At 60.9% G+C, this 57,671-nt stretch carries 47 protein-coding genes and 1 pseudogene (2 of these 48 cut by a window edge); 21 read left to right on the top strand and 27 right to left on the bottom strand.

Annotation, left to right across the window (positions count from 1 at the left end):
• The 4 genes and pseudogenes from ACFIQF_RS04050 to ACFIQF_RS04035 form a co-directional block, all read left to right on the top strand.
• Positions 1-11: the 3' end of a VOC family protein gene (locus tag ACFIQF_RS04050; protein ID WP_393940320.1), read on the top strand. It extends 556 nt beyond the left edge of the window; 11 of the gene's 567 nt are visible here — the last part of the coding sequence; its start codon lies off the left edge, out of view; its stop codon occupies positions 9-11.
• 54 nt (positions 12-65) lie between these two features.
• Complete coding sequence (locus ACFIQF_RS04045; RefSeq protein WP_393940319.1) at positions 66-914, top strand: fumarylacetoacetate hydrolase family protein; 849 nt, start codon at positions 66-68, stop codon at positions 912-914.
• Between the two features lie 101 nt (positions 915-1,015).
• A pseudogene (locus tag ACFIQF_RS04040) lies at positions 1,016-1,192 on the top strand (transposase); the annotation flags it as partial.
• Positions 1,193-1,578: 386 nt separating this feature from the next.
• Entirely contained in the window at positions 1,579-2,343 is a 765-nt protein-coding gene (locus ACFIQF_RS04035) for an IclR family transcriptional regulator (RefSeq protein ID WP_393940316.1), read from the top strand.
• 4 nt (positions 2,344-2,347) lie between these two features.
• Here the strand turns inward: ACFIQF_RS04035 and ACFIQF_RS04030 are convergent, their stop codons facing one another.
• From ACFIQF_RS04030 to ACFIQF_RS03985, 10 genes are all read right to left on the bottom strand, one after another.
• Entirely contained in the window at positions 2,348-2,752 is a 405-nt protein-coding gene (locus ACFIQF_RS04030; protein ID WP_393940315.1) for a nuclear transport factor 2 family protein, read from the bottom strand.
• A 404-nt stretch (positions 2,753-3,156) separates the two neighbouring features.
• Positions 3,157-4,227: a porin gene (locus ACFIQF_RS04025; protein WP_393940313.1), complete on the bottom strand. Its 1,071-nt coding sequence runs from the start codon at positions 4,225-4,227 to the stop codon at positions 3,157-3,159.
• A gap of 251 nt (positions 4,228-4,478) precedes the next feature.
• Positions 4,479-4,628, bottom strand: coding sequence for a hypothetical protein (locus ACFIQF_RS04020; protein WP_393940310.1), 150 nt, complete (start codon positions 4,626-4,628; stop codon positions 4,479-4,481).
• Between the two features lie 299 nt (positions 4,629-4,927).
• Positions 4,928-6,553, bottom strand: coding sequence for a bifunctional 3-(3-hydroxy-phenyl)propionate/3-hydroxycinnamic acid hydroxylase MhpA (gene mhpA, locus ACFIQF_RS04015; RefSeq protein WP_393940308.1), 1,626 nt, complete (start codon positions 6,551-6,553; stop codon positions 4,928-4,930).
• A complete protein-coding gene (locus ACFIQF_RS04010) occupies positions 6,550-7,320 on the bottom strand; it encodes an HpcH/HpaI aldolase family protein (RefSeq protein ID WP_393940306.1) in 771 nt (256 codons plus the stop codon). The genes mhpA (ACFIQF_RS04015) and ACFIQF_RS04010 overlap by 4 nt, the downstream gene beginning before the upstream one ends.
• Positions 7,317-7,778, bottom strand: coding sequence for a nuclear transport factor 2 family protein (locus ACFIQF_RS04005; protein ID WP_393940303.1), 462 nt, complete (start codon positions 7,776-7,778; stop codon positions 7,317-7,319). The genes ACFIQF_RS04010 and ACFIQF_RS04005 overlap by 4 nt, the downstream gene beginning before the upstream one ends.
• A gap of 22 nt (positions 7,779-7,800) precedes the next feature.
• A complete protein-coding gene (locus ACFIQF_RS04000) occupies positions 7,801-8,595 on the bottom strand; it encodes a 2-keto-4-pentenoate hydratase (RefSeq protein ID WP_393940302.1) in 795 nt (264 codons plus the stop codon).
• A gap of 16 nt (positions 8,596-8,611) precedes the next feature.
• Positions 8,612-9,487, bottom strand: a complete 876-nt coding sequence (locus ACFIQF_RS03995) for an alpha/beta fold hydrolase (RefSeq protein ID WP_393940300.1) — start codon at positions 9,485-9,487, stop codon at positions 8,612-8,614.
• Positions 9,484-10,419, bottom strand: a complete 936-nt coding sequence (locus ACFIQF_RS03990) for a 3-carboxyethylcatechol 2,3-dioxygenase (protein ID WP_393940298.1) — start codon at positions 10,417-10,419, stop codon at positions 9,484-9,486. Before ACFIQF_RS03990 ends, ACFIQF_RS03995 begins: the two co-directional genes overlap by 4 nt.
• Before the next feature lie 48 nt (positions 10,420-10,467).
• Positions 10,468-11,856 carry an MFS transporter gene (locus ACFIQF_RS03985; protein WP_393940296.1) on the bottom strand — a complete coding sequence of 463 codons (1,389 nt, stop codon included), beginning with the start codon at positions 11,854-11,856 and terminating at the stop codon, positions 10,468-10,470.
• 124 nt (positions 11,857-11,980) lie between these two features.
• On the opposite strand from ACFIQF_RS03985, the gene ACFIQF_RS03980 reads away from it, so the two are divergent.
• Entirely contained in the window at positions 11,981-12,721 is a 741-nt protein-coding gene (locus ACFIQF_RS03980; RefSeq protein WP_393940294.1) for an SDR family oxidoreductase, read from the top strand.
• Between the two features lie 97 nt (positions 12,722-12,818).
• Here the strand turns inward: ACFIQF_RS03980 and mhpA (ACFIQF_RS03975) are convergent, their stop codons facing one another.
• The 3 genes from mhpA (ACFIQF_RS03975) to ACFIQF_RS03965 form a co-directional block, all read right to left on the bottom strand.
• Entirely contained in the window at positions 12,819-14,291 is a 1,473-nt protein-coding gene (mhpA, locus tag ACFIQF_RS03975; protein ID WP_393940292.1) for a bifunctional 3-(3-hydroxy-phenyl)propionate/3-hydroxycinnamic acid hydroxylase MhpA, read from the bottom strand.
• A 359-nt stretch (positions 14,292-14,650) separates the two neighbouring features.
• Complete coding sequence (locus ACFIQF_RS03970; protein WP_393940683.1) at positions 14,651-15,349, bottom strand: alpha/beta hydrolase; 699 nt, start codon at positions 15,347-15,349, stop codon at positions 14,651-14,653.
• 272 nt (positions 15,350-15,621) lie between these two features.
• Complete coding sequence (locus ACFIQF_RS03965; protein WP_393940289.1) at positions 15,622-17,637, bottom strand: flavin-containing monooxygenase; 2,016 nt, start codon at positions 17,635-17,637, stop codon at positions 15,622-15,624.
• Positions 17,638-18,734: 1,097 nt separating this feature from the next.
• Between ACFIQF_RS03965 and ACFIQF_RS03960 the strand changes: the two genes are divergently transcribed.
• Positions 18,735-19,586 carry an IclR family transcriptional regulator gene (locus tag ACFIQF_RS03960; protein ID WP_393940287.1) on the top strand — a complete coding sequence of 284 codons (852 nt, stop codon included), beginning with the start codon at positions 18,735-18,737 and terminating at the stop codon, positions 19,584-19,586.
• Positions 19,587-19,818: 232 nt separating this feature from the next.
• Here ACFIQF_RS03960 and ACFIQF_RS03955 read toward each other — a convergent pair whose 3' ends face one another.
• Positions 19,819-20,286 carry a GNAT family N-acetyltransferase gene (locus tag ACFIQF_RS03955; protein ID WP_393940286.1) on the bottom strand — a complete coding sequence of 156 codons (468 nt, stop codon included), beginning with the start codon at positions 20,284-20,286 and terminating at the stop codon, positions 19,819-19,821.
• A gap of 31 nt (positions 20,287-20,317) precedes the next feature.
• Positions 20,318-22,207, bottom strand: coding sequence for a glutamine--fructose-6-phosphate transaminase (isomerizing) (gene glmS / locus ACFIQF_RS03950; protein ID WP_393940283.1), 1,890 nt, complete (start codon positions 22,205-22,207; stop codon positions 20,318-20,320).
• Between the two features lie 135 nt (positions 22,208-22,342).
• Here glmS and ACFIQF_RS03945 point away from each other — a divergent pair, with 135 nt between their 5' ends.
• Positions 22,343-22,849 carry an Lrp/AsnC family transcriptional regulator gene (locus tag ACFIQF_RS03945; RefSeq protein WP_393940281.1) on the top strand — a complete coding sequence of 169 codons (507 nt, stop codon included), beginning with the start codon at positions 22,343-22,345 and terminating at the stop codon, positions 22,847-22,849.
• Between the two features lie 491 nt (positions 22,850-23,340).
• Positions 23,341-24,429 carry a sensor domain-containing diguanylate cyclase gene (locus tag ACFIQF_RS03940; RefSeq protein ID WP_393940280.1) on the top strand — a complete coding sequence of 363 codons (1,089 nt, stop codon included), beginning with the start codon at positions 23,341-23,343 and terminating at the stop codon, positions 24,427-24,429.
• 93 nt (positions 24,430-24,522) lie between these two features.
• On the opposite strand, the gene glmU is transcribed toward ACFIQF_RS03940, so the two are convergent.
• Both glmU and ACFIQF_RS03930 read right to left on the bottom strand, forming a co-directional pair.
• Positions 24,523-25,944 (bottom strand): bifunctional UDP-N-acetylglucosamine diphosphorylase/glucosamine-1-phosphate N-acetyltransferase GlmU, encoded by a 1,422-nt coding sequence (gene glmU / locus ACFIQF_RS03935; RefSeq protein WP_393940278.1) that lies wholly within the window; start codon positions 25,942-25,944, stop codon positions 24,523-24,525.
• Between the two features lie 159 nt (positions 25,945-26,103).
• A complete protein-coding gene (locus ACFIQF_RS03930) occupies positions 26,104-26,523 on the bottom strand; it encodes a DUF2917 domain-containing protein (RefSeq protein ID WP_393940277.1) in 420 nt (139 codons plus the stop codon).
• A gap of 403 nt (positions 26,524-26,926) precedes the next feature.
• Here ACFIQF_RS03930 and ACFIQF_RS03925 point away from each other — a divergent pair, with 403 nt between their 5' ends.
• The 3 genes from ACFIQF_RS03925 (at position 26,927) to ACFIQF_RS03915 (ending at position 30,113) form a co-directional block, all read left to right on the top strand.
• Positions 26,927-27,904: a LysR substrate-binding domain-containing protein gene (locus ACFIQF_RS03925; protein ID WP_393940275.1), complete on the top strand. Its 978-nt coding sequence runs from the start codon at positions 26,927-26,929 to the stop codon at positions 27,902-27,904.
• A gap of 221 nt (positions 27,905-28,125) precedes the next feature.
• Positions 28,126-29,010: a DUF4240 domain-containing protein gene (locus ACFIQF_RS03920; RefSeq protein ID WP_393940273.1), complete on the top strand. Its 885-nt coding sequence runs from the start codon at positions 28,126-28,128 to the stop codon at positions 29,008-29,010.
• A gap of 119 nt (positions 29,011-29,129) precedes the next feature.
• Positions 29,130-30,113: a Bug family tripartite tricarboxylate transporter substrate binding protein gene (locus tag ACFIQF_RS03915; RefSeq protein WP_393940271.1), complete on the top strand. Its 984-nt coding sequence runs from the start codon at positions 29,130-29,132 to the stop codon at positions 30,111-30,113.
• 27 nt (positions 30,114-30,140) lie between these two features.
• Here ACFIQF_RS03915 and ACFIQF_RS03910 read toward each other — a convergent pair whose 3' ends face one another.
• Both ACFIQF_RS03910 and ACFIQF_RS03905 read right to left on the bottom strand, forming a co-directional pair.
• Positions 30,141-31,478: a sulfatase family protein gene (locus ACFIQF_RS03910; RefSeq protein WP_393940269.1), complete on the bottom strand. Its 1,338-nt coding sequence runs from the start codon at positions 31,476-31,478 to the stop codon at positions 30,141-30,143.
• Positions 31,479-31,526: 48 nt separating this feature from the next.
• Positions 31,527-32,510, bottom strand: a complete 984-nt coding sequence (locus tag ACFIQF_RS03905; RefSeq protein ID WP_393940267.1) for a Bug family tripartite tricarboxylate transporter substrate binding protein — start codon at positions 32,508-32,510, stop codon at positions 31,527-31,529.
• Positions 32,511-32,661: 151 nt separating this feature from the next.
• Between ACFIQF_RS03905 and ACFIQF_RS03900 the strand changes: the two genes are divergently transcribed.
• Entirely contained in the window at positions 32,662-33,201 is a 540-nt protein-coding gene (locus ACFIQF_RS03900; protein WP_393940265.1) for a MarR family winged helix-turn-helix transcriptional regulator, read from the top strand.
• 101 nt (positions 33,202-33,302) lie between these two features.
• Positions 33,303-34,418 (top strand): uroporphyrinogen decarboxylase, encoded by a 1,116-nt coding sequence (hemE, locus tag ACFIQF_RS03895; RefSeq protein ID WP_393940262.1) that lies wholly within the window; start codon positions 33,303-33,305, stop codon positions 34,416-34,418.
• A 73-nt stretch (positions 34,419-34,491) separates the two neighbouring features.
• Here hemE and ACFIQF_RS03890 read toward each other — a convergent pair whose 3' ends face one another.
• The 5 genes from ACFIQF_RS03890 to ACFIQF_RS03870 all read right to left on the bottom strand — a co-directional run bounded on the left by ACFIQF_RS03890 (position 34,492) and on the right by ACFIQF_RS03870 (position 39,995).
• A complete protein-coding gene (locus ACFIQF_RS03890; protein ID WP_393940260.1) occupies positions 34,492-35,067 on the bottom strand; it encodes a histidinol phosphate phosphatase in 576 nt (191 codons plus the stop codon).
• Between the two features lie 410 nt (positions 35,068-35,477).
• Entirely contained in the window at positions 35,478-37,610 is a 2,133-nt protein-coding gene (glyS, locus tag ACFIQF_RS03885; RefSeq protein WP_393940258.1) for a glycine--tRNA ligase subunit beta, read from the bottom strand.
• Entirely contained in the window at positions 37,610-38,140 is a 531-nt protein-coding gene (locus ACFIQF_RS03880) for a metal-dependent hydrolase (RefSeq protein WP_393940257.1), read from the bottom strand. The genes glyS and ACFIQF_RS03880 overlap by 1 nt, the downstream gene beginning before the upstream one ends.
• A gap of 18 nt (positions 38,141-38,158) precedes the next feature.
• Positions 38,159-39,067, bottom strand: coding sequence for a glycine--tRNA ligase subunit alpha (glyQ, locus tag ACFIQF_RS03875; RefSeq protein WP_393940255.1), 909 nt, complete (start codon positions 39,065-39,067; stop codon positions 38,159-38,161).
• A 265-nt stretch (positions 39,068-39,332) separates the two neighbouring features.
• On the bottom strand, positions 39,333-39,995 hold the full coding sequence (locus ACFIQF_RS03870; RefSeq protein WP_393940252.1) for a TetR/AcrR family transcriptional regulator: 663 nt from the start codon (positions 39,993-39,995) through the stop codon (positions 39,333-39,335).
• A gap of 276 nt (positions 39,996-40,271) precedes the next feature.
• On the opposite strand from ACFIQF_RS03870, the gene ACFIQF_RS03865 reads away from it, so the two are divergent.
• The 8 genes from ACFIQF_RS03865 (at position 40,272) to ACFIQF_RS03830 (ending at position 52,403) form a co-directional block, all read left to right on the top strand.
• A complete protein-coding gene (locus ACFIQF_RS03865; RefSeq protein WP_393940250.1) occupies positions 40,272-42,701 on the top strand; it encodes a membrane-bound PQQ-dependent dehydrogenase, glucose/quinate/shikimate family in 2,430 nt (809 codons plus the stop codon).
• Positions 42,702-43,081: 380 nt separating this feature from the next.
• Positions 43,082-43,732: a DUF2760 domain-containing protein gene (locus ACFIQF_RS03860; RefSeq protein WP_393940247.1), complete on the top strand. Its 651-nt coding sequence runs from the start codon at positions 43,082-43,084 to the stop codon at positions 43,730-43,732.
• 3 nt (positions 43,733-43,735) lie between these two features.
• The gene (locus tag ACFIQF_RS03855) at positions 43,736-45,721 is read left to right on the top strand and encodes an Hsp70 family protein (protein ID WP_393940244.1); all 1,986 of its coding nucleotides are present in this window, start codon (positions 43,736-43,738) and stop codon (positions 45,719-45,721) included.
• Positions 45,722-45,810: 89 nt separating this feature from the next.
• On the top strand, positions 45,811-48,666 hold the full coding sequence (locus ACFIQF_RS03850; RefSeq protein ID WP_393940242.1) for an Hsp70 family protein: 2,856 nt from the start codon (positions 45,811-45,813) through the stop codon (positions 48,664-48,666).
• A 168-nt stretch (positions 48,667-48,834) separates the two neighbouring features.
• Positions 48,835-49,350: a hypothetical protein gene (locus tag ACFIQF_RS03845; protein WP_393940240.1), complete on the top strand. Its 516-nt coding sequence runs from the start codon at positions 48,835-48,837 to the stop codon at positions 49,348-49,350.
• Positions 49,351-49,478: 128 nt separating this feature from the next.
• A complete protein-coding gene (locus ACFIQF_RS03840) occupies positions 49,479-50,516 on the top strand; it encodes a Bug family tripartite tricarboxylate transporter substrate binding protein (protein ID WP_393940237.1) in 1,038 nt (345 codons plus the stop codon).
• Entirely contained in the window at positions 50,509-51,588 is a 1,080-nt protein-coding gene (locus ACFIQF_RS03835; protein ID WP_393940234.1) for a P1 family peptidase, read from the top strand. Before ACFIQF_RS03840 ends, ACFIQF_RS03835 begins: the two co-directional genes overlap by 8 nt.
• Positions 51,585-52,403 carry a M55 family metallopeptidase gene (locus ACFIQF_RS03830; RefSeq protein ID WP_393940230.1) on the top strand — a complete coding sequence of 273 codons (819 nt, stop codon included), beginning with the start codon at positions 51,585-51,587 and terminating at the stop codon, positions 52,401-52,403. Before ACFIQF_RS03835 ends, ACFIQF_RS03830 begins: the two co-directional genes overlap by 4 nt.
• Before the next feature lie 503 nt (positions 52,404-52,906).
• Here the strand turns inward: ACFIQF_RS03830 and ACFIQF_RS03825 are convergent.
• From ACFIQF_RS03825 to ACFIQF_RS03815, 3 genes are all read right to left on the bottom strand, one after another.
• The gene (locus ACFIQF_RS03825; protein WP_393940228.1) at positions 52,907-53,398 is read right to left on the bottom strand and encodes a CreA family protein; all 492 of its coding nucleotides are present in this window, start codon (positions 53,396-53,398) and stop codon (positions 52,907-52,909) included.
• 118 nt (positions 53,399-53,516) lie between these two features.
• Complete coding sequence (gene cphA / locus ACFIQF_RS03820) at positions 53,517-56,096, bottom strand: cyanophycin synthetase (RefSeq protein ID WP_393940224.1); 2,580 nt, start codon at positions 56,094-56,096, stop codon at positions 53,517-53,519.
• Positions 56,097-56,175: 79 nt separating this feature from the next.
• On the bottom strand, positions 56,176-57,671 hold the 3' portion of the coding sequence (locus ACFIQF_RS03815) for a cyanophycin synthetase (protein ID WP_393940221.1). It continues 685 nt past the right edge of the window; only the last 1,496 of its 2,181 coding nucleotides appear in the window; its start codon lies off the right edge, out of view — the gene reads right to left on this strand; the stop codon is at positions 56,176-56,178.

Below are 57,671 nucleotides of genomic sequence, written 5' to 3'. Positions count from 1 at the left end.
GTACCGCTTAAAGATTTTCCGCGCACCGCGCAGCTCAAACCTCACCGTGAACCACAAAGGACAACATGAAACTTATCAGCTTTGAACACCAAGACCGCGCCACTTACGGAGCCGTTGTTGGAAATGACGTTTGGGACTTAGGTCAGGCTCTCGGCGCACAAGCGCCCGATCTGAAAAGCCTGATCGCCAACAACCTGCAAGCCGCTGCGGCGCAGGTGGTGGCGTCTCAGCCATCCACTTTGAAGTTTGACCAACTGACTCTGCTGCCCGTGGTACCCAACCCGGGCAAGATCTTGTGCATTGGCCTGAACTACGGCGAACACGTGCGTGAGACAGGGAAGACCATCACAGAAAGCCCCGTGATCTTCATGCGCTTGAATGATTCGCAAGTCGCCCATGGCCAAGACATTGTGCGCCCACCAGAATCTAGTCGCCTCGACTACGAAGGTGAGATTGCCATCGTGATCGGCAAAGGTGGCCGTCGTATCAGCGAAGCTGATTCTTGGGATCACATCGCTGGCTACGCCTGCTACAACGACGGCAGCATTCGTGACTGGCAAGTAGCTACGTCACAGTGGGGACCCGGCAAGAACTTCTGGCGCACAGGTGGCTTTGGCCCTTGGATGGTGACATCGGACGAAATCGCCCCCAACCAAAACATGACATTGACGACCCGCTTGAACGGCCAAGTCATGCAACAGGCGACAACGGACATGATGATTCACAGCATCCCTCGTCAAATCGCCTATATCTCCACATTCATTCCCTTGGAAGCAGGCGACGTGATCGTGACCGGCACCCCCGGTGGCGTGGGCAACAAGCGCACACCTCCCGTGTTCATGCAGCCCGGTGACGTGGTCGAAATTGAAGTGGATGCAGTTGGCATTCTGCGCAACGGTATTCGCGACGAATAAGGCCACATCCGAAATAAGCCGGAGTCAGGGAGGCTCAGCATAAATCCGACATGCATGTGCTTGCACATGCGTGTCGGGGACGGCAGCAGGCCGCTCCCTGCAAGGATTGGGTGGCATGGATTGCCCAATACGCTCCTGAAGGGCGTAAAGAATGCTCACCTTTTAGCGTTGAGATGCTGCGTCGCATTCACTGTATGCAGCAGTGACTCACTCTCAGTGATCCCGCCATGGAAGATGAGCTGCACAAGATGCCGCGGTTTCAGGACTTTGTAGGCTTGTCATAGGACCGTTCAACGCTGGGTGAGAGTACTATCCTGGGTTTTCGTCAGCTGGTGCCGGCACCAGTCAGACAAGGTAGGCAGCTTTGGCTATAAGCTGGGCGGGAACGCCATGCACCCTGGTCATGCTGGACGCCATTGGTAGAAACCAGGCTGATGCAGCAACTGGGCTCTTTGGAAGCCATCCGACAAGCCTTTCGTGGGGGTGATATGGTCACGACTGAAGATATAGCGCCCCCATGGCATTCTTGGTTTCTCACGATGCACGCATGATCACGGGTGCAGACTTGGTCTTTGATGGTGATCGCTTGATTCAATAAACTCCGCAATGTATGCCTATCCCCGCACTGAGTTGATCGTTGCGGACGCTTTGTTTTTAATACGTCATGTCTAGCCTTACACGCATGCTTTCAGTCTTGGATTTATTCACCCAAGACCACGCGACTTGGAGCGCCGAAGAAGTGGCCCAGCAGCTAGATTGCTCTATTCCAACGTCTTACCGCTATCTGCGTGAGTTGACCGAGTCTCAACTGCTGCGCACTGCCAGCACCGGCCGTTATGCACTCGGAAATCGCATCGTGGAGCTCGATTACCAATTGCGTAGCGGCGACCCGTTGATCCAGTCGAGCATTGCACCCATGAAGGACTTGGCACAGCAGGTGGACTGTGATGTCGCACTGGTCATGCTGAGCGGTGACCATGTTCTGACCATCCACTACGAGTCTCAAGGCGCACAAATGCGGGCCAGCTATGGCAGAGGCCGCCGCATGCCCACCTTCAAAGGCGCGATGTCACTGGCCGTTCTTTCTACGTTGGGCAAGCCACAGCTGCGCAAGTTATTGCAAAAAAATTCTGCCGAGCTAGATGTTTCCGCAACTATTGATGTTTCTTTAGAAACACTGAGCCAAACGCTGAAAATCGTACGCAAACAAGGCTTTTCCACCAGTCTTGGTGCTTTGGATCCACACAATGCAGGCATCGCAATTCCACTAGAAATATCCGAGCAATCTATCTATGCTGGACTTGGCTTGGTGATGTCTGCTGAGCGTTTTCGTTTGCTAGAAACTGAAAAAGCGGCAGGTTGGCTACAACAATGCCGCAAGCAAATTTGCCATCAGTTGCAATCACCTGCTGCGCTATGCGTGGTTTAGCGATTTAGATGTCAGTCACTGGTGTGCCTTGGTGCAATGCGAGTCGCAGCATGCCATCTGCTTCTAATACCCAGACAGTCACATAACTGCTGGTAATTTGTCGCTGCATAGTAGAAACAACAATCTTTGCATCCATTTTTCCCCAAAGGGCCCAAGCATCAGCTCCCAAGGGAAGGGCTTTGAATGGCTGTAAGCTTACCGATTGATACTGAATACGCCCAGTCTCAATTTTCGCTAAGAGGGAATGTCGGTCATCTACTGTGCCGGAGGAATGCACAAAAACCAGCTTGTCGGCCAGAAGTGCAGCTAGCAATTGCGTGTCATTGGCTGCAAGTGCTTTTTCCCTTGTTAACTCTGCTTCTAAAATAATAGTTTTATTTAATCCAGTCGAAGACCGTTTTATATCCATTTTCTACTTTTTCTGGCTTAATTGTTGAGTATTGATTTTTATCTCGAAATGGCCGTTGCAAAGAAAAAAATTTAATATGATTTTTCTAGCCTTAATAGAGGCTACATCAAAGCCATCGTCTAAGAGTATGTGCGCTCTGTGCTAGCAACGCCACAAAGAACAAGTGAACGAGCTGAAAGTTGGTGTTGGTCGATATTTGTGCGATTTCAGCCGCGTGGAAAGCGTGGACGAGGTGCTACATTGATTGATGTTTTGTACAGTGTGCACTTGCCAAATAAGCACTGGGGCATGTTGCCCCAGTACGAGTGCTCAATAATTGGAGGATGCAAGCGCTTGATGTATGTGTCAAATACGTATGCAATCATTCGATATTGACACATCAATCTCATCAATTCTGAGCTACGTTAAAATGTATGACGAACACCTAAAGCGAAGGCGTTCTGCTTATTGTTATCAGAGTTAGTCATTGCCATACTGGCTTTTCCCCCATTGCTCACATTTTGCAAAGATAATGCCGCATAGGCAGTTGTTCGTTTGCTTAGATAGTTTAAGACAGATAAATTGTATTGCTTAACATCCTGATTTAATGTTGTTTTGTCATTAAGCTGCTGATAGCCTGCTCCAAATAGCCAATTGCCGACAGGTATCTGAACGATAACTTGAGCAGTATCTCCATCAGTATTTTTTATATTTTTTGCATTATTTTCTCTGGTGAATATGGCGAATAGCTTTGCTGGGCCAAAATCATAGCCGCCACCAATCGCAAAAAGCTTGTCATTATCTTTGGCTGTGGTGCAGCCGCCTTGCTCAGCGCATTTTTGAATTTGATAGCTCAAGCCCGCATAGACTGGCCCCTGCTTATATTTTGCACCAATGGCCCAAAGTTGCTTGGCGGAAGACGAGCCGGCAATTTCTCCAAAACCTGTCATGGCATTTAATTGGATACCTGAAGCAGTGGCAGAGGTGTATTTGATGGAGTTGTCAATACGAGTGCCACCCAGCGTATTGTCAAAGCGACCAGCAGATGAGCCTGGGAGTGCAAGACCATCCACCGCTCCACCACTGAAGCCAAAGGCAGGAGAACCCGAGATTTGGAATAAATTGTCAAAAATCAGTGTGTATTGACGACCCAAGGTCAAAGTGCCTAGGCTATTGGATGTCAAGCCAACAAAGGCCTGGCGATTAAAGAAGCTGGTGGAGGATGTGTTTGCTCCGGTATCGATGTTGACTCCACTCTCTAACGTGAAGATTGCGCGCAGTCCTCCACCGAGATCTTCGCTACCTCTGAAGCCAAAACGAGAGGGCTGAAGCCATCCACTATCAATCCCTTGACGGCTGTCCCCCTTAACATTGCTCACGCGTACATAGCCAGCATCAGCAATACCATAGAGGGTCACGCTAGTTTTTGATGCATCAGATGCAATGACAGGTAGTGCGAGTGTCACCATGGTGGCGAATATAAATATATTTTTCATGCTTGTCTCCATTTGTATTTGATGGGTGGTAATAATAAAACTTATATAAATAAATTCATGTCGATTAACTTTCGTTAGGCAAAGAAATAGCATCAACAGCATTATCTTTTGCTGCTTTTATTTGTGTTGGTATTTTTTAAATGTGGATTTGGATACTATTGATGATTTATTTAAATTCCTTTAATTGGTTTTATGTGCTGCCTGAATGTCACATTTCCAAGTAAATTATTCTTTGCAAAGAATATCGGAATCTATTTCAATATTTCATCGCCCTGCATGGGCGTGACTGTGTCCAGTGCGGCCTGTGGGAACAGGCTGGTCGTATAGACGCACAAACGCTGCAGCACCGACGCCAAATGCTCACCGCCATGAACGGCATGGCTTTTAATCATCTCACTCATTAAGGAGCTCCTTGGAGTGCTGTCCATCTGCCGACCTTGAATGCATCACGAAGGTCTTGCAAAACCCTCTCTGCTCGGAATAGGGGCCAGCAGGATATGCAGATACCACTTTCTGATATGCAACAGGTATGTTCATTGCGGCAGCAGCACCTCGAAGCACTCTGCAGACCGATACATGTAATCAATGAACGAATTGCCGCGATCGCCGAAAAGCTGGGGCGGCCTTGTTCGCGGATTGGCGGTATAGGTCAGCAGGGGATGCCATCAATTTGCCGCTTTTTGCAAGGTCTGTGGTTGCACTACGTCTGTGGCAGACAGCAATGTGTGACGGCTAATACACGTGCAAGCACATCGTCTAGCTCCTGTGCCAAGCATTCGGCGGCAACCACATGGTCGGGACGTAGGATCACTGCACCAACAGGTCTGGCGTCGAACCAGGCTTGCAAGCTGCCCTCTCCCCCCAAGTCCCCGACCACCGTAATGCCCTCAGGGGCATGACGCAGCGTCCATGGCAGTTGAGCTTTAGGTACCGCCTGAACAAATCGCGCGTGCAGATGTTCCAGCGCAGCGCGGTGTTTGGCTGAAATAAAAGCCATCGGATTGTTGTTCCACATCAGTACGCGCCAGCCTTGACCGGTCGCATCGTCGAGCAGCATTTCGACACCTCCTGCATTAGTCGCACGCGGCTGCGGGAAGATGGCGCCAGCCATGCGTGGAACATCGCGCGCCGGTAGCGTTTTGAAGGTCGGCAGCGGTGTCTGCACAACCACACCGGTGTCAAACTTAGGCTGAGGCTTGAAAGCCTGGCGTCTCTGCGCCTCACGTTCCTCAGGTGTGCGGCTGGCAGCGATGCGGTCTCGTTCTGCGGCTTTCACGGGGTCGTGATCGGTCATCTCCTTGGCCATGCCAAGTGAGACAGCTACCATCTGCTTGACGTGCCCCATCCGCTCCATCTCGTACGTTTCGAGCAGAGACTCGTCGCATGCGCCATTGATCACAGCAGCAAGCTTCCATCCCAAATTGAAAGCGTCGCGGATACCGGAGTTCCATCCCTGTCCTCCTACCACAGGCATCACATGTGCGGAATCGCCTGCGAGGAAGATCGAGCCCATCTTGAACTTTCCAGCCACACGCGCATGGTGACGGTAGACGCGGCGACGGATGATGTCCAGCTTGGTTGGGTCAGGCACATGAGGTGCAAGCAGCTCGTAGATAAATTCATCGTTATCCACCAACGAAGGATCTTCACTTTCGAACAACGTGAATTCCCAACGTCGGATGCCATGCGGCAGTGCAATGCTGGCATAGCTGCGTTTCGGGTCGCCACCGAACACGGCGTGCGGTGTTCCGATGGGGTCATTGGCGACGTCAATGACGATGCCACAGGATGGTCGAGTTTCGCCATCGAATGAAATATTCAGTCTTGTTCGGGTGGCAGAGGCGCCACCTTCTGCTGAGACTACGTAGCGTGCACGCAGCTTCTCACCGATTGCGGTCGTGGCAACCACGCCATCAGCATCTTCGTGCAAATCGACGATCTCGGTGCAGAAGCGCGCCGATGTGCTCGGAAAACGCTTGAGTCCGTCAAGCAGCACCTTATCTACCAGCGGCTGTACAAATCCATTGCGGCGGGGCCACCCAAACTCGCGAGTGGTCGGATTGATTTCAGAAAGGATTTGTCGATCGCCATTGACCATGTAAATCTTCTGATCGGGGATCGTGTGAGGTAACACCTCATCCACAAGACCAACCGTCTGCATCGCCCGCAGGGCTTCGTCGTCAATGCCTACTGCGCGTGGGTAGTCGATCAGGGCATCGTTCTTCTCAACGACAAGAACATTAACGCCCTGCTGTCCGAGCAGGTTGGCTAGCATGAGGCCAACAGGCCCTGCACCGATGATGAGAACGTCTGCGATTTTGCTCATGAGGGATTCCTTGTAGTCAGAGCGGTCTTGAGTGCTTTGATGTTGTCGTCGAACGCGCGGTTCAACAAAACGAGGTCGATGCCGAATGCAACATAGTCAACCAGCCCATCGGCCAACAACGCCGCCGTGTATGCAGATTTGCCGGAATAGATGCCGAGCGTCACGTTGTGGGCCTGAGTGAGTTCGCGCAAGTGGATGATCGCGTCGCGAACAGGTCCGTCGTCCCAGTCACCACGACCTGGCAGGCCATAGGAAACGGCAAGATCGGCAGGGCCGATGTAGATAGAGTCCAGCCCCGGAGTGGAGATAATTTCCTCCGCGCGCTCGACACCAATCCGGGTCTCGATCTGCGCAATGGTTGATACGGCGAGGTTGCCCGCTTCGGAATATGAATCACCGATGTAAAGCCCTGGCCTCGACGGTCCCATGCTGCGGTTGCCCACGGGTAGATATTTGCTCGCAGCCACCAAGGCCTGCGCTTGCTCGCGCGACTCAATGGTGGGGGCAACGATGCCACGCGCGCCACTGTCAAGCAGTCGCAGAATCGGCCCGGGGTCAATCGAGCCGACGCGCGCCCAAGCGTAAGCGTTGTCGCGAGGAATCGAACGCAGGATGCCACATGCGGCGTCGAGCCCGAGTTCGCCATGCTGAAGATCGAGGATGACGCCGTCGTAGCCTGCAAGCTTCGCCCATTCGGGAATGGAGAACGACGGCAGCGACTGATGCACCAAAATCTTGGGGCTGTGCCCAATAGCGGATGCTTTCATGGCTTGCTCTCACGTTCCGTTAATCGCGCCGCATGCGCAGCCGAAGCATTGCTCCCAAAGACTGGCACGATCTCACGACGGGTGAATCGCCACTGACCTTCAACTTTGCGATACCGCTCACGGAATTCGCCCACAGAAGCAGGCTGTGTCTGCGGCTCGTTGGTATCGCGGAACGTCAGATACTGCACGGTGCCAGCCACTTCATCGCCGTCCCAGACCAACCGGATTCCACCAATGAAATGGCGGCTGACGATGTCGGTTTGCTTCACCCGCTTGGCACCCCAAGCCTTGCTCTGCTCGCGGTTCATCGTGCCCAAGGGGCCGACTGAGATGCCATCTTCGGTATAGAGTTCCCAAGTGGTATCGGCCTGGTTGTGATCCAGGCGGTACAGCATCTCGGAGATGAGCTGCTCAATCTCGACGCGGGTGAGCGCATCAACGGGGCAATAGTTACTCATGGTGTAGCTCTCTTTAAAAAACTCATGCCTTCGAATTGACACTCGCGACCACGCGGCCGAGACCGGTGATGGAGGCAACACACTCGACATCCATAGGCCAAGGCTCGATGTAGCCGATCGAACCTGAGAGCAGCACCTCGCCAGCTCGCAACGGCTGTCCAGTGCGAATGGCGGTTTCGGCCAGCCAGAGCACGGCGTTGATCGGGTCGCCGAGCACGTTGCTTCCAACACCGCGTGTAACCTCCTTGTCACCCCCGGTAATCACCATTTCGACCGCTTTGAGATCTACCGAGCCATAGGGATGCTTTTCCTCGCCGACCACGATGCCACTGCATCCGGCGTTGTCGGCGATGGTGTCCACGATCTGGCCCACGCTGCCGTCGTAGCGGAAATCAACGACCTCGAAGGCCGGTGTCACGTAGTCAATGGCCGCCGCCACTCGTTCGAGCGTGGCATCGAGAATGTCGCTCTTGAGCACAAACGCGACTTCGGCTTCGATTAGCAACCGGTTGTAGCGCGACTTGGGCAACACCACACCCGACTGGAAAACCATATCGTCGTGGATAACTCCGTAATCGGGCTCACTGATACCGACACGCTTTTGCACGTTCGGATTGGTCAGTCCCACTTTGCGGCCCACTCTGCGAACGCCCAGATTTCGTTCGCGCAATGCGGCGAACTCCGCCGAGATTGCATAGGCCGAGTCAAGGTCACGCTCAGGCAATCGAGGACTGACGTAAGGAACGGTATAAGCACCAACGCGGGCATCGTAGAGCTCACGAGCGATGCTTTGGATAGTTTCAGGAGAGATGGTCATACTGGTCATGTTCTGGCTAGCGCTTGCTGTGCTGTTTGTCGAGGAAAGACACGGCCGCCGCGTTGAAAACTTCCGCGCCTTCCCACTGTGGCCAGTGCGCAGCGCCTTCAACTAGCAAAAACTCTCCCTGAGGGATAAGCGCAGCCAAGCGCCTGCCTTCTGCAGCGTCGCCGGTGGGTTCATGGTCTGTCCAGACGAATAGCGCAGGCACGGGAATGGCCGCGAAATCCTGATCGGTGACACGGTTGCGCCAACGCGGCTCGGGCTGACGCAACACCGCGATATGGGCCATGTTTGCCCCGCTCGAATCCCTGCTGTAGATAGCTTGGCGAACGCGCACCAACTCTTCCGTTATCTTCTGAGGGTCGTGAATCACGACCTGCAGACGCTTTTTGACGTTCTCGAAAGTCGGCTCGGTAACCGCTTGCTTGCTCACTGATTGCGCCTTGTCTACCTTCTGCTCGCCAACCACGCGACCGCCTGGCGCACTCAAAATCACGCTCAACAATCGATCGGGGTGGTGGGCAGCAAACTTGACCGCAATCCACCCCCCGAGTGACTCCCCAGCGAGATGGACACGCTTGAGATTGAGCACATCCAGCAGCCCGAGCAAGTGCGACTCGTACTCTGGGATTTCCAGATCGTGATCCGTCAGAGTGGTGTATCCATGACCCGGATAGTCGTAACCGATGACACGGTAGCCCGCCTCCACCAGCGCACGTACATTCTGCGTCCAGGCCTCAATGTGGCCACTGGTGCCGTTGGCTAGCACGACCACCTTGTCACCTTCGCCGAGGTCAAGCACGCGCGTGCGCCACGGCCCGACGTCAACGTAATGCAGTCGATGCGGAAGATCCGACACGGCCTCCCAAAAAGTCACGAGTCGATTCATGCTGTGCCCCCCGCCTGGACAGCAAAACCGCCCCCCCAATTTTTGACGGCCCAATAGCGATCAACAGGAAGCTTGTATTTACCAGCGGTCGAGAGCGCAGCATAAGCCGCTATCCAACTGCGCATTTCATGTGCAGCTGAACCACCTTCGATGATGAACTGGTCGTTGTCCCACAAATCAACCGGCGACAAATCGCCCGACCGGAAGGTATCAAGCAGCTTGTTGTCCCAAGCCTCGTTCAACGCTGCACTCGATCCCTTGCCATCCGCAATCCTCTGGATTGCATCCACGATGGCCTGCTCGCGTGTGCGGCGTTCTTCGCTCGTGGGGGCATAGAAAACCAAACGTGCCTTCAGCTCGGGCGATGCCACATCCCAACGAGGAATTGGCGGGGAATGCGAAATGCCTCCCGAGGCAATGAAGAGCACTCGCTTTCCAAGCTGGAGTGCAGCTTTGCCAAATGCCTCCCCCATCTCGCGCACACGCTTCATCGGCGTCAGCGGATGGGCTATTGCGTTGACGAACACAGGGATGATGGGGCGTGCATTTCCCTTGCCAAGCAAGAAGTCCACGGGCTGCATGACGCCATGATCAACCGTCATTCGCTCCGATCGCGCGATGTCGATACCCTGAGCCAGCACTGCGGCATGCAGCTGGCGTGCGGTCTCGCCATCAACGTTGATGGGGCCCTCGGTCGTGCCGTAGTCACCCACGCCCTCAGCCTGCGCACCGATCACCCAGGGCGCGATGTTCGAATAAAGCTGGCCATTGAGGTGATCCGGGCCGAAGACTACGATGACCTCAGGATTGAAATGCTCAATGAAGGCGCGAACCTCCTGGATGCCATCCATGATTTCAGCCAGCGTGGAGCCGCCCGGATCGACGTTGCCGAAAGACGGCGCATGAGATAAAGCTGCAACAGCTAATGACATGTGTATTCCCTTTGAAGGCGGACTAAAAGCCAGCCCTCGTTCTTGTGATTAGGCTTGCTGAGGTCGACCTACATTCGTACCGTGAGAGCTCTTAGCCAAAGTTGCGGCCTCACGAGTTGCCGAGCGCTTCAGTCCAACGTGCAGCATCAAAAGGCCGATGCTTGCGATCAACATCGGAAGTGCAAACAATGTGAATGCCATAGTCATTCCCATGCCAGCATCGAAACACACACCGCCAAGGATGGGAGCGACGATACCGCCAAAGCGTCCCAGCCCGATGACGACCCCGTAACCGGTCGAACGTACCAACGTCGGATAGAGAACCGGAATGATTCCGTAAAAGCCAGCAGTACCAGCACAGACAAAGAAAGATGCTATGAGCAATGTCCACCAAGCCGCAGGCATAGTCGCGCCGGCAAGACCGAAGTACGACAGCGCTGCCGTGGCCAAGATCAGAAAAATGGGCGTCAGGATGCGCAAGTTGACATAGCTGGCAATAAGTCCGAACGCAATGTTTCCGGCGATGCCACCTATGCTGAATGCAACAACGAGTTGTGGGGCGAGCAATGGCTGTTTATTGATGCCAGCGACTGTAGTTGGCGCCCAGGTGGTCATAAAGTAGAAGCTCACCATGTAGGCAAAGTAGGCCACAATCATTAAAACTGTCTGCCAGAGAAGCGGGCCACTGAAAATGGCGCCCAACCCCACACTCTTGTCCATAGCAGTATTGCTCTTGCTGGACTCCGGCAGCGCAGCCAAAACAGGCTTTCGCATCTTCGCCAAGATCTTGTTCAGTTGCTCCAGTGCGTCGCGGCGGCGCCCTTCCGCTAACCAGGTCAGCGACTCAGGCAGCAAAATGTAAGCACCGACGGCAGCCAGCGTGCTAAGGATGAATCCAACCCACCAGCCGAATTTCCATCCATGTTCTGCAAGCATCGGACCAACAACCAAGGCGCCGAGCAAGCCACCGATATTGATCGCTGCCGCATAAATCGCCATCACCAGCGGATAGACGCGCTTGGAAGTGTACTCGGACAAGATCACCCCGACCACGGCAACCAACGCACCAACGCCAACTCCGGTGACGATGCGACTAATTACCAGTAACACGGTTCCGTTTTCAGCCGTGGCAAACAGGCCGATGAACATGCCGATCGCTATCACGACCGCACCGAACACACCTGTTAAACGACGGCCGATGCGGTCGGCGATAGGTGCAACGACGATCGAGCCAGCCAGCATGCCGATGAGCGCGCCGGACAAGACCATTCCTAGCTCTGTCTTTGAAACACCGAAGTCTTTCGCAATGAATGGCGCTGCAAACGCCGCCAGCGCGACGTCGTAGCCGTCAAGCACGACAAGAATGATCGAAACAATGACAACACGCAGCTGTAAGCTGGTCATTGGCGAATCAGCAATGAGATCAGATATCTTCATAAAACCTTGTCTCTTTCATATAATGTTTCAAGTCAGTTTATCTCAATATTTGGGAAAAATGATAAATGCGACGTCAGTGTATTCCCGCATTCGCCGTTAGCATCACACTTAAAGGAGTCATTGCATGGATGAGATTGGCGTTAGCTCACAACGCACTGAAAAGGAAAAGGTCGGCATTGTTGTCGCAGGAGGTTCTGGCATTGGTGCAGCTTGCGTGCGTGAACTTGCGGCTTGCGGCTGGCGCGTCGTGGCCCTTTCTCCATCCGGCCGTGGTCGCCTGCTAGCCGAGTCATTGGGCGGTGCCGGCATTGATGGCTCCAACACCAACGTCGCAGACTTACGCGCGACAGTTGATCTCGCAATCGAAAAATTTGGCCGCATTGACGCGGTGATCAACAACAGTGGTCACGCAGCGCGCGGGCCGCTGCTCGAGATCAATGATGACGACTGGCTGCACGGTGTGAACTTGTACTTGTTGAGTGTCGTTCGCATGGCTCGCATCGCTACCCCACACCTTCTTGCGTCGGGCGGTGGCGCGATCGTCAACATCTCCACAGCTGGGGCGTTCGAGCCCAACCGGAGTTTCCCAGTCTCGACAACGCTGCGCGCCGCGCTGGGTTCGTTCACCAAGCTCTATGCCGATGAGTACGGGCCGCAAGGCATCCGCATGAACAACGTACTCCCCGGATTTACAAAGGATGACCCCACTGCCGTGCCGCCCGAATGGACCAGCAAGATCCCCTTGCGCCGCGCTCAAAGTACTGCCGAACTGGCCCGGGTCGTTCGCTTTCTCGTGAGTGACGAGTCCGCCTACATCACCGGGCAGAACCTGCGCGCTGACGGCGGGGAGACCCGCTCGGTCTGACGCAATGCCCATCAGACAGATGCCGCCCGTCAGGTGGGCGGCATCGAGCTTCGACATCAATCAAATGGCGCATAAGTCGATGTAGCGCCCATACCCACTACGCCCACGCACCGATCTGCGCTTGCAGGTGATGCGACTGAATCAGTTGTTCCAGCTCGCTAACTGTTGCAGCAACACCAGCGAGGTAGCGGTCAGGGCGCACCAGCGCGGCAACTATCCCGAACTCAGCCATCCAGTTCGTCAGCGCTGGCTCAGTCGCCGCAACGATGGGCAACCGGTCCTGGATCATGGACTTCGCTGCATCTAGCGCGCTGGGAGACACAAATAACGCATAGGCATAGCCAGCGTCATCGTCGGTGCGTGATCCGTCGGCGCGAACCGCCTGCGGAATCATGCGTCCGCCAAGGACGCCACCCACATGAGCGCCAGGGCCGAGTGCCGGCTTCGGGGTCGAAAAAAATTCAGTTTGCGCAAACTCCTCGTCACGCCGCAGTAAGACTTCCGGAGCAGTGGTTTGAATGACGCGACCCAGGCGCACTGCTGTTGAGATGAACTCACGAACATGCGGCTCGCGCTCAGACTCATAAGTGTTCAACAAGTCTTCGTCCGCCTCGCCGCGAATCACCGCCGCCAATTTCCATGCGAGATTGGAAGCGTCGCGGATACCCGCACACATGCCTTGCCCCATGAACGGCGGCGTCAAATGCGCAGCATCGCCCGCCATCAACAGGCGGTCTTTACGCCATCCGCGTGCGACGACAGCGCGAAAGGTATAGAGCGCGGGGCGCTCCAGAGTAGCCTCTTGTGGCGTAATCCATCGTGAAAGCAGTTTCCATATGGATTCAGGCTGGGTAATGACCGCCGGATCGTCGCCCGGCATCAGCATCAGCTCCCAGCGCCGACGCATGCCAACGCCGCGAACGTAAGTTCCTGGGCGCGATGGATCGCAATACTGGATGCTGTAGTCGCCCAAATCGGAGCGCTCATGATTCAGAACCACGTCCACCACGATCCATTGTTCGCTTTGCTGCAAATCATCCACGCGCGCTCCGATGAGTCCGCGAATGATGGATCGTGCTCCATCGCAGCCAACGACATAGCGTGCTTTCTCATGTAACTCCATGCCGGTGGAAAGATCCTTGATTCGCAGATCAACGCCGTCAGACGCTAATGCGCAATCGAGCAACTCGTGCTTCACGCGAATGTCCGCACTGGCGTGCTCGGCCAGCTTTTGCCGCAGCGTTTGCTCCAGCCACGGCTGGTGACAACGGTAGCTGGGATACCAGCCCATGGGACCGACTTCCAGGTCGCGAGACCAGTCAATCAACAGTCGCCCTGCGGAGTCAATGAACTTCATGCCCGGCGATGGCCGCACTTGGGATGTCAAGGCATCGGCAACGCCGATGCTCTGGAACACACGCATGCACTCACCATCGAAGTGCACTGCACGCGGCAGGGGATATATGCCCGCTTCGCGGTCGATCGCCAGCACACGAAGTCCTTGCTGGGCGAGCAGAGTTGCCAAAGTTACCCCTGTGGGGCCGAGACCGATGATCGCAATGTCATGCATGAATACTGCTTTCGATAGAGCTTTGCTCAGGTTTGTCTGATGGAGATATCCCGGATCGCCTCATCCTTTTTGGGGAAGCCATAGAGGTGTTTCTGACTCCCGCTGATTAGGTTTGCGCGACTTTGGAACGAATAGTTCGTAGCTCTGTTGAGGTCAGAAGCCGATGCGATGGGCAAGCAGCCCACCATGTATCACTTGAGTGTCTTCATGCCGGTCTGTGCTGGATATCGAATTACTCCACATCAGCATGAGCGGGATCGCGCAGGCACCACCGAACAGGTCGGGCCGCCGCTCAAACAAGTGCCTACAGACGACGCGACTTGAAGCGGTAGCTCGGCATTCCGTTGAATAGAGCGGCTTCATGTGTGTAGTTGGCGATCAAGAAAGGCGCTGATCTTTTCCAGCACCTGATCACTAGCCGGCAGGATGCCTGTCATGGCAAAAAATCCGTGCATCTGGCCTGCCATTTCATGCTGCTCCACTTCCACGCCAGCATCTGCCATTGCAGCAGCGTAAGCCTGACCTTCGTCACGCAGGATGTCGTGCTGCCCTGTCACCACGAATGCCGCAGGCAAGCCCGACAAGTCCTTGGCAAGTAGCGGAGATGCATCGGGATGCATGCGTTCTGATGGATCGAGCACATACTGATCCCAGAACCAGTTCATAGATGGCGTTGAAAGGAAGGTTTGGTTCTCCGGCTCGTGATAAGAGGCACGCGTGAAGTCCGCATCGGTGACGGGATACACCAGCACTTGCGCCGCCAGCTTTAGGCTGTTTTGCTCTCGCGACCATCGAGCGACAACAGCCGCCAGATTGGCGCCAGCGCTGTCCCCGGCAATGACCAGCGGGACGTCATCCCCTGCGATCTCCAACTTGTGCTGATTCGCCCATAGCAAAGCGTCCCACGTGTCTTGCAGCGGAATTGGAAAGCGATGCTCGGGCGCAAGGCGATAGCCCACCAGCAATACCGCCGCACCCGTACATGCAGCAAGCTTGCGTCCGATAGGCTCGAAATCGGACAGTTCGCCTAACACCCAGCCGCCGCCATGCACGTACACCAACACACCTCGAGGTCGCGGCGTAGGCACCAACAGTCGAGCATGGATAGAAGAGCCATCTCTTACCGGAATCGCAACATCCTCGCTGCGCGCCATCGCTGGCACTGGGCCACGCTGAAGGGCCCTTCGTCTGGCAGTTGCCCGTGCTTGCACGGCATCGAGCTTCCATAACGGAGTCGCATTCTCTCCCGCCGCTGCGGCCCAGGACTGCAAAAGGGCCTGTGAGGCACTATCCAACGCCATATTCTTCTACGCTCCGAAGGCCTGTTAGTTCAATGCGCGATGAAGTCGCGGTCAAAGTCGACGTCATGGGTGAGCTGCCAGTACTCACGGTGACTGAATGGCCACACCTGAGAGACTCGACCGAATCGATTCTTGTACCAGGTGCGAACCTGCGGCCGGCCCCAAGCGCGGCGCTGATTCTCTGCATCGACGCGCTCGACAAAGGCATCAAGAACCCCTTGTTTAACTTCGATGCCTTTGATGCTTCGGCGCAGAACTTGGTGGATCGCTTCAACAGCGAACTCCGCTGCGCACTCCATCATGAAGTGCTGGCTACCGTGCACGACATAATTCGTGTTCGGGCCCATCACCATGAAGAAGTTGGGGAAGTCAGGCACGGCGATGCCCCCCCACGCCTTTGCGTCACCCTGCCATTGCTCCTTGATCGTTCGCCCTGAAACACCGTGAATCTTCATTGGATCGAGGAACTCGGCAGCGGTGAATCCTGTTGCGTAGACGACGACATCAACTGGATGTTCGACGCCATCTTCAGTCACCAGGCCAGTTTCCGTGAATCGGGCAATGGGGCTGGTCACAAGCGCAGAGTTTGGCCGCTGCAACGCGGCGGCCCACACGCCGTTGTCGCGCAGCATTCGCTTGCCCCCGGGCGGGTATGTCGGCACGATCTTGTCGATGAGTTCGGGGTGGCTTTTCCACTGTTCACGAATGAGTTCGGTCAGTGTTTCGCGCACTTCCAGGTTCTTTGCAGATACTGAATCTTCTCGAGTCCAACCCGGATCGGTAACGACGGTGTGCACCCGTCCAGTCGCTGACTGGAAGAAGCCTGAAAGCCGAAACCATTGGCCATAGCATGGGACATGCTCAGCCAACCACTGCAGCGCCCTCGGAGTGTCAGCGTAATAGTTCGGGGCTGGAACCATCCACGGACCAGAACGTTGGAACACCGCAAGGTGCTCAACCTTATCAACGATGTTCGGGACGATCTGGTACGCGCTCGCTCCAGTACCGATGACTGCGACGCGCTTGCCGCAAAGATCAACATCGTGGTTCCACCGAGCGGAGTGCATGCGCACACCCTTGAAATCGGCCTGGCCTTCTATTTCAGGGATATTGGGCCGCTCGAGCTGGCCCACCGCCGAAATCACGGCATTGAAACGACGATGCACCGGCTCGTCGTTGCCCGTGCGAGTCACCACATCCCAAGTGCCCGAAGCCTCGTCCCAATTGAGCGAGAGTACCTCGACTCCAAAGTGAATATGCTCGCGAAGCCCTGCTCGTGCAACGATCTCGCGAGCGTAGTCTTCGATTTCACCACCGGTCGCGAACGCATGCGGCCAATCCGTGCGCTGAGCAAATGAAAAGCTGTACCCGAACGTCGGTGTGTCAAGTCGCACACCCGGGTAAGTGTTCGCCCACCACACGCCGCCAACGTCGGGGTTCTTCTCGAAGGCCGTAAATGGCACGCCTGCCTGCTTGAGCCGATACATCGCGGCAATGCCAGACATGCCGGTGCCGATGACCGCGACTTCGAACTGGCGATCACCCGCAACATTGTCGAACTTCCAGTCTGGCGCGCCAAGCTTTTTCGGGGCGAGATCCATCTCGTGAGTGAGGATCTGAGCATCGGCATCTCCGGCCCCGTTGGTGAGGAAATCGATCAGGACGCGTGTCTCGGCATCGTCAAGAGGACGTGGCCGAGTCAAGTTCTCATCGCGCACTCGCTTAAGTGCGACCAGAGCCAGTGCCCGGGCTTCGGTTTGGGCAGCTTCGCTCATGCCGCCATGGGCAGGCGCAACCGTATCAACAAGTGGAAACGGCGCACGCAAGTGCGGACGCAGCATCGACAGGTCTCCAGTGACGGCCGAGAGCGCAGTGAGAAGTGAGGGGAGATCGGCTTGCGCCACTATTTCGGCGAGAAAGGCATCGTCCTCGCAGATCTGTGCATATTCTTCGCGCCAATAGACGTCGTCAACACTTGGGGCTTCAAAGGCAGTAGTAGTTATAGGCATAGCAGAAAAGGGTTTTTTACTGGACAGGGTGCACAAACGCACGCCTGTTTCTCGCCGCTGTTTCGATTGACTTCGCAAACACTGGCGACTGGCCGCGAAATGCATCGCCACCGAATGGGGCAGCAACGCTGACTTGCGACCTTGAGATCTGGTTGATAGCAGCCGAACGTTCGCAGCGCGTGCTTGACTAACGCCGCTTGCTGATGCGCCCGGGGGACACGCGCGGGGCACGGCTCTTTGGGGCGCACTCGCGATGCTGGCCGCATACGGCACAAGGCAAAGTGCCACGGCATTTAAAGCTCGCCTGACTCATCAAATTCTCTTTGGGGTAAATTGAAAATCTCATTTAATGAGATTTATAACAGCGCTTTAAGACAATGTCAATCCAAGTAGAAACCCTATAGCACTGCAAGCCCAGGAACAGCATGGCTTCAAGTTCGGTCACTTCGGCATGTATGAGAGCAACCTAGCAAAGGCTGATACACCAGTCTGCTTGATTTCACCGCGACGGACCTCCTGTTTCTGAGTTGAGATCCGGAAGTGCACCACCTGAGCGTTCTTTCGACAGCGCACCCCAACAGACCGACCCTTCAATCTCATCTTTCAGATTTCACTCAAAACACTCAGCTCGGATGAATGGTGCGAGCTGGACGAACTCTGCTTGCTGAAAGCTCCTGCATCAGGCCGGTGAGGCGCGCTTGTGCACTTTCCATCCATGTACCTGTCTCAGAAGGCAATGGCTAGCGCTCTATTTCGATTTGCCTTGGAGCGTTTCACAATCTATGCGCGCTCGATGGAACTGAAGGAAAGAAGCATGTTGATGGAGCACCTAGAATTGCATGCTCGCACGTTGCTGGGCATCAGACCACAGTCAGTGTGGAGTGCGGAGATGGCACAGCACACGGGTGTAAAAATGAGTGGTCGGTCGGCCTGTTAATACGATGCATCGCGAAAAGTGTTTGCGGGTATCGCAATCGCGCGCAGAGCGGTGCGCTGCACATTCGTTCGAAACTCGTTGCTGGCTTCAGTCCGATCTGGCCACTTGTCCTGACAGATTTCCGTCGGTGGTATCTATGACCTAAGCGCTCCGCACAGCACTTTCAGCCTATAGCTGCTAGAGGCTTCGTGTTGGAATGAGTGACAGGGTTTGCGTCTACATCAGTGTTTCAATCAATGGAGTAGGCAACGTTCCAGCCACCAGCCGCTATGATGCTGACTTTCATGTTCATCACTGTAAATTCAATATGAGTAGCCCTGGCCGGGTTTTTGCCATCCTCGATCTATTCACCGAGGAAAATCCGATCTGGCAACCGGACAACATCAACGCGGTTTTGGGCTATTCCCGCCCCACGGGTTATCGCTATGTGAAGGAATTGGTTGAGGCGGGGTTGTTGCAAAAAGTTTCGGCAGGGCGCTACTCCCTTGGCGGACGCATCATCGCGCTGGACTATCAGTTGCGACAAACCGACCCGGTGTTGTCCGCTGCCGATCCGGTTATGCGAGAACTGGCGGCTCAAACCAAGTTTGACGCAGCACTCAGCGTCATGTTCCCCGGGCCGCGGGTCATCGACGTCCATCGCGTCAACGCGGAAAAAAATCTTCAACTTTCTTATGGGCGCGGGCGGCCCCGTCCCTTGTTCCTTGCTGCGTCCCCTAAAGTGCTGCTGGCCCACCTGCCGCGCAACTCTCTCAAGAAGATTTATGAAACCTACGCCAAGGATATTGGTATCCACGGCATGGGAAATACTTGGCAGGAATTTTTAAGCGTGCTGACGCAAATCCGCAAAGATGGTTTTTATCGTTCGCAAGGCGAGTTGGAGCCTGGGCTCGGTGCAGTAGCTGTTCCGATTTTCAATGCCGAAGGTGATTGTGTTGCTGCGCTGGCACTCGTTGGCAGCGTTCAGCGTTTTGACACCAGTTTAGATGCTCGCCTGCTGAGCAGACTGCAGAAGGCATCCGCAGCCATATGTCTTTCATTGGGGTAGTTTGGAATTTCTCCAACCACCTGTGAGTGCACGATTTTTGGGTGCTGTTGTATAAAGAAAATTCAAGACAAGTTCCCAAAAAAGCGGAAGTAGCACCAGTTTTTGGAATAGTAGCTAAGCGATATTTTTTCAAGTAAACATAGGCTTACGGCTGCTGGTGCTGGTCTCGTCCGAGCGACTTGCGGTGAGTCGCCGCTTCTGCAGGTCGTTGGTAGTTAGCGAGCGTCGCCCACTATTTCGAAATCATGATGACCTCAGAAGTAGAGTAGAGATCATCGATTTGAGCCACCATCTTTACACCCAACGTCTTAGTGTAAAGGCGCCGGGCCAGGCTATCAGCCCTCGTTGAGACCAGGACAGCTTTGATAGCTTGTCCCGACCCGGCCAATTGGTGCTCCACCAATCGCAGCGACTCGCGTATCAATCTCTCGGCATAGCCCATGCCTTGATGCCGCTTCAGCATCGCGATCTGATCCAACTCCAGCACGACTTCTGGACGGAATCCTGACTTCTGTGCCCAGAAAATGTACCCTGCGATCTCTGTTTCAACCTGCACTACATAGCAATTGAAGCGAGGCTCAGCCGCCAAGGTTGAAGAAACCCATAGCTCAGAGTTTTGCTGCCGAGCAAAGGCTTCGCGGTGGATTGTCGCGATGGCTGTGCTGTCACTTATGGATGCTTTACGAATGTCGAGGTCCATACGTCTCACCAGCACTGCGCAATCCACCCCATCACTCCACCGTCACACTCTTCGCCAGGTTGCGTGGCTTGTCTACGTCGGTGCCGCGCGCTACGGCGGTGTGGTAGCTCAGCAGTTGCAGCGGCACCACGTGCAGGATGGGGCTGAGGGCGCCGTAGTGCTCGGGCATGCGGATGACGTGGATGCCGTCGGCGTTCTCGATGTCGGTGCGCGCATCGGCCAGCACGTAGAGCACGCCGCCACGGGCGCGCACTTCCTGCATATTGCTTTTCAGCTTTTCCAGAAGCTCATCGTTGGGTGCCACGGTAACGATGGGCATTTCGCTGTCCACCAGGGCGAGTGGGCCGTGCTTGAGCTCGCCAGCAGGGTAGGCTTCGGCGTGGATGTAGCTGATTTCCTTGAGCTTGAGTGCGCCTTCCAGCGCAATCGGGTAGTGGATGCCGCGGCCCAGGAAGAGGGCGTTTTGCTTGCGGGCAAAGTCTTCGGCCCAGCTCACCACTTGCGGCTCCAGAGCCAGCACGGCTTGCAGGGCCACGGGCAGGTGGCGCATCTGCTCCAGGTACTGGTCGGACTGGGTTTCGCTGATGTGGCCCTTGCTTTGGCCCAGTGCCAGCGTCAGCAGGAAGAGGCCGGCCAGTTGCGTGGTGAAGGCCTTGGTGGACGCAACGCCAATTTCCACGCCAGCGCGGGTGATGTAGGCCAGCTTGCATTCGCGCACCATGGCGCTGGTGGCCACGTTGCAGATGGTCAAGGTGTTGGTCATGCCCAGGCCTTGCGCGTGGCGCAGTGCGGCCAGCGTATCGGCGGTTTCGCCCGATTGGCTGATGGTGACCACCAGGGTCTTGGGGTTGGGCACGCTTTTGCGGTAGCGGTATTCGCTGGCCACTTCCACGTTGCAGGGGATGCCGGCCAGGCCTTCGATCCAGTACTTGGCTGCGCAGCCGCTGTAGTAGCTGGTGCCGCAAGCGAGGATGAGTACGTTGTCGATCTCTTTGAACACGCGCCAGGCGGCCGTGCCATCGGCGCCGTCAAACAACTCGGGCACCACGCTGTGCACGCCTTCCAGGGTTTCGGCAATGGCGCGTGGCTGCTCGAAGATTTCTTTTTGCATGTAGTGGCGGTACGGGCCCAGCTCTACCGCGCCGCTGTGCGCGTGCACGGTTTTGACCGGGCGCGTGCTGGCGTCCATGGGTTTGCCGCTGTGGTCCACGATCCAGTAACGGCCAATTTGCAGGTCGACCATGTCGCCTTCGGCCAGGTAGACGATCTGGTCGGTGACGCCGGCCAAGGCCATGGCGTCGCTGGCCAGAAAGTTTTCGTTTTTGCCCACACCCAGAATGAGCGGCGAGCCAGCGCGTGCGCCCACCACGCGGTGCGGTTCGTCCTTGTGCATCACGGCAATGGCGTAAGCGCCACGCAGTTCTTTGGTGGCTTGTTGCACGGCCTCGAACAGGTCGCCGTTGTAATAGCTGTCTACCAGGTGGGCGATGACTTCGGTGTCGGTCTGGCTCAGAAAATGGTAGCCCTTGGCTTGCAGGGCGGCACGCAGTTGTTCGTGGTTTTCGATGATGCCGTTGTGCACCAGGGCCACGCGGCCTACCGCTTGCGCATCCGCAGCACCGGGGCCGGCGCTGAAATGCGGGTGGGCGTTGTGCACTGCGGGTGCGCCGTGCGTGGCCCAGCGGGTGTGGGCAATGCCGGTGGCTCCTTGCAGGTGTTCTTTGCTCACTTGCTCCATCAGCTCGGAGACGCGGGCCGTGCTGCGGGCGCGGTGCAGGCCGCTGCCCTGGTTGCCTTCGAGGCTGGCGTCATGGACGGCCACGCCGCACGAGTCGTAGCCGCGGTATTCCAGGCGCTGCAGGCCTTGCACCAGCACCGGGACGATATTGCGAGTGGATACAGCGCCAACAATGCCGCACATAGTTTGTTCTCCGTTCAACGATGGCTTGCAGTGTAGGCAGGGTGATGAAAAATTTATCTTCTATTTTTGCAAGTATTTGAAATAATATTTCTTCAATTCAAGCTTTAGAAATATTATTTCAAAATGGAAGAAAATTTGAACGAATTAGAGCTGGACATCATCGATCTGCAGTTGCTCGATGCCCTGCAGCACGATGCCGCCATCAGCAACCAGGCGCTGGCAGACAAGGTGCATGTCTCGCCGCCTACCTGTTTGCGCCGCGTCAAGCGCTTGCGCGAGCTGGGCGTGATCGAGGCGCAGGTGGCTTTGCTCTCCAGCGATGCCTTGGCCCGTGTGCAGGGGTTTGGCCTGTTTGCCTTGGTGGAGGTGAGCCTGGAGCGCCAAGGCGCCGAAGCGCTGGATGCGTTCGAGGCGCAGGTGCTGGGCAGCGAGCAGGTGCAGCAATGCTGGCGCGTGAGCCCCGGGCCGGATTTCGTATTGGTGGTGTATGCGCACGATATGCCGGGCTATTTGGCGCTGGCGCAAAAGCTGTTCACGGCGCAGGCCAATGTACGCAATGTCAAAGCCTATTTCGCCACCAAACGCAGCAAATTTGTAACACGTATTCCTTTGCAGAAAGGGCCGCATCTGCCGCTGCAATAGCGCTGTGTCTATGAGCACTATTCATTGTGAATATGAGCCAATTGATCTACATGCTGTATGGCTGCTACAGCCAATGCAAACAAAAGTCAGGCCGGGTTGAGGAGCCGGCTGCGCGCACATTGCTGCGAACGGCTGCAAAACAGCTTACCTGCTGAGGTGGCTAATCTTTTGATTTTTAAAGGCTAATCTTTGGCTCTCGAAGGCGTGCAAGGGGTGCCAGAGGGTGGCTACCGGTTTTGAGCATGCCGTCAAACTTGCGCGTGCAGGCGCTAACTGGCTGGCGTCTGCACAGGAAGAGCTAGTAGGTGTTTGACCACTTACCGTGTGGCCCACACCGCCTGTCGACCACTGCGTGTAACAATCAAAAACACGCTTGCTGATCTGATAGCGAAGCTTCATACTTGCTACATGGGTATCAATTGGTAACTGGCGTGTGAGCAGATTCCGGTATCCATGCGTGCAGGCAAGTTGTGGAGAAAGAGAGGGTTGGTATGGAGCAAATCAAGATCGACAGCACACAACAGCGCGGCCAAGCAGGGCGCATCGTGTTGATGGTTGCTTGCGCATTGGCAGCAGCCGGTGCTTTGTGGCAGTTGGATGCGGGCTGGCCTTACTGGCTGGTGTTGCTGGTGCCGGCCTTGCTGTGGCCGGGGCTGGCGCAGTGGATGTCGCAGCGCAGCGCCCAGTCGGACAGCAACGATGTGATTCTGGCCTTTGTTGACGGCATCGTCGTCGGCCTGTGGGTGGCGCTGACGCATTTCAACCTGCTGGCCAGCGCCGTGATGCTGATGTTCCTGGTGCACAGCACCTATGCCATGCAAAGCGCCCGCCATGTGGTGCTGGTGTTGGCCGGAGCGATTGCAGGCCTGGCGGTCTGCGGTTTGCTGACATCGTTCGGTATCCAGCAAGCCACCGGCATCGCCGCCATTCTGGGCAGCTTGCTGGGCCTGGCCTTGTACCTGGCAGCGCAAGGTCTGACCACCGGCCGCCTGCTGCAAACCTTGGCCCACAAGGAGCAGATGCTGACGGTGCTGCGCCGCGTGGATGCGATGACCGGCTTTTTTGGCCGCGCTTACTGGAACGATCTGGCGGCGCGCCTGTTCCACTACGCCAAGCAAAAAGACATTCCGGCTTTCATGCTGGTGGTGGATGTGGACAACTTCCGCGATATCAACAGCCGCAAGGGCGAGACTGCGGGCGACGAGGTGATCATTGCCGTGGCTAACACCTTGCGCAACTGTGTGCGCCCGGGCGATGCTACTTGCCGCTTTGGTGGTGATTCGTTCGGCGTGCTGCTCTCGGGCGTGAACCTCGATATCGCCAACAAGATCGCTGATCGTATCCACAACCAGGTGTCCAATCGCCGCCTGCGCGAGTGGCCCGATCTGCAGATCAGCGTCAGCATCGGCATTGCCAGCCTGGCCAAGTACCACCAGTCGGTGGAAGAGTGGATCAAGCAGGCTGAGAGTTCGCTCGACCAGGCCAAGGGCGCGCCACGCATGCCGGCGGCAGCGCCGGATCTGCAGCCTATCAGTGCCGAGCATCTGGCTGAGTTGGCGGCCGAGTCTGGGCCGGCCTGATCACGCCTGGAGCCTGTCCAAAAAGCCCCGCACTGCTGATGCAGAGCGGGGCTTTTGCTTTGTTTGCCGACCTGACTCCAGGCTGCAGCGAGTTCAGGCTTTTTTGCTGGGCCGCTTCCAGTTGGCGATGCTCAGTGGTTTGCCTCGGGCCACGGTCAGTGCGCCGGCTTCGGTGCTCTTGGTGATGGTGGAGCCACCGCCCACGGTGCCGCCGGCGCCGATGGTGACGGGGGCCACCAGTACGCAGTTGCTGCCAATGTGCACATCGGCTTCGATCACGGTGCGGTGCTTGTTGGCGCCGTCGTAATTGGCGGTGATGCTGCCGGCGCCGTAGTTCACGCGCTCGCCCACGGTGGCGTCGCCCAGGTAGGCCAGGTGGTTGGCCTTGGCGCCGTCGGCCAGGGTGGAGTTTTTCACTTCGACAAAGTTGCCGATATGCACTTCGCGGCCCAGTTGTGCGCCCGGGCGCAGGCGGGCAAACGGGCCGATCAAGGCGCCTTCGCCCACGCTGGCACCGGTCTTTTCGCCGTCGATATGGGTGAAAGCCTGCAGCACTGCGCCAGCGGCAATGTTGGCATTGCTGATGTGGCAGTAAGCACCGATCTGGGCGCCTTCGCCAATCGTCACCTGGCCGCTGAAGATGCAGCCGACGTCGATATCCACATCCTGGCCGCAACGCAGATCGGCTTTGCCACCGCGCACATCGTCGCGCAGGTCAAAGCGCGCCGGATCGGCCAGGCGCACGCCTTGCTCCATCAGCTGGCGCGCCTGGCGCAGCTGGTGGGCGCGCTCCAGTTCGGCCAGTTGCAAGGGGCTGTTCACGCCGGCGACCTGCAGCACATCGCTGATGCGGTGGCCCACCACGGGCACGCCATCGGCCACGGCCATGGCGACGATGTCGGTCAGGTAATACTCGCCTTGGGCATTGTTGTTGTTCAGGCGGGCGAGCCAGCCGGTCAGGTGCTGCACCGGCACGGCCATGATGCCGCTGTAGATTTCGGTGATGGCGCGCTCGGCCTCGTTGGCGTCCTTTTGCTCGACGATGCGCTCCACCGTGCCAGTGTCGTTGCGCACAATGCGGCCGTAGCCGGTAGGGTCGGGCATGGTCACGGTCAGCAAGGCCATTTTGTCGTTGCCTGCTGCGTCCAGCAGCGCTTGCAAGGTGTTGGCCTGGGTGAGCGGCACATCGCCCGAAAGCACGATGGCCATGCCATCGCCGGCCAGCGCTGGCACGGCTTGCTGCACGGCGTGGCCGGTGCCCAGTTGGGGCTCCTGGCGCACAAACTTCAGGGCGACGCCGGCCTGCTCATTGGCGGCGGCAATGGCTGCCTCCACTTCGGCAGCGCCGTGGCCGGTCACCACGACAGCAGAGCGCGCTTGCAGCTGCGCGGCCTGGTCCAGCACATGCTGCAGCAGCGGCCGGCCAGCCAGCTTCTGCAAAACCTTGGGGTGGCGGCTTTTCATGCGCGTGCCTTTGCCGGCGGCCATGACGATGAGGTCGAGAAGTGCTGTCATCAAAAGAGGTCCTGAACGCAATGCCCGGCATTGCGGCGAAAAACAAAAACCGGTCGATTATCGCGCTCCCGCCCATGTCCGAGTGGCACAAACAAAACAGCCTGCACAAGGCGGGCTTGTGCAGGCTGTTGCGGGTGGTTTCCGGTGGGTGTGGCGCGCTCAGATGTTGTAGAGCATGCTGCCGTCGGTCTTGCCCCACTGGAAGCGGCTGAACCACTTGGCGGGTTGCTCTTGCAGGTTGGGCTGACCGTTCTGATCCTTGGGGAAGTGGTAGACCAGCGGCTCTTTGCTCTTGCTCTCGATCACCACCGACTGGCCGGCTTTGAGCTGCATGGTGTGGCCGGCGTGCACGATCTGGTCGCCAGCGCGCAGCGTGCCTTCATTGCTCATGCCAACGCCCAGCGTCACCCAGGCAGCGCCTTGCGAGACGCGCAGCACGGTATCGCGCTTGGGCACAAAGCTCAGGGCTTGGCCGGCGGCCAGGCTGCGCATCTCGGCGGCAGCCGATGCAGCGCGGCCGGAGGAGCGCAGAGCGCCAGCAGCGACGGTGCCAGCGGACAGAACGTGAGATGCAGACATGGCCATGGTGTTTTTTCCTTTTGCTGGGTGTCCAGTGGCTGCTGGTTGCAGCCTAGGGTTAACCCGATGCACGTATCTTCCTACGTAGCCCAGTTCGCGTCCAATGAATAAAAGCCGGGTCATCAATGCTGCTTGTGCATTAATGGTTTACCCTAGGTTTTGCTGAATTTTTAGGCAAAAATAAGCTGGCTATGCACCGGCAGCTATCAAAACAGGAGCTTGCCAGGTGCCGTTGGCTGCGCTGGCGCCGTGCCGCTTGTGTGCTTCCTGCCACACAGGGGCGCGGGCGACAGCGCTGGCAGGCCGGCAAACGCTGCCGTGCGGCAGAAAGCCTGACAATGGCAGATCGCCGGGTGCAGCCAGTGCTGCGGCGCCCGCCCTTTGCCGCCACTGCCTACCCGCCATGTCTGTTGACGCCTTGCCGCCTTCGCTGCTTCGCACCCGCCCGATCGCCGTCGGCCATCTGCGTGCATTCCTGGCGGTGGCGCGCTACCTCAACTTCCGTGCAGCGGCCGAAGAGCTGGCGCTGACGCAATCGGCCGTCAGCCGCCAGATTCAATCGCTGGAAGACGAAGTGGGCGTAGCGCTTTTTCTGCGCCACACCCGCGCTGTGGAGCTGACCAGCGCTGGCGCCCAGTTGCAGCGTGCCGTCACCCCGGCACTGGAGCGCATCGACGCCTCGGTGCGGCTGATCCGCCAAACCAGCGGCCGCAAAAGCGTGGCCATCACCACCTGGGCCAGCTTTGCGTCGATGTGGCTGATTCCGCGCATGGAAGCCTTCCAGCGCGACAACCCGGAGATAGATATTCGTATCGATGCCACCGACAACGTGCTCGATCTGGAAACCTCCGACGTTGACCTGGCCTTGCGCTACAGCTTGCCGCAGCACGCCGCCCGGGGCGCGCAGCGCCTGTTTGGGGAGCAATTGGCCGTGGTCGCCAGCCCCTGGCTGCTCAAAAGCCACCCCGCCATCACCCAGCCGGCCGACGTGGCGCGCCACACCTTGATCGAAGCGGGCGACGCCCACCGCCTGCAACACCTCGACTGGCTCACCTGGGAGCGCTGGCTCGATCTGCACGGCTGCGGCAACCTGCAGCCCAAGCGCTGGCTGTTCCTGAACTACGCGCACCAGATCGCGCAGGCCGCGCTCACCGGCCAAGGCCTGGCTTTGGCGCGCATGCCCTTGGTGGCGGATTCACTCGCCAGTGGCGACCTGGTCGAAGTACTGCCCGAGTTCCGCATGGACTCACCCCTGGCCTACTGGCTGCTGGTCGGCCCACGCAGCCAGCAGCGCCCCGAGGTCACCGCCTTTTGCGCCTGGCTGCAACTGCAGGCGGCGGCTACGCGTGCGGCAATTGGGGATAAGTCGGCGGCGGGCTGAGTTTCCACAGGCTGCGTTGGGCGATAACACGTTCTTGATGCTTGGCACTTTTGTTTGCGCTAATCGTTAGCAGGATTGGCGCGAAAGCCAAACAATGGCCGGTTGAGGATCGCTGCCCGGGCTCTTGACGCTGGCCGGCAACGGTGTATCCCAATTCCCTGCAAGCCGCCATGACCCAGCCACCAGATATCAACCGCCATTTTCGCCGTGAGAGCAAGCTCATGGTTTGGTGGCTGATCGGTATTCCGCTGTGCCTGGTGCTGCTGGCAGGCTTGCTGGGTCCGTATCTGCTGGCCCCATCCAACCCAACCAAGGCCATGACTGAACAAGAATTTTGGACATTGATAGAGCAGGCGAAGGGGCCTGGCGGAGAACCAGAGCACGCACAGCGCCTGGCGCAAGCGCTGGTACAACGAACACCGCAAGAGGTGATCGCCTTTCAACTGCTATTCGAGCAATTCTGCGATCAAGCCGAAGTGGGCGATGTGTGGGCGGCAGGCCTGTTGCTCAATGGCGGGCATGGCACGGACAGCGGCTTTGAATACTTTCGCTATTGGCTTATCGGCCAAGGTCAAGCGGTATACAGGCGGGCGTTGAGCGATGCAGACTCGCTGGCCGAACTGGCAGACCGTATTGCGGACCACCCTGATGAAAGGGCAGAGTGGGAGTCTTATGGTGCTGCTCCCTACTACGCTTATCGAGCGCTGACGCAAAGTGATATGTATGACGCCATGCCTCCAGCAGAGCGCAAAGGCTTTCCGGAGCGCACCTGGAATTGGCAGGACTACACCGATGCCGTATTGGAACAACGCCTGCCGCGCCTGTGGGCTAGGTTTGGCGAAGACAAGCAAGCCTCTGATCGTGCGGTGCAAGAGGCCATAGACAGTTATGAAGGCCCGGAGTCGCTGGAAGTGAAAGGCCTGGGCAAGGTGTCGCTGGGGGATACGCTCATCCACAAAGACTTCGGCCCAGGCCGGATCAAAGCCCTGTTCGCCAATGACGGCGTGCACATCGCGGCCATGGTTGTTTTTGCTGATCACCAAAGCTATATGCTGTTGACCTCCATCGATCCGGACAACCCACTCTGGTCGCGGGCAGCGCCCTGATACGCCCGGGGTATCAAGCACAGCCAATTCGCACATAGACAAGGCGCAGCACTCTTCCTACAGTCTCTAGGCAACGGCATGGCACAGGCCGCCGCTCACAACGACAAAAGGAGACTGTCTTGATCTATCCGCACCTCACCCGCCGCTGCGCGTTGGCATTGTGCGCAGCCGCTCTGGCCGCCAGCATCAGCCCGGCATTGCATGCGCAAGTCTTTCCCTATAAGCCGATCAAGTTCATCGTGCCGTTTGGACCGGGCAGTGGCACCGATACGTCGGCGCGCTACTACGCCAAAAAGCTGCAAGAGGTGACGGGCCAGCCGGTGGTGGTGGAGAACCGGCCAGGCGGCAATGGCTTTATTGCGGTGAAGCAGGCCTTGGCTGCGCCGGCCGACGGTTACACCGTGTTCATTGGCAGTAATTCCACCTTGGCCGTCAACACCGCGCTGTTCAAGGCTTTGCCTTACAACCCGCAAAAAGACTTTGCGCCGCTGACCATGTTGATGCGCGCGCCCGCTGTGGTGGTGGCGCCGGGCGATGGCGATGTGAAAACGCTCAAAGACCTGGTGGCCAAGGCGCAGGCCAATCCGGGCAAGGTCAATTTTGGCGCGGGCTCAGCCGGCTACCAACTGATGGGTGAGCTGTTCAACGATGTGGCCAAAGCGCAGACCGTGCATGTGCCATTCAAAGGTGCGGGCGAAGTAGCCACCGCCGTGGCGGGCCGCACCGTGGATTACGCATTTGCCGAAGCCACTTCGGTGCAAGAGCTGGTCAAGGCCGGGCGCTTGCGCGGCTTGGCCGTCGCTTCGGACGAGCGCGTTGCCGCCTTGCCGCAAGTGCCCACGGCCAAAGAAGCGGGCTTGCCCGGCATTGAGGCTTACACCTGGGTGGGCGCGATGGTGAGCGCCAAAACGCCGCCCGAGATCACCGCCAAGCTGGCCGGCTGGTTTACCCAGATCGCCAACCAGCCCGAAACCAGCCAGTTCTACGCCAACCTGGGCGCCAGCGCGATGAGCGGCGGCCCCGAGCAGATGCGCCAGTTCCAGGCCGACGAGATAGCGCTGTGGAAGCGCATCGCCACGCAGGCGAAGATTGAGCTGCAGTAGTTTTGCGGCGAGGTCATGCGCGCAGCATCAGCGTTGCGGCATGTCCTGCTCGGTGTAGCAAAGGCTGACGGTGGCGTCTTGCGGAATGGCGGGCATTTGCGCGTTCCAGCTTTCCCAGGCGCTGCGCATGCTGGCCAGGCGCTCGGGTTGCACCGGGGCCAGGTTGGCGCGCTCGCGTTCGTCGGCGGCCAGGTCGAACAGGTAGTCGATACCGTCCACGCGCAGGTATTTCCAGTTGCCGTGGCGCATGGCGCGTTGGCCGCGGTGGTTCATGCGCCAGAACAGCGGGCGGTCGTTGCTCCAGCGCGGGTTCTCCAGCAGCGGGATCAGCGATTGGCCGTCGAGCGGGTAATCGGCATGTGGCTTGGCGCCGCCGATCTGCAGCAGGGTGGCGCTCCAGTCCATGGTCATGCAGGTCTGGCGGCTTTCGCTGCCAGGTGCGATCAGACGCGGCCAGTGCGCCACCCAGGGCACGCGGATACCGCCTTCGGTCAAATCCATTTTGCCGCCCACCAGCGGCCAATTGTCAGAGAAGCGCTCGCCGCCGTTGTCGCTGGTGAAGACGATCAGCGTGTCGTCGAGCAGCCCTTGCTCGCGCAGGCTGGCGACGATGCGGCCAATGCCTTCATCCATGTGGTGGATCATGCGGCGGTAGGTGTCCACATTGCCGCCGTGCAGGTGGTAGAGCGCTTGCTGGTTTTCCACCAGTTCGCGCGCCAGGGCCTCGTCATCGCGCGTCTCCCACGGCCAGTGCGGCGCGGTGTAGTGCACGCTCAGAAAGAACGGTTGCTCAGCGCGTGCGCCATCGGCCATGCGCTCGATGTAGTCAATGGAGTAATCCGTGATCAGGTCGGTCAGATAGCCTTCTTGCGCACGCTCGCTGTCGCCAAACCACAGATCGTGCTGGCCGGTAGAGCTGCAATGCGTGAAGTAGTCGACGCCGCCCGACATGGGGCCAAAAAACTCTTCGTAGCCTGAGAGCAGCGGGCCAAAGTGCGGCGGGTAACCCAGGTGCCACTTGCCCATCAGCGCGGTGCGGTAGCCGGCCTCGCGCAGGAGCGAAGGCAGGGTGGGCATGTGCGGCGGCAGGCCCAGATCCGGGTTGCCGCGTGTGCCGGTGCGGATGGGTTCTTCCAGCGCACCGCGCAGGCGGTACTGGTAGCGTGCCGTCATCAGCGCAAAGCGCGTGGGCGAGCAGACAGGCGAGTTGGAATAGCCTTGCGTGAGCTTGAGGCCGCCCGCGGCCAGCGCGTCGATATGAGGCGACACGGCGCCAAAGCTGGCAGCGCGGCCGCCGTAGCAGCCCAGATCGGCGTAGCCCAGATCGTCGGCCACGATGAAGATGATGTTTGGTCGTTTCAACACAGAATCAGCCCGGTGCAAAAGTTGGCAAAGCAGCGCTGGCGCAGGCGCTCAGGGGCGATAGCCCGAATCGCGGATCACTGGTGCCCACTGCTTTTTGTAGGCTTGCAGCCGCTGCTGCGTCTGCGCCGCCGATGCCTGGACGGGATCGAGAAAATTGCTCTTGAACTGCTTGAGCACTTCGGGGTCCTTCATCACTTTTTGGATGGCGGCGGAATAGCGCTGCACCTGCGCGGCAGGCATGCTCTTGGGGGCGAAGAAGGTGTTCCAGCCCGCAGCAGAGAGGTTGGTGCCGGCTTCTTTCAAAGTTGGCACTTGCGGCACCAGGTCGCTGCGCGTATCGCCGCTGACCGCCAGAATGCGCAGCTTGCCGGCCTGGTGTTGTTGCACCAGGGTGTCGAGCGTGTCGACGGCCACCGGGATCTGGCCGCCCATCAAATCTGTCAGCAGCGGTGCCGAGCCTTTGTAGCCCACGGCTTCCACCCGCACCTGGGCTTGCTGGCCCAGCATCAGGGCAAAAAAGTGCGGCAGGCTGCCTGTGGCGGGCACACCGATATTGGCCTGGGCCGGGTTGGCCTTGAGCCAGGCCAGCAAGTGCGGCAGCTCTTTCACCGGCACGGCGCTGGACACAGCCACGCCAAACACATAGCTGTTCACTTCGCTCACAGGCACAAAGTCTTTCTCGGCGTCGTAGCCCAGATCGTTCACCACCAGCGGCGCCACCACCATCACGGCGGGGTTGGCCAGCATCAGCACAGGCTGGTTGGCGCTGGCGTTTTTGACAAACTGTGCTGCCACCCGGCCACCGGCCCCGACCTTGTTCTCAACGATCACGCTCTGGCCGGTTTCGGCCTGCAGCTTGTCGGCCACGATGCGGGCCACGCGGTCAGTTGCGCCGCCTGGCGGATAGCCGACGATGATGCGCAGCACCTCTTGCGCTTGTGCGCTGCTGCCCCACAACGCGGCCGTGGCGGCCAGTGCCGGGGCGGCGGCCAGCGCAGTGGATTGGCCGAGAAATTGACGACGTTGAACCATGGGGACTCTCCTCAAAGGCCAGCTTGGCAGGGGCTGCCAGCGGGCGGTGGCCGCAGTCTGCGGTGGCGAGACGGCTCGCCATGCTGCGTTCTGGCAATATAAAAAGCTGTCGCACAATTGTTCTAATCAACCCATCTCCGGAATTACCCGCATGTCCGCGCAGCCGCCCTCCGCTTCGCTCACCCAGCCGCAGCAACCCAGCGATTTGCTGCTCTACCGCCTGAGTAAGCTCACTGCATCGGCGGCACGCCTGGTCACGCGCTTGTGTGAAAGGCGTTACGGCATCACCCGGCGCGAATGGGGCGTGCTGATGTGGCTGGCGCAGCAACCGGGCTTGCAGCCCTCGCAGTTGGCGGAGATTTTGGAGCTGGACCGCGCCCGCATCTCGCGCGCAATTGCTTCGATGCAGGCCAAAGGCTTGCTGTTGCGGCAGGCCGACAGCAGCAACCGCCGCAGCACGGCGCTGCAGTTGAGCGAGGCGGGCCAGCGCTTGCACGACGAGTTGTTGCCGCAGATCCGCGCCATCAATGTGCAGTTGCTGGCGCCGTTGCAGCCGCAAGCGGTGGAGCAGCTCAGTGAGAGCCTGCATGTGCTGCAGCAGCAAGTGAACGCAGCCGAGCAGCACGCTGCAGGCGCCTCTGCCTTTCCGCCCAGGCAATCGGGCGGCCGTTATAAAAACGCCGGTGTTTAGAGCTTAGACGGCGGTAATCATCACAACAGATCGCTGATACCGCAGCGGGGCAAGCTGGCATCGGGCCGGGGCGGTTGGCAACTGCGCGACAATGTTGCCCCATGAGCACGACCTTCGCCCCCCTGAGCAACGACACCTTTTTGCGCGCCTGCCGCCGCCAGGCCACTGATTACACCCCGCTGTGGCTGATGCGCCAGGCCGGCCGCTACCTGCCTGAGTACAAGGCCACGCGGGCCAAGGCCGGCAGCTTCATGGGGCTGGCGACGAATGTGGATTACGCGACCGAGGTGACGCTGCAGCCGCTGGAGCGCTTTCCGCTGGATGCCGCCATTCTGTTCAGCGATATCCTGACCGTGCCTGACGCCATGGGCCTGGGTTTGAGCTTTGCCGAAGGCGAAGGCCCGCGCTTTGCCAAGAATGTGCGCGACGAAGCGGCCGTGGCCGAACTGGCTGTGCCCGATATGGACAAGCTGCGCTACGTGTTTGACGCGGTCACCAGCATCCGCAAGGCGCTCAACGGCCGTGTGCCGCTGATCGGTTTTAGCGGCAGCCCCTGGACGCTGGCTTGCTACATGGTTGAAGGCAAGGGCAGCGACGACTACCGCCAGGTCAAAAGCCTGATGTATGCGCGCCCCGATCTGATGCACCGCATTCTCGAAATCAATGCCGACAGCGTGGCCGCCTACCTGAACGCCCAGATCGACGCTGGCGCGCAAGCAGTGATGATTTTCGACAGCTGGGGCGGCGTGCTGGCCGACGGCATGTTCCAGCAGTTCAGCCTGGCCTATACCAAGCGCGTGCTCAGCCAGCTCAAGCGCATGGGTGTGGACGGCACCGATGTGCCGCGCATCGTCTTCACCAAGGGCGGCGGCATCTGGCTGCAAGACATGAACGCGCTCGATTGCGAAGTGCTGGGCCTGGATTGGACCGCCAACCTGGGCCAAGCCCGCGCGATTGTGGGCGGTCGAGTGGGCGGCCCCGGCAAGGCGCTGCAAGGCAATATCGACCCGAACGTGCTGTTCGCCCCGCCCGAGCGCATTGCCGAACAGGTCAAGGCCGTGCTGCAAAGCTTTGGCGCGCCGCATACCGACAAAACTACCACCGGCCCCACCCACATCTTCAACCTGGGCCACGGCATCAGCCAGTTCACGCCGCCCGAGCATGTGGCGGCTTTGGTGGAAGCGGTGCACGGCCAATCACGGGCCATGCGCGGCTGAATCTTCCGCATTGGCTTAGCCTAGACAAACCAAACCCCGCTGCGGCGGGGTTTGTCGTTATGTGTGGGGTGTTTTACGCTGCTGCCAGATGCGGCTGGGGCCGGGGCGGCTGCCATTGCAGCAAAGCTTCGGCGCATTGGGCCAAAGTGCTGTGGCGCGTAGCGGCTTGGGTGGCCGGGTGTTGCAGTTGCGGCAGCTCGGCGGCGTTGTCGGGTTGCAGCCAGTGCAGCCAGGCGCCTACCCAGGCGGCCGATTGCAGCAGCTCGGTACTGCGCGCCACCACGGCAACGCGGGCCGCTTCCATGTTGAAGCGCTCCAGAATCTGGCGCAGCAAGGTGGCGTGCGGTGCGCCGCATTCGCAGTGGTCCTCGGGTGCGTGCGGGCAAAAGAACACTGCATCCACCTTGGCGCCCACCATGGACAGCTCTTTGTACATTTGCCGGTGGTAGTCGTTGAGCGCTGCGCAGTCGTACAGGCCTCGCCCCAGGCCGGGTTGCTGGGCTACCAGTACCACGTGCCAGCCCGAGAGGTTGAGCCGGGCGATGGTGCTGCCCGCGTCGGGCAGGGTGCGCCAGTCGTGGTGACCGCTGAGCTGGCCGGTGACCGGCTGGCCGATGATGCCGTCGCGCTCCAGGATTGCGAGTTTCATGCTGCTGCCCCCTTGTTCTACGCCACGCAGGCTGCCGTGGCTTTGGCACAGTGTAACCGCCGCCAGCGCGGTGGCGGGCGGCGGTGGCTGTGGGATCGCAGGTGGCTCAGACCCAGATCAGAGCTGAGAGCGTGTTTACGATCTCCTCGCGCCGCGACTGCGGCTTTGCGAGACATCGGGCTTCTTGCAAATTCTGCCTGTGCACTGCTCACGGGGCTCTCTTACAGCCGTGCTTGTGCATCGCAAAGCCACTGTCCACAAGGGTTGCACTGAAATCGGCCGATTTCGCAGCGCTGGGCATTGAATGCACATGGGTGCATTCTGCAACCCATCGCAGCGAACTCGGACGCGATTGCAGCACAACGCGACTGCGTTGAGATCGTAAACACGCTCTGAGCGCGGGCCGCTGTTTAAGCAGCCACCAGGCGCGACAGATCGGCCACGCGGTTCATGGCGTCGTGCAGCGTGGCCAGCAGGCCCAGGCGGTTGGCCTTGAGGGCCGGGTCTTCGGCGTTCACCATGACGTGCTCGAAGAAGGCGTCCACCGGCGTGCGCAGCGCAGCCAGGGTTTGCAGGCTGGCGGTGTAGTCGCCGGCAGCAAACTGGGCGTTGGCCTTGGGGGCCACGGTTTGCAGGGCGGCGTACAAGTCTTTCTCGGCCTGCTCTTGCAGCACGGCTTCGTTGACGTTGGCGCTGACAGGCGCGTCGGCCTTTTTCAGGATATTGCCCACGCGCTTGTTGGCGGCGGCCAAAGCGGGAGCTTCTGGCAGCGCGGCGAAGGCGCGCACGGCTTCGAGGCGCTTTTGCACGTCGGCCAGGCGCTGTGGGCGGTGGGCCAGTACGGCCTCCACTTCTTGGGCGCTGAAGCCTTGCTCACGCAGGCTGCCAGCCAGGCGGTCGTAGATGAAGTCGGCCAGCGCGGGCGTGGCGTCTTCGATCTTGTCGCCAAAAGCGGGCAGGGCGCTCACCAGCAGGGTGTCCAGATCCAGCGGCAGGTCTTTTTCGACCAGCATGCGGATCACGCCCAGGGCGTGGCGGCGCAGTGCAAACGGGTCACGGTCGCCGGTAGGCAGGTTGCCGATGCCGAACATGCCGACCAGGGTTTCCAGCTTGTCGGCCAGGGCCACGATCACGCCCACTTCGCCGCGTGGCAGCTCGTCGCCGGCAAAACGGGGCTTGTAGTGGTCTTCAATGGCGTCGGCCACGGCCGCATCAAGCTGGTCGTTGAGCGCGTAGTAGCGGCCCATGGTGCCTTGCAGCTCGGGGAACTCGCCCACCATGTCGGTGATCAGGTCGGTCTTGGCCAGCTTGGCGGCCAGGTCCACTTGCTGGCCCAGCTGGGTAGCGCCCAGTTGCTGCGCAATGCTCTTGGCGATGGCGCGCACGCGTTGCACGCGCTCACCCTGCGTGCCCAGCTTGTTGTGGTAGACCACCTTGCCCAGCGCGTCGACGCGCGATTCCAGGGTTTTCTTGCGGTCCTGGTCGAAGAAGAACTTGGCGTCGGCCAGGCGGGGGCGCACCACGCGCTCGTTGCCGCCGGTCACGGCCGATGCATCGGCCGGGCTGATATTGCTCACCACCAGGAACTGGTTGGTCAGCTTGCCGTTGGCGTCGAGCAGCGGGAAGTACTTCTGGTTGGCCTTCATGGTCAGAATCAGGCATTCCTGCGGCACGTCCAAGAACTCTTTCTCGAACTGGCAGACCAGCACATTGGGGCGCTCGACCAGGGAGGTCACTTCGTCCAGCAGGGCCTCGTCTTCGATGGCGCGCACACCGCCGCCTACGCGCTCGGCGGCGGCTTGCAGTTGGCGGGCGATCTCGGCCTTGCGTTCGTCAAAATTGGCGATCACCGCGCCTTGCTCGGCCAAGGTGGCGGCGTAGCTGTCGGCATTGGCAATCAGCACCGGGTCGGCCAGGGCTTCAAAGCGGTGGCCGTGCGTGGTGTTGCCGGCCTTCAGGCCCAGCGCCTCAATCGACAGCAGCACTTCCGAGCCGTGCAGCGCCACCAGGCCGTGGGCCGGGCGCACAAACTGCACGCTGCTCCAGCCGGGCAGATCGCAGTTGCTTTCGAGCTGGTAGGTCATGACCTTGGGGATGGGCAGCTTGGCAATCGCTTCGGTCAGCGCTTTTTGCAGACCTTCGGACAGGCTGGCACCGGCGACGGTGCTGTCGTAGAACAGGGCTTCGGACTTGCCGTCCTGTACGCGCTTGAGCTGCGGCACCACCGAGGCGTCAGCACCCAGAGCGCCCAGTTTTTTGAGCAGCGCGGGGGTGGGCTGGCCTTCGGCGTTCAGGCCCACGCTCACAGGCATGAGCTTTTGCGAAACTTGCTTGTCGGCAGCGCGGGGCAGCACATCGGTGATGAGCGCGGCCAGGCGGCGCGGCGAGGCGTAGGCCGTCAGCTGCGAGCCGTCGCCGGCCAGGCCTTGTGCGCGCAACTGCGCGAGCAGCACCTGGGCGAAAGCATCGCCCAGCTTTTTGAGCGCCTTGGGCGGCAGCTCTTCAACAAACAGTTCGACCAGAAGATTGGGAGAGGAAGTCATCAGGATTTCCGGGTATGGCGCAACGCGAAGATGGACAAGCCGATGGTGAGCAGTGGGAACCACACGTTGTAGAGTTCACTGACCATGACTTGCACGCCGCGTTGCGAGAAAAAACGTTCTGCCAGGATGGGCGACACCGCAACCGGCCGCCACGGGCTGAAAAACCGTTCGCTGCTGAACGGCCACCACAGGGCAATGCCGTTGCCGCCGCTGGTCATCATGTCCAGCAAGGGGTGCGACAGGCAGCACACAAACAGCCAGGCAAAGCCGGCCCAGCGCGGCACTTTCCACCACTTGGCCAGCCACAGGCCGAGCAAGCCGAACAGCGCCGCAAACAAGGCGGTGTGGGTGAAACCGCGGTGGTCCCACATGCCAATGCCTTGCCAGCCGAACTGGCGGGGAATGCCATCAAAATCGGGCAGCACGGCCGCCAGACAACCCACCAGCAGCATGCTCGGCGGCACGCGGCGGCTGCCCAGCGCCAGCGCTGCGGCAACCGGTACGGCGACATGCGTGAAGATGGTGGGCATGGGCTGCGGTGTGGTGGATTAAGCAGAAGCCTTGGCAGGCATCTGGGCGACCCACTCGCGCGGTGCCATTGGGAAGCCCAGGCGCTCGCGGCTCTCGTAATAGCTTTGTGCCACGGCGCGGGCCAGGTTGCGGATGCGGCCAATATAGGCAGCGCGCTCGGTCACCGAGATGGCACCACGGGCGTCCAGCAGGTTGAAAGTGTGCGCTGCCTTGAGCACTTGCTCATAGGCGGGCAGCGCCAGTTGCACTTCCATCAGCTCTTTGGCTTTCTTCTCATAAGCGCCAAAGGCCTGGAAGAGGAAGTCCGCGTCCGAATGCTCGAAGTTGTAGGTAGATTGCTCCACCTCGTTCTGGTGGTACACATCGCCATAGGTCAGGCCGTCGGTCCACTGCAGGTTGTAGACGTTGTCCACGCCTTGCAGGTACATGGCCAGGCGCTCCAGGCCGTAGGTGATCTCGCCGGTGGCTGGCTTGCAATCGATACCGCCCACTTGCTGGAAGTAGGTGAACTGCGTCACCTCCATGCCGTTGAGCCAGACTTCCCAGCCCAGGCCCCAGGCGCCGAGCGTGGGGTTTTCCCAGTCGTCTTCGACAAAGCGGATGTCGTTCTTCTTCAGGTCAAAGCCCAGGGCTTCGAGCGAGCCCAGGTAGAGATCGAGAATATTGGCCGGTGCGGGCTTCAACACCACCTGGAACTGGTAGTAGTGCTGCAGGCGGTTGGGGTTTTCGCCGTAGCGGCCGTCCTTGGGGCGGCGGCTGGGCTGCACATAGGCCGCTTTCCAGGGCTCGGGGCCGATGGCGCGCAAAAACGTGGCCGTGTGCGAGGTGCCCGCGCCCACTTCCATGTCATACGGTTGCAACAGCGCGCAGCCCTGGTCGGCCCAGTACTGCTGCAGCTTCAAAATGATTTGTTGGAAGGTCAACATGAGAATCTGGTGATGGTGCAGCCCGGCGTCAGCCGCCCAAAGCCTGGCGGCGCACCCTCTGCTGCAAACGACCCGATGCCTGCAAGGCGCAGCAAAGCGGTCAAAACCTTTGATTTTAGTGCTTTCGGCCAAGTTGCGGTTGGCGATAGCTGAGTGCGGGCATCTGCGCCCCGGGTTGCGGGGCGCTTTTCAGAGGCGGCTGCCCGGCGCTGCCTGGCCGGGCGAGCGCACTTGCGTGTGCCGCGTGGCTGCCTTGAGCAGACCTTTATGCCGGTGTTGTCTGGTACATCAGCACAATCTGCAGCTTGAAGAGTTCGCTGGTCGGCAGCCGCGCCTGGGGTTGCAGCACGGCGTTGTTCATCATACCCAGCCACAGCGGGGAGAGCAGTTGCTCGGGGTACTGCGCCAGGCGCGGGTCCTTGAGCTCGCCGCGGGCGTGGGCCAGCTCGGTGAGGCTGCGGATGCGGGCCACCAGCGGCAGGTGGGCATGGCGCACATACATCTGCGCCAGTTGTGGAAACTCCAGCCCTTCGGCCACGACAAAGCGCGCCGTGGCCGCGCGGCCGCTGCGCTCGAGCTGCTCCATCACCGGCACCAGGGTGCGCAGCAAAAAGTCGCCCACCAGCTCGCCCTCGGCCGGCATGTTGTGCTGCATGGTGAAGGCGGCCGAGGCGATATGCCGCTGCACCACGGCATCAAACAGTGCCTCCTTGCTTTCAAAGTAGCGAAACAGCGTCACCTTGGACAGCCCGGCGCGCTGCGCCACGCCCAGCATGGTGCTGCGTGCATAGCCGCGCTCCAGAAAATCGGCATAGGCCGCGTCGATAAAAGCCAAACGCGTGGCCTCGGTCTTTTGCGGGCTGGGGCCGCGTGGCGTGCGCGCGGGCTTGGCGGCCGGCGCCAGTGTGGTTTTTTTGCCTGGAGACACAGGGGGCGCAATGGGAGGGTGCTTGCGGTTGTTGCTGGGGCGCATAGCGCAGATTGTGGCGCACTGCAGGCCGTGGTGGACGGGCCTGCGCAGCGCAGGGTTTTAATCAAAAGTTAACCCAAAGGTTTCATTTTGAATAAAATTGCGGCCGCAACTCTTATAGAAGACTGCGGTACCGGAGCGCCAACGCGGCTTCTGCGCACACCCGGTCACACGGTTGCCATGCCTTCCGGCCAAGGCGCCGGGGCATTCCAAGATCACCTTTGAAAGCGAGAGATGACAACACATCGTTCTGGGGCCGGTTCGGCGTCGGGTCACAAGCCTGCGCGCATATACCCGGTCATTCTGTTTTTGCTGGGCCTGGCGCTCGCCATTGGCGGCGGCCAGCTCGCGGGCCTGGGCGGCTCGTGGTACTACTTGATCACCGGCGTGGCGCTGCTTGTCAGCAGTGTGCTGATCTGGCGCGGCAATGCGCTGGGCGGCTGGCTGTATGCGCTGATGCTGGCCTGGACGCTGGTGTGGTCGCTGGACGAAGTCGGTCTGGACTTCTGGACCCTGCTGCCGCGCCTGGCACTGCTGTTTGTGCTGGGCCTGTGGCTGCTCACGCCGCTGTACCGCCGCACCGTGGTGCACGGCCCTATCTCTGCCCAAGGCGGCAAGGCTGCTGCTGGCATGCTGGCGGCGGCCATGGCTGCTGTGGTGGTGGTTGGTTTGGCCAAGGGCGACAAGCACGAAACCAAGGCGGCGCAAGCGCTGCCCGACCTGCAGCAAACCGTGGCGGGCGCAGCCCCCAAGGACGAATGGCAGTACTACGGCAACAGCCAGGGCGGCCAGCGTTTCTCGCCGCTGGAGCAGCTGACGCCTGAGAACGTCCAAGGCCTGGAAGTGGCCTGGACCTACCGCACCGGCGACTATCCGCCCAGCGAAGGCAAGCCTGCCATGCGCTTTGAAGCCACGCCGTTGAAGGTGGGCGACAGCCTGTTCTTCTGCACGGCGCAGGCCGATATCGTGTCGCTGAACGCCGAAACCGGTGAAGAGCGCTGGCGCTTCAAGCCCAATGTCAATCTGCGTGGGGTGACTGGCTCTGCCGCCTGCCGTGGCGTGGCTTACACCAAGCTGCCTGAACCCCAGCCCGATGGCGTGTGCCAGGAACGCATTTTTGGCCCTACGGCCGATGCGCGCTTGCTCGCTGTCGACGCCAAGACCGGCCAGCCTTGCGCCGACTTCGGTGCCAATGGCCAGGTCGATCTGAAGAAGGGCATGGGCGAGATCATCCCCGGTTACTACTACGTCAGCTCCATGCCCCAAGTGGTGCGTGGCAAGGTGGTCGTGGGCGGCTGGGTGTCGGACGGCCAGATGACGGGCGAGCCCTCGGGCGTGATCCGCGCGTTTGACGCCAAGACCGGCGCCTTCTCCTGGGCCTTTGACATGGGCAAGCCTGATTTCCATGGCGAACCCGCCGAAGGCGAGCACTACACACGCGGCACGCCCAACTCTTGGGCACCTATCAGCGCTGACGACCAACTGGGCATGGTCTACATCCCCACCGGCAACGCCACGCCTGACTACTACGCCGGTCACCGTACCGAGCTGGACAACAAGTTCAGCGGCTCGGTGCTGGCCATCAATGCCGACAACGGCAATCTGGTCTGGAACTTCCAAACCACCCACTATGACGTGTGGGACTACGACGTGGCTTCGCAGCCCAGCTTGCTGGACCTGAAGATCAAGGGCGAAACCGTGCCCGTGCTGGTGCAACCCACCAAGCGCGGCCAGAACTTTGTGCTCGATCGCCGTACCGGCAAGCCCGTGTTCGACGTAGCAGAACTGCCCGTGCCCCAAGGTGGTATCGAAGACCCTGCCCGTCTGTCCAAGACCCAGCCGCATTCCACTGGCATGCCTACCTTTGCCGGTCTGGACCCCAACGAAACCTATGGCGTGGGCGAAAAAGACATGTGGGGCATGACCATGGTGGACCAGCTGTGGTGCCGCATCCAGTTCAAGAAGGCCCGTTGGGAAGGCCCGATGACCCCCGCCGGTACCGATACCGTGTTCTTCTTCCCCGGCTCGCTGGGTGGCTCCAACTGGGGCAGCGTCTCGTTTGACCCGGAACGCCAGATCATGGTGGGCAACTGGAACCGTGTGCCCATGCTGCTCAAGCTGATCGACCGCGAAGAAGCCAACAAGCGTGGCCTCAAGGCTGCGGACGGCCGCCCTGGCGTGTCGGTTGGCGGTGCTGTGCCGCAAGAAGGCGTGCCATACGCTGCGGACTTGAAGCCTTTCCTCTCGCCCATGGGTGCACCTTGCATCGCACCTCCATTCGCGCTGGTGACTGCCATTGACCTGAACACCCAAAAAGTGATCTGGGAACGCCGCAGCGGCACCGCTGAAGACTCGGGCGTGGCCGGTATCCGTACCCGTCTGCCCATCCCCATGGGCGTGCCGGGTCTGGGTGGTTCCATCACGACCAAGGGCGGTCTGGTGTTTGTGGCAGCGTCTGGCGAGCAATCGCTGCGCGCCATGGACCTGAAGACCGGCAACGTGGTCTGGAAGGGCCGCCTGCCTGCCGGTGGTAACGCCACGCCTATGACCTACGAGTCCAAGGACAGCGGCCGCCAGTTTGTGGTGATCGCCGCCGGCGGCCACAACCTGATGCAAACCCAGCGTGGTGACACCTTGGTGGCCTACGCCTTGCCCAAAAAATAAGCATCAAGTCGGCGGCGTCAGGGCTGAGACAGCCCGGGCGCCGCTGGCCAGATCTGCCACTGCAGGCCGCTGCGCAGCGACTGCTGGTGCAAGTGCCCTCCCACCGGAGAGCCTTGCGCTGGCCAGCCGCGAGCCAGCGGCCCTTTTTTGCGCTTGGCGTCCGGCTGGCGGCGCGGCCTAGCGCGGCTTTTGCGTTTGCGCAGGCAGCGCTGGTGCTGGTGCGACGCGCGGGGACATAGGCGCAGCCCGTAAAATCAGGGCTTTTGTGGCTGGCGCTTGCTGCGCCCAGCCCATTTTTAGAACCGCCCGATCCGCAGGCCCCAGGGCCCGGCAATGCACACCCTGCAACGCCGCTAGCGCGGGCGCTTGTTGGTGCCTTCATGAACAACACCCCCCCCTCTTTTCTGAGCCGTATTGCGATTGCGATCGGCAGCTTTTTCGCCATTCTGGGCAATGGCCGTCTGGCCGCGGATGTGCAGCGCGTGCGCAGCGGCGAAGCCTTTGCCGCCGATGTGCCTGCCAAAGAAGTGCGTGTGGAAGTGCCTGTGGAAAAGGTGATCGAAGTGCGCGTGGAGGTGCCCAAGGAGGTGCCGGTCGAGAAAATCGTGGAAAAGCGCGTGGAAGTGCCGGTGGAAAAAACCATCGAAGTGCCCAGCGCCACCGCCGCCCTGCAAGTGCTGGGGCTGATGCAGCGCGAAGCCCGCTTTGTGGACTTTATCCAGGAAGACGTGGCGCCTTATACCGATGCCGAAATTGGCGCTGCCGCTCGCGTAGTGCACGAAGGCTGCCGCAAGGTGCTGCGCGATCACTTCACGATTGCGCCCGTGCGTACCGAGGCCGAAGGCTCGCGCGTCACGCTGCCTGCAGGCTTTGACGCCGCCGCCGTGCGCCTGACCGGCAATGTGGTGGGCCAGGCGCCGTTCACCGGCACCTTGGGCCACCGCGGCTGGCAAGTGACCGAGGTGAAGCTGCCGCAGCTGACCGACACACAGGCCGCCAAGGTCATCGCCCAAGCGGAAGTGGAGCTGTAAACCATGAGCGTTTTCTCTTCCATCGCCGCCTCCGGTGCGGCCAGCAACAACACGCCCAACACCGCGAACACCGCCAGCGCCGTCAATCCCGTGGCCACCACGCCTGGTGCGTCCGCTGCAGCTTCTGCCGGTGCAGCCCAGTACAGCATCGGCATTGACCTGGGTACCACGCACTGCGCCTTGTCGTATGTGAACAAAACCGCCAGCGATGGCGAAACAGTGGTGCAAGGCGTGCTGGATATTCCCCAGCTCACGGCGCCTGCCAGCGTTGAAGCCAAGCCGCTGCTGCCATCGTTTCTGTACCTGCCGCACGAAAGCGAGCTGAGCGAAGCCGAGCGCACGCTGCCAGGCGCTGCGGCCAGCAACTACATCACCGGCGAGTTCGCCCGCAGCCGTGGCGCGGCCACGCCGATCCGCCTGGTCAGCAGCGCCAAGAGCTGGCTCTGCCATCCCGGCGTAGACCGCCGCGCCGGCATTCTGCCTCCTGATGCGCCCGAGGAAGTCAGCCGCATCTCGCCGCTGACCGCCTCCATTCGCTATCTGGAGCACCTGCGCTGGGCCTGGGAACAAGCCCACCCTGAAGCACCTTTTGCGCAGCAAGACATCACTGTCACCATTCCTGCGTCGTTCGACCCGGCGGCCCGCGAGCTGACGGCCGAGGCCTGCAAGGCCGCCGGCTTTGCCAAGCTCACTTTGCTGGAAGAGCCGCAGGCCGCGCTCTACAGCTGGATTCAGGCCAGCGGCGGCAACTGGCGCAAGCAGGTCGTACATGGCGACATCATCCTGGTAGTGGACGTGGGCGGTGGCACCACCGACTTGTCGCTCATCGCCGTGCTGGAGCGCGACGGCAACCTGGAGCTGCAACGCATTGCCGTGGGCGAGCACATCTTGCTGGGCGGCGACAACATGGACCTGGCGCTCGCTTACGGCGTGGCGCGCAAGCTGGCGGCCGAAGGCAAGCAGCTCGACGCCTGGCAAACCCGCGCCCTGGCGCACGGCTGCCGCGCTGCCAAAGAGCAGTTGTTGGCTGATGCGAACCTGCCATCCGTGCCCGTGGTCGTGCCCAGCCGGGGCAGCAAGCTCATCGGCGGCAGCATTCGCACCGAAGTCACGCGCGAAGAAGTGCTGGCCATGCTGGTGGAAGGCTTCTTCCCCAAGGTCGCCGTCAGCGACAAACCCAAAACCCGTGCCCGTGGCGCGCTCACGCAACTGGGCTTGCCCTATGCGCAAGATGCAGCGGTTACGCGCCATCTGGCCGCTTTCCTGAGCCGCCAGGTCAACGCCCTGGCCGAGATCGACGGTGTGCAAGGCGACCAGGTGGAAGGCTCCACCTTCCTGCACCCGACCGCCATTCTGTTCAATGGCGGCGTGCTCAAGGCATCGCAAATCGAGCAGCGCATTGTTGAGGTCATCAACGGCTGGCTGGACGAAGAAGCCTGCGAGCCCGCCCGCTTGCTGGACGGTGCCAACCTTGACTTGGCTGTGGCGCGTGGCGCAGCCTACTACGGCCACATCGCCACCAGCGGCCGTGGCGTGCGCATCCGTGGCGGCACGGCGCAGTCTTACTACGTGGGCGTGGAATCGAACATGCCTGCCATTCCCGGCATGGAGCCGCCCATGTCTGCGCTGTGCTTGGCGCCGTTCGGCATGGAAGAGGGCAGCGAAGTGGCCCTGCCGGACGAAGAGTTCGGCCTGGTGGTGGGCGAGCCCGTGCGCCTGCGCTTTTTCGGCTCCAGCGTACGCCGCGCCGACACGGTGGGCACCATGCTCGATTTCTGGGGCCCGGAAGAGCTGGTCGAGCTGCAAGAGATTGAGCTGAACCTGCCCGCCGAAGGCCGCGCTGCCGGCGAGGTAGTCCCCGTCACCCTGCAAGCCCGCGTCACCGACATCGGCACCTTGGAACTGAACGCCGTGCCCGTGGGCGGCAGCGAGCGCTGGAAGGTGGAGCTGGATGTGCGGGCGGAGACGGCGGAGGCCGAACCGGCCTGAGTGGCATAGCTGCCAGCAGATGGCGGTGGCGTGAAGGGCCGGGTGTGCTACCCGGCGGGCGTTGACCAATAGATGGAGATAGGTGCGCTGTGGCGGAATCGAAATTTGTTGTCGGCATTGACCTGGGCACCAGCCACACCGTGGTGGCGAGTGTTCCCTTGGCGGGCGCGGCTGCAGACATAGCGCTGCTGCCTATTGCCCAGCGCAGCACGGCGAGCGAAACCGTGGCCCAGCCTTTGTTACCGTCGGTGCGCTACCAGGCGGTGCCGGGTGAGCTGGGCGATGCCTGGCAACAACCCTGGCCGGCGCAAGGCGCTACGCCTGAGGCGCCTGCGGTGATTGGCCGCTGGGCGCGAGATTTGGGCACGGCGGTACCCAGCCGCTTGGTGGCCAGCGCCAAAAGCTGGCTCTCGCACCAGGGCGTGGACCGCAGCGCTGCCATCTTGCCCTGGGGCGCAGGCGACGATGTGGCCAAGGTCTCGCCGCTTGCTGCTTCGGCTTCCTATCTGGCCCACGTCAAAGCCGCGTGGGACAAAGCCCACCCCGCCGCACCTTTGCAAGAGCAGACCGTGGTGCTGACGGTGCCGGCCTCGTTTGACGAAGGCGCGCGTGCCCTGACGCTGGAGGCCGCGCAACTGGCCGGCCTGCCCAGCGTGCATTTGCTCGAAGAGCCCAAAGCGGCTTTTCACGACTGGCTGGTTTTGCAAGGCGATGCCTTGGCCGCGCAACTGGCGGACAGCCGTCTGGTGCTGGTGGTGGACGTGGGCGGCGGCACGACCGACCTCACTTTGATTCGCGTTGAAGCCGCAGCCGATGGCGCTTTGCCCACGCTCACCCGCACGGCGGTGGGCGAGCATTTGATGCTGGGTGGCGACAACATGGATCTGGCGCTGGCCCACCAGCTGGAGCCACAGTTTGCCGCCGAAGGCCAGCGTTTGCCCGCAGGCCGTTTTGCGCAGCTGGTGCAGCGCTGCCGCATCGCCAAAGAGCAATTGCTGGCAGCCAATGCGCCAGAGCAGATGGCGGTCACCTTGCTCGGCGGTGGCAGCAAACTGCTGGCACAAAGCAGAACCGCCACACTCACCCGCGCGCAAGTGCAGGCTTGGGTGATGGAAGGCTTTTTGCCCAATGCACAACCCAGCGACGTGCCCAGCAAGCGCCAAGGCGCACTGCGCGGTTTTGGTTTGCCGTACCCGGCCGATGCAGCGATTACGCGCCATTTGGCACAGTTTTTGGCGCAGCATGCGGGCAGCGGCAATGCGCAGGATTTGCCAGATACCGTGCTGCTCAATGGCGGCGTTTTCCACGCACACGCCATTGTTGAGCGGCTCACACAGCAGCTCAGCGCCTGGCGCGGCCAGCCGGTGCGCGTACTGCACAACCCGCACCCGGATTGGGCGGTGGCGCGGGGCGCTGCAGCCTATGGGTTGGCGCGCTTCCAGCCGGAGTTTGAGCGCGAGCAAGCGCAAAAGCAGGCCAGCCAGGCGCAAGCTGCCAGCAGTGCAGCCGTGGCCAAGCCGCGCATGCTGCAAATCGGCGGCGGTTCGGCACGCAGTTACTGGCTGCTCTTGCCAGGCAAAAAAGCGGCCGCACCGCAAGGTATTTGTCTGCTGCCGCGTGGTACTGAAGAGGGCGTGCGCATTGTGCTGTCGGGCCGGCGCTTTGCCCTCAAACTGGGGCAGGCCGTGCGCTTCCACCTGTTGGCCAACAGCAGTAGCAGTGCGCCAGCGCAGGCCGGCCAAATGGCTGAGCTGCAAGGCGAAGGCTGGGTGGAACTGCCGCCGCTGGCCACCGTTTTGCCCGCACCGCCCGGTCAGGACAAGGCGCAGATCGAGGTGCAACTGCAAGCCAGCATGACCGAAGTGGGCACGCTCGAAGTGCGTTGCGTGGCGGTGGAAGACGCCAGCCAATCGTGGCTGCTGCCTTTCAGCGTGCGTGGCGAAGCGGCGGCTGCAGGCGATGCGCCAGACGAAGCTGCCGCTGCCCAAGCGCAGCTTGCCAATGCCAAGCGGGTGCAGGCCATCGACTTGATCGAACAGATTTTTGGCAACCAGGCGCAGAGCGTCGATGCCAAGCAGGTGCGCCAATTGCGCCAGTCGCTGGAGCGCTTGCTGGGCCCGCGTGAAAGCTGGGGTCTGGGCCTGCTGCGCGCCTTGTTCGATGCGCTGCTGGCGCGCGCCAAACGCCGCCGTCGCACGCCCGAGCACGAGCGCGCCTGGCTCAACCTGGCTGGCTGGTGCCTGCGTCCCGGCGTGGGCGAACAGCTCGATGCCTGGCGCCTGGAGCAGGTCTGGGCGCTGTATCCGCAAGGCCTGGGCTATGGCAAAGAGGCCGCCAACTGGACGGAATGGTGGGTTTTCTGGCGCCGTGTGGCCGCTGGCCTGAACGAGGCGCAGCAAATGGAGCTGCTCGAAGACGTGGCTGGCCACATGCAAAAGGCCGTGCAGCAAACCACCCGCTCGGGCGGCAAAAGCAGCCACGGCAGTTACGACGACATGCTGCGCCTGTTTGCTGCCATGGAAGCCGTTCCCTGGCAATACCGCCAGGAAATGGGCCAGTGGATGCTGCAGCGCCTGAAGCGCCCGGACGAAACCGTGCAGACCTGGTGGGCCATCGGCCGCCTGGCTGCTCGCCAGTCGCTCGCCGCCAACGCGCACCTGGTAATGCCGCCAACGGCTGCGCAAGAGTTTTTATCGGCCGCCATGGCGCAAGACTGGCGCCGCAACGAAACCGCCATGTTCGCCGCCGTGCAGATGGCCCGCATGACGGGCGACCGCGCCCGTGATGTTTCCGATGCCGTGCGCGAGCAGGTGCTGGAGAAGATGCGCAGCAGCGGCGCGCCCGAACGCTGGTTGGCCATGGTGGAACAAGTGGTGGCCATGGATGCCGAAGACCAGAAACGCAGCCTCGGCGACAGCCTGCCGCCGGGCCTGGTGTTGCTCTAGGCGGAAAGCCTTGCCCGGCCGACGGGCCTGCCATTACGATGGCGCATCGCCACCTTCCGCCAGAGTTTGTGATGCCTGATTCTTTGCCGGCCTTGGCCATTCGCCCGCTTGTTGCACAAGATTTCATTGCACGCCCGGCGGCGTGAGCGACAGGTCTTTATGCGTGCCATGCCAAGTCTGCGGATTGCAGCCCAAGTGGGGCTGAAAAGCTTTTTAGGCACCGCCCTGTATTGCTCGGTAGTCTGTGCCGTACTGCAGCATGTGTTTGAGATGCGGATGGTGTTCGCCGCCATGTACCGCATGTTTTTGTACCACTTGCAGCATCCATACCAGTACATCAGCTTGTTTTGTGTGGTGTTTGCCAGCTGCCTGGTGTTGCTGCTGAGCGCTTGGCCGCGGGTGCGGCACTGGCCGGCTTGGCTGTTGATGCCGGTGGTGATGGCGCTGACTGTATTGCTGGCCTCGTCCTTGGGTGGTGCGCTGTGGAAGCTGCACGATATGCAAGCGGGCTACTTTCCGGAAGGCGCACGCTTTTGGAGCGATCTGTGGTGGGGCGTGGAGAGCGGTGTGCAGCTGGGCTGGTGGCTGCTGCTGCGCTCGCTGCCTTTCAACCTGCTATGCCTGCCGGCGTTTTACCTGGCCTGCCGCTACGGCTTGCAAACGTACCGAAGAGTGCTTGCTTAGCCGCCTTCGCCATGGGCGCAGGCCTGCTCTTTTCTGGCTATCGCCATGGCCCACCTGGCGGCTGGAGCGGCAAGCAATGCAACAATGTCGCCATTCAACGGCCATGCAATAACAAGGAGAGAGCAGCCATGTCAAACCAGAATCCGTCCTCTACAAAAGCAGCCGCCACCGCGCGTGCAGGCATGCTGAGCAAACGCCGCGTGTTGGCAATGGCCTCGGCCGCGCTGGGGCTGGCCGCTGCAGGCGCACCGCAAGCCTGGGCGCAGCCGAGCACGGCCAACTGGCCCAACAAGCCCATCACCTTTGTGGTGCCGCAAGCGCCCGGCGGCGCCAACGATGTGATCGCCCGCGCCGTGGCGCAAGGCCTGGAGAACTCGCTGGGCCAGCCGGTGATTGTGGAAAACCGGCCCGGCGCCAACGGCAACCTGGGCACCAGCCAGGTGGCACGCAGCGCGGCCGATGGCTATACGTTTCTGGTCACCGCGCAAAGCGCCTACACCATCAACCCGGCGCTCTACAGCAAGGTGCCTTTTGATCCGATCAAGGATTTCACGCCCATCATGCAGCTGGCGGTAGCGCCTTATCTGCTGGTGGTGAACCCGAACTTCCCGGCCAAAAACCTGGACGAGCTGGTGGCTTACGCCAAGGCGCATCCAGGCAAGGTGGAATACGCATCGGCCGGCAATGGCACGCTGAACCACTTGCTCGGCGAGATGCTGAAAAAGCAAAAGAATATCGAGCTGCTGCACGTGCCGTACAAGGGTGCGGCTGCTGCAGCAACCGATGTGGTGGCCGGCCAGCTGCCGATGACGTTTGGCAGCTTCCCCGGCGTGATGCCGTTCGTCACCAGCGGCAAGCTGCGCGTGTTGGGCGTGGCTTCGGACAAGCCCACTTCGCTGGCGCCCGACATCGTGCCGCTGGGCAAGGATTTGGCGGTCACCAGCTGGTACGGCCTGTTTGCGCCCGCTGGCACGCCAGAGCCGATTGTGGTGCGCATGCACGCGGCCATCACCAAGGTGATGAACACGCCGGCCATGGCTGAGCGCCTGAAAACGCTGGGAGCGGAAACCGTCAACTCCACGCCGCAAAGCTTCAAGGTGGGCCTGCCCGCCGAGCTGGCTTACTGGCAGAAAGTGGTGAAGGATTCGGGAGCGCAGATTGACTGATGCGCAGCTGCTGCAGGCCTGCAGGCAATTGCCGCATGCAGGCCAGTTGCCAGCGGGCGCGCGCAATGCCATCACCGATGTGGCTGGTCTGCGCGTTGGCCACTGCACGCTGGCCGAGGGCGATTTGCAGACCGGCGTGACGGTGCTGCTGCCTGCGGGCGACAACCCTTTTCTGCACAAGCTGCCAGCCGGCTTGGCGGTGATCAACGGCTTTGGCAAAAGCGCCGGGCTGCTGCAGTTGGCTGAGTTGGGGCAGATCGAATCACCGATTGCGCTGACCAATACCTTCGGCGTGCCAGCCGTGGTGCAAGCGCAAATTGCCGACTGCATTGCCGCCAACCCCGAATGCGGGCGCAGCCTGTCCACCGTGAACGCGCTGGTGCTGGAATGCAATGACGGCTATCTCAGCGATATTCAGCGCATGGCGGTGAGCGCCGAGCATTACCGCAGTGCTGTGGCTGCCGCGTCGAGCGATGTGGCGCAGGGCGCAGTGGGCGCTGGCCGTGGCATGTCTTGCTTCCAGCTCAAGGGCGGCATCGGCACGGCTTCGCGCTTGGTCGATGTGGCGGGCAAGCGTTACACCGTAGGCGCCTTGGTGCTGGCCAATATGGGCAAGCTGGCCGATCTGCGTTGGGGCGGTTGGCCTGCAGGCGCTGTGGCGCAGCAGCACGTACAAGCGCTGGACGAGCAAGCCGCTTTGGGCGATGGCGTGGACAAAGGCAGCATCATCATGCTGCTCGCCACCGATGCGCCTTTGGACAGCCGCCAGCTCACGCGTGTGGCGCGCCGCGCTGCTGCCGGGCTGGCCAACACCGGCTCTTGCTACGGTCATGGCAGTGGTGATATTGCGCTGGCATTTTCTACTGCCTATACCCTGCCGGCCGATGCGCAGGCCGCCATGCCAGCCGTCGCCATGCTGCACGAGGCGCAGCTGGACCCGTTGTTCCGTGCCGCCGCCGATTCGGTAGAGCAGGCAATCTACAACGCTTTGTGGCATGCGCCCAGCGTGGTCGGACGCGGTGACCAGCGCCGCTGGGCTTGGCAAGATTTGTGGAAAGACTCTGAGCGATGAAAGTACTGATTTCTGTCGATATCGAAGGCGTGGCAGGCGTCTACCACGCCGAGCAAGTGCGCGCGGGCAACCCCGAGTACGAGCGTGCCCGCCGCTGGATGGCGGCAGAGGCGAACGCCGCGATTGACGGCGCTTTTGCCGCCGGTGCCAGCGAGGTGTTCGTCAACGATTCGCATGGCGGCTTTCGCAATATGCCGGCCGATCTGCTCGATGCCCGCGCCCAGGCCATCCAGGGCAAGCCACGCTATCTGAGCATGGTGGCGGGCGTGGAGCTGGGTGTGGATGCCGTCTGCATGGTCGGCTACCACTCGCGCGCCCAAGGCCGCGGTATCTTGGCGCACACCATCAACGGCTTTGCTTTTGCACGCGTGCGCATCAATGGCCAGGACATGAGCGAGGCGCACATCTACGGCGCCTTGGCTGGCGCTTATGGCGCGCCGGTAGTGATGCTGGCTGGCGACGATGTGCTGCGCGTAGAAAACGCAGCCATCTTCCCCAACGCCGTATTTGTGCAGACCAAACGCGCCACCGGCCATGCCAGCGGCATCAGCCTCTCGCCCGAGCAGGCGCAGGCCGCTATCTGCGCCGGCGTGATGCAAGGCCTGGCGCAGCGTGCGCAGTGCTTGCCCTTGTCCACAGCGGCGCCGGTTGTGGTGGAGATCGAGTGCAGCTCGCCAGGCATGGCAGATCTGTTTTGCCAGTGGCCTACGTTGGAGCGGGTGGATGGGCGCACCGTGCGCTTTAGTGCGCCGGAGATTGAATCGGCAGTGCGTATGACGAACTGTTTGTCGGCTATGTCCAGCATGTTGCGCTGACGGGTCGGTAGTGCTTGCCGTGTTGGCCGACGCGGCGGGCGGCAGCTTGCTTGTTATTTCAGCGGGGCTGGCCATGCTTGCAGCGGCTGGCCGGGTCTCGCCCCGGCGGGCGACCTCCTTTCTTGCTGCACGGCAAGAAAGGAGGCAAAGAAACGTGCCCTACATCCAGCGTCCCCGAAAGCTTCGCGCAGCGAATCTTTCGCGGCAACCTGCGCTCGAAGCAAACGGCGGCGCGCATACGAACTCCCTCCGCGCCAAGGCGCTCCGGTCAAACAGCGTCTGCGAGTCAGAGCACGAAGTTTGGCTGTCCTGCGGCAGCCAAACCGCCGCCGTTTACTCCGATCGCAGGCGCTGGCTGAAAGGGGTGGGAGGGACATCCTCAACAGCCAACAGCCAACAGCCAACAGCCGCCGAGCGTTGTACCGATAACTGCGTTCTGAGGTTGGCGAAAGCTCAGCGCACCAGGGGCGCAGCCTCGGAGCCCATGATTTCGCCTTGAGTGTTTACTTCAAAGGAATGATGACCGAGCTCGGCACCGGCACGGCCGTGACACTGTTCTGCGGCGAGCCTTCGATGACGCGGTCCGAGTAGGTCATGTAGACCAGGGTGTGGCGGTTGGTGTCGACCATGCGCACCACGCGCAGGCGTTTGAACAGCAGCGAGGTGCGTTCGCTGAAGACCTCGTCTTGCTGCTTGAGCGGTTTCTCAATCGTGATGGGGCCGGCTTGCACGCAGGCGATCGAGGCTTCGGAGCGGTCTTCGGCCAGGCCCAGGCCGCCTTTGATGCCGCCAGTCTTGGCGCGCGAGACATAGCAGGTAACGCCTTTGACCAGCGGGTCGTCATAGGCTTCGACGACGATCTTGTGGTCGGGGCCGACCAGTTTGAACACGGTGTCGACCGAGCCGATCACCTCGGGGCTGGCCAAGGCGGGCAGGGCGATGGCGCAGGCGCTGCCAAGCAGCAGGGTGCGCAGACGGGTTGCGATGCGGGACATGGAGACTCCTGAAAAAATCCTTGCAAGCCGCGCGGTGGCGCGTCTGACAAGGATTTTGCATGGATCGGTCAGGCTTGTGCTGCGCCCACGCTGGCGCTGCCAGCGCGGCGCAGGGGCATCAGGCCTTGGCGGCTTCGGCCACGTGTTTGCGCAGGTGTTCCAGCGCTTCTTCCACCTGGTCCACCAGCACCAGGCACAGGTCGCCCGGTTGCAGGCGCTCCAGTGCGTGGTCGATGGCGATGAACTCGCCGTGGATCTCGGTGATGTACTTGGTGCGGGTGGCGCCTTCCAGGCCCTTTTGCAGCAGGGCCAGCACTTCGCCGTCTTCACGGCCGCGTTGGCAGGCGTCCTGGTAGAGGATCACGTCGTCAAACACTTTGCCCAGAATCTGGGTTTGTTCGATGATGTCCTGGTCGCGGCGGTCGCCCGCTCCGCTGATGACCACGCTGCGCTTTTGCGCCGGCATGGCACCCACGGCCTGCACCAGGGCGCGCATGGCGTCCGGGTTGTGGCCGTAGTCGGCAATGATGGTGGCACCCTTGTAATCCATCACGTTGAAGCGGGCAGGCGCGTTGTCGCTGTCGTTCAAGAAACCGGCCAGACCGCGGCGGATGGTTTGCCATGGCAGGCCCGAGGCCCAGGCGGCACCGATCGAGGCCATGATGTTTTCCACCTGGAAGGTGATGGTGCCGTTGCGCGTGAGCGGAATCTCGCGCAGCGGGATCGATTCGCGCCACGAGCCTTCGGCGGCCACGATGGAGTCGCCATCCACATAGACCACACGGCTGCCTTGGGCGCGGTGCGTGGCCATGACGGGGTGGTGGCGGTCGGCGGCAAAGAAGATGACCTTGCCGGGGCAGACATGGGCCATGGCGGCCACCAGCGGGTCGGCGGCGTTGAGCACGGCGTAGCCGTCGGTAGCCACGTTTTGCACGATCACGCGCTTCAAGACGGCGACGTCTTCCTTGGTCACGATGTAGTTGAGCCCCAGGTGATCGCCTTCGCCCACGTTGGTGACCACGGCCACCTGGCAGCGGTCAAAACCCAGACCTTCGCGCAGGATGCCGCCGCGTGCGCATTCGAGCACGGCCGCATCGGTTTCGGGGTGGGCCAGCGCGTTGCGGGCGCTCTTGGGGCCGGAGCAATCGCCGCTGTCGATCTGGCGGCCGTTGACCCACACGCCATCGGTGTTGGTCATGGCGGTGCGCCAGCCGTGCGAGGTGAACAAATGGGCAATGACGCGGGTGGTCGTGGTTTTACCGTTGGTGCCGGTGACGGCCACTACGGGAATGCGGCCGTCGTCGCCGGGCGCGAACAGCTCGTCCACCATGGGCACGCCGACGTTGCGCGGGCGGCCAAAAGACGGTGCCAAGTGCATGCGCAGGCCGGGGGCGGCGTTCACTTCGACAATGCCGCCGCTTTGCTCTTCGAGCGGCTTGAGCATGGTCTCACACACCACGTCTACGCCGCAGATGTGCAGGCCGATGGTTTGCGCCGCTTCAATGGCGCGGGCCGCGATTTCGGGGTGCACGTCGTCGGTCACATCGGTGGCGCTGCCGCCGGTGGACAGGTTGGCGTTGTTACGCAACACCACGCGCTGGCCTTGGGCGGGCACGCTGTCGGGCGTGAGGCCTTCGCTGGCGATGCGGGCGATGGCGATGTCATCGAGGCGCACCTTGGTGAGCGCCGTGCCGTGGCCGGAGCCACGGCGTGGGTCTTGGTTGACGATCTCGACCAGCTGGCGGATGGTGTGTTGGCCGTCGCCCAGCACTTGTGGCGGTTCGCGGCGGGCAGCGGCCACCAGTTGGCCGCCGACGACCAGCATGCGGAAATCGTGGCCGGGCAGAAAGCGCTCGACCATGATTTCGTCGCCAAATTCGCTGGCGGTTTTGAAGGCGGCTTCCAGGCCTTCGCGGGTGGTGATGTTGACCACCACGCCCTTGCCCTGGTTGCCGTCCTGGGGCTTGACCACCACGGGCAGGCCCACTTCCAGCGCCACTTGCCAGGCGTCGTCCACATCGGCCACCGGGCGGCCCATGGGCACGGGCACGCCAGCGGCGTGCAGCAGGCGCTTGGTCAGGTCTTTGTCCTGGGCAATCGATTCGGCCACGGCGCTGGTCGAGTCCAGCTCAGCAGCCTGGAAGCGGCGGGCCTTGGAGCCCCAGCCCAACTGCACCAGCGAGCCGGTGGTGAGGCGGCGGAAAGGAATGCCACGGGCCACGGCGGCATCGACGATACAGCCGGTGGACGGGCCGATGCGGTCGTCCTCGTCCAGCTCGCGCAGCTCGGCAATGGTGCCTGCGGCGTCAAATGGCGTGTCGTTGAGCGCAGCCTCGATCAGCGCGGCAGCTCTTTCCACGGCCAGCTTGCCCACGGCTTCTTCGGTGTATTCGACCACCACCTGGAAGGTGCCGTGTTCCACGGTTTCGTGCGTGCGGCTGAAGGTGACCGGGCAGCCCGCTTGCGCTTGCAGCGACAGGGCGGCCACTTCCAGCACATAGGCCAGCGACAGGCGCTGGTCGGCGCCATGCGGCTGCAAGGTGGCGATGGTGGGGAAGCGGGCGCGCAGCTTGTCCTCGAAACCGGGGATGGCGGTGTACAGCAGCTCGTTGTCTGCGCAGTGCACGATGGCTTCGATGGCGGTGCTGCGGGTCCAGAGGTTGGGGCCGCGCAAGGCTCGGATGCGGTTGATCTGCATGGTGTGTCTTTCAGCTGGGTAGCAAGCTATTTTTTGCTCTTGGGCTTGTGTAGCAATCGCTGTGGGGCTGCAGGCCGGTTCAGGCCTGGTATTCAAAGGTTTTGATGCCGGCGCCGATCAGATCGGGCGTGATGTCCAGCGCCCAGGCGGTGGCAATCGCGGCCAGCAAGGCGGGCGTGTCGGGCTTTTTGCCGCCGGGCAGCGACAGCGCATCGAGCGTGCCCAGCACGCGCTCTTGCGTGCCGGTGGCCAGTACCACCTGGTTACCCTTGACGAGCACGGCGCGGCCGCCTTCGTGCTGGGCTTCGGTGTTGGCGCGGTGGGCGATGACGGCGGCGTTGTCGGCCTGCGTGGTGTACAGAATCACCTCGCCGTCGCACAGCTCGGCCAGCTCGGCCACTTCGGGCAGATCGGCGTTGAGCACGCCGGCGCCTTCGTCCAGCACTACGTCGATCTGGGTGCGCATCACGCGGCGCATCTGGCCGGGCTCTTGCACATCGTGGTCGGCCAGTTGTTCGTAGCCGTCCATGTCGGTCACCACACCGACCAGGCAGCGGTCGTAGGCCAAGCCTTCTTCCAAAATGGAGCGGGCCGTGGTCTGGATGACGGCGGCCTGGGCCAGGCGGTTGGTGAGCAGGCGGTGCGCGCCGGCCCAGTTGGCGGTATTGGTTTTTTGCGTCTGGCGGTTGGCCAGGAACATGCCTTCGCTGCTGGCCACGCCGGTGTGCTTGCCCGACAGTTGCAGCAGCCAGCCCACCAGGCGCGAGATGAAGGCGTTGTTGCGCGTGCCGACAATGCCGACGATGGGGATGCGGCCAGCGCCAGGGCCGTCTTCGCGTGGGAAGAGGTGGTCGGCAATCGCCATGCCCACGGGGCGCGGTGCGCCGCTGGTGGGCTTGAGGTGCATCAGCAGGCCGGGGCCGGCGTTCACTTCCAGGATCGCGCCCTGGCCTTGCATGGGCTTGGAGACGTCCTTCAAGATCATGTCCATGCCGGCAATGTCGAGGCCCACAATTTTTGCGGCCAGCACGGCGTAGTAAGCCACGTCGGGGTGCACGTCGTCCAGGCAGTCAATCGCCATATTGCCGTTGCGTTGCAGCAGCACGCTCTGGCCTTGGCCAATCACGCTGTCGGGCGTGACGTGCTGGCGGTTGAGCTCCAGCTTCACGGCGCCGGCTTCCAGGTTGATCCAGTCCAGCGGGTATTCCTGCTCAGGGCCGCGGCGCGGGTCTTGGTTCAGCACCTCGACCAGCTCGCGCAGCGTGGCCTTGCCATTGCCGTACACGCTGACGGTTTCGCCCTTGGTGGCAGCGACCACCTTGCCGCCCACCACCAGCAGGCGGTGCTCGGTGCCGTCGATGAACTTCTCGACGATCACGTCCGAGCCTTCGGGCTCGGCCAGCGCAAAGGCGGCCTTGATATCGGCTTCCTTGTACAGCTCCAGCGTCACGCCGCGGGCGTGGTTGCCGTCCGAGGGCTTGACGGTGACGGGGAAACCGATGTCCTGCGCCACTTCCCAGGCTTCTTCGGGCGTGGCCACAATCTGGCCTTCGGGCACGGGCACGCCGCAGGCGG

The sequence above is a fragment of the Comamonas trifloxystrobinivorans genome (assembly GCF_043359985.1).
Lineage (GTDB): Bacteria > Pseudomonadota > Gammaproteobacteria > Burkholderiales > Burkholderiaceae_C > Comamonas > Comamonas trifloxystrobinivorans.
The sequence above is the reverse complement of the archived record's forward strand: the minus strand, read 5'-3'. Positions and strand labels throughout refer to the sequence as shown.

Bases quoted from the DNA above. Each gene is read 5' to 3' on its own strand.
- ACFIQF_RS04045 (WP_393940319.1), top strand. From the start codon at position 66: ATGAAACTTATCAGCTTTGAACACCAAGACCGCGCCACTTACGGAGCC.
- ACFIQF_RS04035 (WP_393940316.1), top strand. From the start codon at position 1,579: ATGTCTAGCCTTACACGCATGCTTTCAGTCTTGGATTTATTCACCCAA.
- ACFIQF_RS04030 (WP_393940315.1), bottom strand. From the start codon at position 2,752: ATGGATATAAAACGGTCTTCGACTGGATTAAATAAAACTATTATTTTA.
- ACFIQF_RS04025 (WP_393940313.1), bottom strand. From the start codon at position 4,227: ATGAAAAATATATTTATATTCGCCACCATGGTGACACTCGCACTACCT.
- ACFIQF_RS04020 (WP_393940310.1), bottom strand. From the start codon at position 4,628: ATGAGTGAGATGATTAAAAGCCATGCCGTTCATGGCGGTGAGCATTTG.
- mhpA (WP_393940308.1), bottom strand. From the start codon at position 6,553: ATGAGCAAAATCGCAGACGTTCTCATCATCGGTGCAGGGCCTGTTGGC.
- ACFIQF_RS04010 (WP_393940306.1), bottom strand. From the start codon at position 7,320: ATGAAAGCATCCGCTATTGGGCACAGCCCCAAGATTTTGGTGCATCAG.
- ACFIQF_RS04005 (WP_393940303.1), bottom strand. From the start codon at position 7,778: ATGAGTAACTATTGCCCCGTTGATGCGCTCACCCGCGTCGAGATTGAG.
- ACFIQF_RS04000 (WP_393940302.1), bottom strand. From the start codon at position 8,595: ATGACCATCTCTCCTGAAACTATCCAAAGCATCGCTCGTGAGCTCTAC.
- ACFIQF_RS03995 (WP_393940300.1), bottom strand. From the start codon at position 9,487: ATGAATCGACTCGTGACTTTTTGGGAGGCCGTGTCGGATCTTCCGCAT.
- ACFIQF_RS03990 (WP_393940298.1), bottom strand. From the start codon at position 10,419: ATGTCATTAGCTGTTGCAGCTTTATCTCATGCGCCGTCTTTCGGCAAC.
- ACFIQF_RS03985 (WP_393940296.1), bottom strand. From the start codon at position 11,856: ATGAAGATATCTGATCTCATTGCTGATTCGCCAATGACCAGCTTACAG.
- ACFIQF_RS03980 (WP_393940294.1), top strand. From the start codon at position 11,981: ATGGATGAGATTGGCGTTAGCTCACAACGCACTGAAAAGGAAAAGGTC.
- mhpA (WP_393940292.1), bottom strand. From the start codon at position 14,291: ATGCATGACATTGCGATCATCGGTCTCGGCCCCACAGGGGTAACTTTG.
- ACFIQF_RS03960 (WP_393940287.1), top strand. From the start codon at position 18,735: ATGAGTGACAGGGTTTGCGTCTACATCAGTGTTTCAATCAATGGAGTA.
- ACFIQF_RS03955 (WP_393940286.1), bottom strand. From the start codon at position 20,286: ATGGACCTCGACATTCGTAAAGCATCCATAAGTGACAGCACAGCCATC.
- glmS (WP_393940283.1), bottom strand. From the start codon at position 22,207: ATGTGCGGCATTGTTGGCGCTGTATCCACTCGCAATATCGTCCCGGTG.
- ACFIQF_RS03940 (WP_393940280.1), top strand. From the start codon at position 23,341: ATGGAGCAAATCAAGATCGACAGCACACAACAGCGCGGCCAAGCAGGG.
- glmU (WP_393940278.1), bottom strand. From the start codon at position 25,944: ATGACAGCACTTCTCGACCTCATCGTCATGGCCGCCGGCAAAGGCACG.
- ACFIQF_RS03930 (WP_393940277.1), bottom strand. From the start codon at position 26,523: ATGTCTGCATCTCACGTTCTGTCCGCTGGCACCGTCGCTGCTGGCGCT.
- ACFIQF_RS03925 (WP_393940275.1), top strand. From the start codon at position 26,927: ATGTCTGTTGACGCCTTGCCGCCTTCGCTGCTTCGCACCCGCCCGATC.
- ACFIQF_RS03920 (WP_393940273.1), top strand. From the start codon at position 28,126: ATGGTTTGGTGGCTGATCGGTATTCCGCTGTGCCTGGTGCTGCTGGCA.
- ACFIQF_RS03905 (WP_393940267.1), bottom strand. From the start codon at position 32,510: ATGGTTCAACGTCGTCAATTTCTCGGCCAATCCACTGCGCTGGCCGCC.
- ACFIQF_RS03900 (WP_393940265.1), top strand. From the start codon at position 32,662: ATGTCCGCGCAGCCGCCCTCCGCTTCGCTCACCCAGCCGCAGCAACCC.
- hemE (WP_393940262.1), top strand. From the start codon at position 33,303: ATGAGCACGACCTTCGCCCCCCTGAGCAACGACACCTTTTTGCGCGCC.
- ACFIQF_RS03890 (WP_393940260.1), bottom strand. From the start codon at position 35,067: ATGAAACTCGCAATCCTGGAGCGCGACGGCATCATCGGCCAGCCGGTC.
- glyS (WP_393940258.1), bottom strand. From the start codon at position 37,610: ATGACTTCCTCTCCCAATCTTCTGGTCGAACTGTTTGTTGAAGAGCTG.
- ACFIQF_RS03880 (WP_393940257.1), bottom strand. From the start codon at position 38,140: ATGCCCACCATCTTCACGCATGTCGCCGTACCGGTTGCCGCAGCGCTG.
- glyQ (WP_393940255.1), bottom strand. From the start codon at position 39,067: ATGTTGACCTTCCAACAAATCATTTTGAAGCTGCAGCAGTACTGGGCC.
- ACFIQF_RS03865 (WP_393940250.1), top strand. From the start codon at position 40,272: ATGACAACACATCGTTCTGGGGCCGGTTCGGCGTCGGGTCACAAGCCT.
- ACFIQF_RS03860 (WP_393940247.1), top strand. From the start codon at position 43,082: ATGAACAACACCCCCCCCTCTTTTCTGAGCCGTATTGCGATTGCGATC.
- ACFIQF_RS03855 (WP_393940244.1), top strand. From the start codon at position 43,736: ATGAGCGTTTTCTCTTCCATCGCCGCCTCCGGTGCGGCCAGCAACAAC.
- ACFIQF_RS03845 (WP_393940240.1), top strand. From the start codon at position 48,835: ATGCCAAGTCTGCGGATTGCAGCCCAAGTGGGGCTGAAAAGCTTTTTA.
- ACFIQF_RS03840 (WP_393940237.1), top strand. From the start codon at position 49,479: ATGTCAAACCAGAATCCGTCCTCTACAAAAGCAGCCGCCACCGCGCGT.
- ACFIQF_RS03830 (WP_393940230.1), top strand. From the start codon at position 51,585: ATGAAAGTACTGATTTCTGTCGATATCGAAGGCGTGGCAGGCGTCTAC.
- ACFIQF_RS03825 (WP_393940228.1), bottom strand. From the start codon at position 53,398: ATGTCCCGCATCGCAACCCGTCTGCGCACCCTGCTGCTTGGCAGCGCC.
- cphA (WP_393940224.1), bottom strand. From the start codon at position 56,096: ATGCAGATCAACCGCATCCGAGCCTTGCGCGGCCCCAACCTCTGGACC.